The sequence below is a fragment of the Zobellia sp. 1_MG-2023 genome (genome assembly GCF_030549125.1).
Taxonomy (GTDB): domain Bacteria; phylum Bacteroidota; class Bacteroidia; order Flavobacteriales; family Flavobacteriaceae; genus Zobellia; species Zobellia russellii.
Genome location: NZ_JAUOSY010000003.1, coordinates 288358 through 346028 on the forward strand (window position 1 = coordinate 288358; position 57671 = coordinate 346028).

Sequence of the window (57671 nt, forward strand, 5' to 3'; positions counted from 1 at the left end):
AAGGACACCGCTATTATCATCAACAAGATTTATGATAATAGTATTCCTGAGCAATTAGACAAGATTATTTCCGAAATATGTAAGCACTATGTGCATTTCAGCAAGGGTTTAACAGAAACACCTTATGAAATCTATGTTCCTGTTTTTGAGGAAGAAAACAATGAAGGAAACGAAATTCTTATACAGAATATAGAGGCAGATAACAATACTAAGAAAGACTATTTTCAGTATTGGGGTCTTTATTTTGAATCTGAGGATGATGCTGTCATCTACGATTTAAAAAGCTCTACAATAGAACACGGTGACCTATTTATGCTTAACCATTGATTAAAACAAGTTTTTTGAGGTAAATGACAGTAATATAAGCTGCCCATTCCCCAAAATAATCAATTCCCCCATTTTCTACTCAATAAATTGAGTAGATTGGGGGATGGGATTATATTGATTATTTGCTATGCTTTGAGAAGTTGGAACTAAACATTAAAAAGTTCTCTTCCACTCATTAAGGCATTTACTTTTTCCTTGACAGCTTCAATTTTTGCATCATCTTCGGCATTGGTCAAAACTTCATCAACCAAGTCAACAATTACGTTCATATCAGCTTCTTTAAGACCTCTAGTAGTTATGGCAGCTGTTCCAAATCTAATTCCAGAAGTAACAAAAGGCGATTTATCATCAAAAGGAACCATGTTTTTGTTTGCAGTAATATCTGCTTTTACCAAAACTTTTTCGGCATCCTTACCCGTAATGTCCTTATTTCTTAAATCAATAAGCATCATGTGATTATCCGTGCCTCCAGAAATGATATTATACCCTTTAGCTACGAAAGCAGCCGCCATTGCAGCGGCATTTTTCTTAACCTGGATCATATAATTGAGGAAATCATCAGAAAGAGCTTCTCCAAAAGCTATTGCTTTAGCCGCTATAATGTGCTCCAAAGGACCTCCTTGGTTTCCTGGAAATACTGCTAAATCCAACAATGCGGACATCTTACGAAGATTTCCGTTCTTTAGTTTTATACCAAATGGATTATCAAAATCCTCACCCATTAGAATAAGCCCACCACGTGGTCCTCTTAAAGTTTTGTGCGTAGTTGTTGTTACAATATGGCAATGAGGAATTGGATCACTCAAAATGCCCTTTGCAATAAGCCCCGCTGGATGAGAAATATCAGCCAACAAAAGAGCACCAACACTATCTGCAATTGCTCTAAATCTTTTAAAATCTATATCACGAGAGTAAGCAGAAGCCCCCGCTATAATCATTTTTGGCTTTTCCTTAGTTGCTATTTCTTGAATAACATCATAGTCTAGCATACCTGTTTCTTTATCAACGCCATAAAAAACAGGGTTGTACAATCTACCAGAAAAATTCACCGGCGAACCGTGGGTCAAATGTCCTCCATGAGAAAGGTCAAATCCAAGAATGGTATCCCCTGGTTTTAAACAAGCGTGGTACACTGACGCATTTGCCTGCGAACCGGAGTGAGGCTGAACATTTGCATATGCCGCTCCAAATAATTCCTTAGCTCTATCTATTGCAAGTTGTTCTATTTTGTCAACTACCTCGCAGCCACCATAATAACGCTTACCGGGATATCCCTCGGCATATTTATTGGTTAGTACTGACCCCGCAGCCTCCATAACTTGTGGGCTTGTAAAATTCTCAGAGGCAATAAGCTCTATACCGCTTATTTGGCGTTCTCTTTCCTCTGCTATTAGTTCAAAAATCTGATTGTCTCGTTGCATAAGCAAATATTCTGTTAAATTGAGATGCAAAAGTACGAATTGCCCCTTGTTAAAACTCATAAAACAATATATTTGATCAAGAATTTATCAAATATAAATTAACAATCTTGCTATGCCCATACATGCCAATGACCCTTCAAAGAGAACATGGCTTCCCGTGTCCGATAATTCAGATTTCCCTATCCAGAACATTCCTTTTGGTGTTTTTCTCACTCGTGATGATATCATAACCATAGGAACCCGTATTGGAGATACCGCCATTGACCTTGGTGCCTTGCACCAACTTGGCTATTTTAATGATATACCCCTTACGGACGATATTTTTCTTCAGGATACATTGAACGATTTTATTTCGGATGGTCAAAAGACCTGGAGGTTAGTACGTAACCGTATTAGTGAAATATTTGAAGTTTCTAATGACACCCTAAAAAATAACGAAGACCATAAAAACGTAGTGCTTTTCTCTATGGATGAAATTGAAATGCAATTGCCCGTACAAGTAGGCGATTACACGGATTTTTATTCCAGTAAAGAACACGCCACTAACGTAGGTACCATGTTCCGCGACCCTAATAACGCCCTGTTACCTAACTGGCTTCACATTCCTGTAGGATATCACGGAAGAAGTTCTACCATTATCCCTAGCGGCACCCCCATTCATAGACCTATGGGGCAGACCATGCCAAAAGGGGCGGAAACTCCTGTTTTTGGGCCTTCACGTTTAGTAGATTTTGAATTGGAAATGGCTTTTATTACCACGGATACCAATGTCTTAGGTGAACCTATTTCCGTAGACGAGGCAGAAGAATATATTTTTGGAATGGTACTTTTTAATGATTGGAGTGCGCGCGACATTCAAAAATGGGAATATGTTCCCCTTGGACCATTTTTAGCCAAAAATTTTGCGTCATCTATATCTCCATGGATTGTAACGTTAGATGCTCTTCAGCCTTTTAAAGTAGACAGTCCAAAACAAGACCCTACTCCTTTACCCTATTTGCAGCAAAAGAAAAGACATAGTTACGACATTAACTTAGAAGTAGCTTTAGCTCCCGAAAACGGTACCGAAACTACCATTTCCGAATCCAATTTCAAATATATGTATTGGACCATGTCCCAACAACTAGCGCACCACACCGTAAACGGTTGTAAGGTGAATAGTGGAGACATGATGGGAAGTGGAACAATTTCCGGTCCTACTCCCAATTCCTACGGTTCCATGTTAGAACTATCTTGGCAAGGCACCAAGCCGGTACAATTGAATGACGGCTCAGAACGCACGTTCATTCAAGATAATGACACCGTAATTATGAAAGGATATTGCTCCAATAAAGATATCCGTATTGGTTTTGGAGAAGTAAGAACTACGCTTTTACCTCCTTTTGAGGCCAAAAAGAAAGGCTAATAAACTCTAGATATTTAATCTTGAAAATACCTTTAAACCACTCCCCTATGACGGGTGGGTCTAAAGGTATTTTTCTAAGTTGATATCCGTAATAGCGCCATGGGAATCATGAGCTACTACCCCTCCATTCTTTATCACCAACAACTGAGGCGATTGGTGCATCACCTGAAATTTATACCCGGTTTCATCGGAAACTTGACGGTAACTATGTAAATCCAAGAAGTAAAAGTCCATCTGCCCCTCTTCTATTGCATAGTTCTGAGTAAACATATTCAGCACCATCCGGCTAATTCCGCAAGTAGTGGAATGTTTAAATATTACTTGAGGCTTTGTTAAAGACTTCCTTTCAATTTCATCTAATTGCTCTAGAGAAGTAAGTGCTATCCAAGGGATTTTAGCTTCCTTTTTTTCTTCACCTTCATTTTTACTTCCAAACAAATTATTAAAGAGACCCATTTTGTATTTTTATAGTATCAGTCTAACGTTCTCCAAAACCTTACAACTGACTAAATGTCCTTTGTTTTATTGTAATAAGCGACATTTTGTCCTGTGTCTTACATTGGTAGGATTGTTGACCTATTTCAGTCAAAAATAAACAATAACAACAGATAACAATATACATATGAACTTTAATAATTTCACCACAAAATCTCAGGAGGCCATTCAGCAAGCTCAACAGCTTGCTCAAAGCTTGGGCCACCAGCAGATAGAAAACGAACATTTGTTCCAAGCAATTTGGGAGGTTGATGAGAACGTACTTCCTTTTATACTGAAGAAGCTAAATATTAACGTTCCCTTGCTACAACAAATCTTGGAAAAGGAACTGGAAAGCTTCCCTAAGGTTTCGGGAGGGGATATTATCCTGTCCAGAGAAGCAGGGAAAACTTTAAACGAAGCCAGTACCATTGCTAAAAAGATGGATGACGAATTTGTTTCCATTGAACATCTTTTATTGGCCATTTTAAAATCCAGCAGTAAAATAGCTCGGATATTAAAAGACCAAGGAGCTACCGAAAAAGATTTGAAAGCAGCCATTGAAGAACTGCGCAAAGGAGGAAGGGTAACTTCTCAAAGTGCGGAAGACACCTATAACTCCTTGGATAAATACGCCCGTAACCTTAACCAGTTAGCAGACAGTGGCAAATTGGACCCGGTAATTGGACGCGACGAAGAAATCCGTCGTATTCTTCAAATTTTATCAAGAAGAACCAAAAATAACCCTATGTTGGTTGGTGAACCAGGTACCGGTAAAACGGCAATTGCCGAAGGTTTGGCGCACCGTATTGTTCAAGGTGACGTTCCCGAGAACCTTAAAGATAAAATTATCTATTCTTTGGACATGGGAGCTTTAATTGCCGGTGCCAAATATAAGGGAGAGTTTGAGGAGCGATTGAAATCGGTCATTAAAGAAGTGACTTCATCAGATGGGGACATTGTCTTATTTATAGATGAAATTCACACGTTGGTTGGCGCTGGTGGTGGACAAGGTGCCATGGATGCCGCTAACATTTTAAAGCCGGCATTGGCTCGTGGCGAACTCAGAGCCATAGGTGCCACCACACTGGATGAATACCAAAAATATTTTGAAAAAGATAAAGCGCTAGAAAGACGTTTCCAAAAGGTAGTTGTTAACGAGCCGGATACGGAAAGTGCTATTTCAATTCTACGCGGTATTAAAGAAAAATATGAAGCCCACCATAAGGTACGAATCAAGGATGAGTCGGTAATAGCTGCGGTAGAATTATCGCAGCGGTACATTACCAACCGGTTTCTACCGGACAAGGCTATTGATTTGATGGATGAAGCTGCCGCAAAATTACGTATGGAAATAAATTCCAAACCAGAGGAGCTAGATGTTCTGGACCGTAAGATTATGCAGTTAGAAATTGAAATTGAAGCTATTAAACGTGAAAACGATAAGGCCAAGCTAAAATTGCTAAACGTTGATCTAGCGAATCTGAAAGAAGACAGAAATGAGCTTTTTGCCAAGTGGGAAAGCGAAAAATCGGTCGTAGACGAGATTCAAAAGACCAAGCAGGATATTGAGGAATTTAAGCTTGAGGCGGAACGTGCCGAGCGTAACGGAGATTACGGTAAAGTTGCGGAACTACGTTATGGAAAAATTAAAGAGTCACAAGAAAAACTGGAGGAACTCCAAAAAGTATTGGATGAACAACAGCTAGGCGATACTTTAATAAAAGAAGAGGTTACCAGTGAAGACATAGCGGAAGTCGTGGCAAAATGGACCGGCATTCCGGTAACCAAGATGCTACAAAGTGAACGTGAAAAACTTTTAAAGCTGGAAACGGTCCTTCACAAAAGAGTGGTTGGCCAGAATGAAGCTATTGAAGCCGTATCCGACGCCATTAGAAGAAGTCGTGCCGGATTACAAGATGCGAACAGACCTATTGGATCCTTCCTATTTTTAGGTACCACAGGAGTTGGTAAAACGGAGCTGGCAAAAACATTGGCCTCTTATCTTTTTGATGATGAGAATGCAATGACGCGTATTGACATGAGTGAATATCAAGAGCGCCACTCAGTAAGTAGATTGGTTGGAGCACCTCCAGGATACGTAGGCTATGACGAAGGTGGTCAGTTAACGGAAGCCGTGAGAAGAAGACCTTATTCCGTGGTTCTGCTTGACGAGATTGAAAAGGCACACCCGGACACATTCAATATTTTATTACAAGTATTGGATGAAGGAAGGTTAACGGACAATAAAGGTAGAGTTGCAGATTTCAAGAATACCATTATTATAATGACCAGTAATATGGGCAGTACTATAATTCAGGAAAAATTTGAAAACAGCAAAGACCCTTATAGCGCCACCGAGGCTGCACGAGTTGAGATTTTAGGATTGTTGCGAAAAACAATTCGTCCTGAATTCCTTAACCGTATAGATGACATTATCATGTTTACCCCGCTTAGCCGAGAGGATATAACCAAAATTGTTAGACTACAATTAAACAGTTTAAAGAAAACTATTGCAAAGCAGCATATTACAATTGATGCTACTGAAGAAGCCGTTAATTACCTAGCCAACAAGGGTTATGACCCACAGTACGGAGCCCGCCCCATAAAAAGGGTCATACAAAGAGAGGTTCTTAACAACCTTTCCAAGGAACTCCTGAGCGGAAATATAAAAGCGGATAGTATTGTTCTTATTGATTCCTTTAATGACGAACTGGTCTTTAGAAATCAAGATGAACTGGTAGAGTAAGTATATTTTTCTTAAAATAGACTTGTTTTTAAAAGCACCCGAAAAAGGGTGCTTTTTTTTCTTTGGTATATACCATACAGTATATAATTTCTTTATCTTCGTATAAAACTGTACCATTATGTCTACGAAAGCCGAAAGAACTACAGCCTTTATTATTGAAACTGTTGCCTCCGTTTTTAATAAACACGGATATATCGGAACCAGTATGAGCGACCTTACGGAAGCTACAGGATTAACCAAAGGGGCCATTTATGGTAATTTTGAAAATAAGGAAGCTTTAGCCTTATCTGCCTATCAATACAACAGCAACTTACTCTTATCAAAAGTAGATGAAGTTCTCGCGGAAGAAAACAATGCTCTTGACAAGCTTTTTAAACTCACGGATTTTTATAGAAACTACGACTCGTTTACCCTGAGCATGGGCGGGTGCCCTATTTTAAATACCGGGGTTGATGCGCAGCACAATAATAGATTATTGGTTGCCGCCAACAAGGAAGTTATTAGGGAAATGGAAGGTAAGATAGCCTTAGTGCTTGAGAACGGTTCTAAGAATAATGAACTACACCTTCCCGTCACTCCTCTGCAATTTGCCAAACAACTTTTTACTATGATTCAAGGTGCAATTGCTATGGCCACTATGACCACTGATAAAAAGTACCTAACCAACACCATCGCTTATTTAGAGGTGCTCATAAAGAAAGAGCTTAAGAAGTAAAGTTTTACACCTACCATTCATAGCTTTCTTAAATCTTTCAGAAGTTTAATAGCTGTTACCCCTATTCTTTTTTAAGTAGGATTTAAAGTTTAACCAACCTGTTTTCCTCGGTTTTTTCATCTTCTTACTTGCCCACTACTCTAAAAATCCAAGTGTTACCTGTAAACTTACCATCAAACTTACTATCTCTAGCCTGCCTAGCCTGTCCCATAGTGTTATAGCGCCCTAAGTAGACGTAATTGAATTTGTTCTTACTACGCACAAAAGATTTAGGCTGAAGTCCCCTTTTCTTCATATCCGCCATAAAAGCATCAAAATACTTTTTGGTACCAAAAACATTGGCAATTAAATAGTACCCCGGTTCTAGCCCATCCTCAGTTTTTACTTCTTCGTATTTTTCACCTTTTTTAGGAACAACCACCTCTTCTTGTTGTGCTAGCTTGGCCTCTTGAGCCGCCTTCTCTTTTTCAAGCGCCTCTTGTTTTGCCTTTTCTTGAGCTACTTTTTGAGCTTCCGCTTCGGCCTCTCGTCTTTTCTTTTCAACACTCTCGGCTGCAGCAAGCGCCTCTTTTTCTTTGGCACTATTAATGGAGTCCAGTCTTCTTTTTTGTTCCTCTTGTTCAGCTTTGGCAACTGCTGCTGCTTTTGCTTTTTCAGCCATTACACTTTCTTGCTCTTCCGCTTGTTTTTCTGCTGCTTGGGCAAGTGCTTCCTCTTCTTTGGCTTTTTCGGCAGCCTCCTTTTTAAGTCGTTTTTCCTCTTTTCTTAATGCTAAGGCTTGTTCTTTTTCAGATTTAGCTATGGAGTCTTGAGCAATTTTTTCTAACCTGCGACGCTCCTTTTCTTCTTTTTTAGCCTGCTTTTCTTCATCTTTTGAAGCTTCAGCCAATTCCGCAGCTTTTTCCAATTCCTGGGCTACAGCTTTATTTTTCTTTTCCTCTTCTGCATCGGCAATTGTTTCAGATTCTATTTGATCTAGCTCATTTTCCTCTAGATCAACAGCCCCCACCATCTTATGACGTTCCTCTGGTTTTCCAAAAAAGTAAGCTGCCATCAACTCAAACGAAGGCTCGGAACTTACGGATGAACTTGCTCCAAATTCTACCAACGCACCTAAGGACAAATGGTTAAAAAATGTGCCTCCCGCTCCAATGCCATATCCATAAAAATTGTTGAAGCCTAATTGTCCCCAATATTTATTCGTATTTAATAATGCATTAAAACCTACTTGATTGGCTTCACCGGGAATGGTACGCAAATACATAGACGGACGTATAAATGAATTTTGTGCCGCACCTAAAGTTACCGGAAAATCATAGGAAACAATCCCCATAAAGACCTTATCTTCTTTTTCCGTATTCGCTTCTTTTTCGGTAAAATTAAAATCGATTAAATTTTCGGAAGCAAAACCTAATGTGAGTCGTTCCACACTCAAACTAACCCCCGGTGCCACCTGTAGTATAAAATCATCCGTTGGAGCTGATTGTAATAATGGAAAATCAGGATTTACAGTAAAACGGTCATCAGCAAGGGATTGCACAAAACCAAATACGTTTGCCCCTACCGAAAGTTTTACACTTTCATTAAGATTAAAACTGTGCGCGTAATTAATGACCCCGCCCGTATCAAAATAGACACCCGTATTTTGCTGAAAGAATGCCACGCCAACCGCAGACTTACTATTTAATTTTCTAGTGTAATTTAAAAACTGGGTAGTAGGATTACCGTCTATTGCCTGCCACTGCCAACGCACCCAATAGGCCAGAGAATTGGCATTGTTCCTATCCACAGAAAATGCGGGATTAAACAAACTGGCATTGTACGTTGTTAAGTTATGTTGCCTTAAGTCTGCAGGCAAACGAGACTCTTGACTCCGCAGAACCAAAACAGACAATAAAAAGAGAAATGTATATAGAGTTCTGAGCATGATTACAAAAAAACAAAAACCAGTATTCCTACATACTTTTTTTGTCTAAATTTAGTTAACAATTATGCAAGAGTTTTCAACCAAAAACTATTACCTATTATGCAACGGATCAAATCCTTATATATTATTATCCTTACGACCTTAATTTTTGTAAGTTGTAAAGACGATACAAAAGTTACTCAAGATACCAACACAAATGGTGTAGTTTCTACTTTTTATTTTATTCGCCATGCAGAAAAAGACCGTACGGACCCTGAAAATGTAGATCCGGAATTAAACCAACGCGGTTTAGGAAGAGCTATGCACTGGGCAGAAATTTTAAAAGATGTTGATCTAGATATCATTTACACCACAGATTACGAAAGAACTTCTATGACCGCCGCACCAACGGCCGTGAAAAAAGAGCTTGACGTAAAGTATTACGAACCTCAGAACGTAAACATAGAGCAGTTTAAAAAAGACAATCTTGGCAAGAATGTTCTTGTTGTTGGCCATAGTAACACCACTCCTGATTTTGTAAACCAAATGATAGGCATAGACCTATATTATGAAATGGACGATACCGATAACGGAAGTCTTTTTATTGTACAAATAGTTGGCCAACAAGCTACTTCACAAAGACTTCACATTAACTGCAATTGTCCTAAAGAACGGTAATCTTCTTTTTTGACGGCACAAAGAAAAGCGGTATAAGTTTTTAATATGCCCTTATCAAATATCTATACCTATGAATTAGTCTATAATTTAGGGAACTTCACTATTTTTGCGGTATGGTTCAGAAGAACATCAACATAAAGAATAAGAAGGCCAAGTTTGAATATGAGTTCATAGACACCTATGTAACGGGAATTGTTTTGGCCGGAACAGAAATAAAATCCATTCGTGAAGGAAAAGCTTCCATTACCCAAAGCTTTTGTGAGTTTAATGAAGCGGGAGAACTGTTTGTAATCAATATGCAGATAGACGAGTATTCCCATGCTTCTCATTTTAATCACAAGCCAAAGGCGGAACGCAAATTGCTCATGAACAAACGGGAGCTTAAAAAATTGCGCAAAGAAGTTACTACTTCCGGTTTTACCATCGTACCCACCAACCTGTTTATAAACGATAGAGGCTTGGCGAAATTAAAAGTGGCCTTGGCCAAGGGTAAAAAACTTTATGACAAGCGAGAAACCCTGAAAGACCGCGACAATCAACGTAATCTTTCCAGAATCAAGAAAAGCTTTAATAGCTAAAAAAGAGTGGTTTAGTTCTTATTCTCCAGAAGAGGAACAAAACGAAAAGAACCGAATTCCTTTTTCTCGAATTCTTTTTCGGACTTTCTGATGAACAAGGTCATGATTTGATCGTCCGTACCTACGGGAATAACCAATCTACCACCAATTTTCAACTGGCTCATGAGTGCCCTAGGTACTTCTGGAGCTCCGGCAGTAACAATGATACCATCATAAGGTGCCTGCTCCGGCAACCCTTTATACCCGTCACCAAAAATCATTTTTTTAGGTCTATAGCCCATTTTTCTAAAGAAAATCTTGGTTTTCTTGAACAGTTCCAATTGGCGTTCTATAGTGTATACCTTAGCCCTTAAAAGCAATAATACTGCCGTTTGATACCCACTGCCCGTACCTATTTCCAATATATTCTGGTCGGGTTTTACCTCTAATAATTGCGATTGAAAAGCTACGGTATAGGGTTGAGAAATAGTTTGATCGGCCGCAATAGGAAACGCCTTATCTTGGTAGGCGTGTCCCTCAAAACTACTGTCCATAAATAAATGTCTGGGTATGGTACGTATAGCTTCCAGCACATTTTTATCCGAAATGCCTTTAGCTACCAATACTTCGGCCAGCTTATTGCGCATTCCCCTATGTTTTAAAGTATCTCTCAATGGTTTGGTTTTGGAAGGTAAAGTTAACTTGTAAAATTTCAACTCACAAGTCTACCGACTAAATGTCAGCCTTCATTTTTTAAAAACCGTAAACTTTAATCTTCCTAAATGAAACCCGAAAACTCCGAAACTATCCTTATTTTTGATACAAATTGAAATTTATGCTCAGAGTTGGCGTATTAGGCGCAGGTCATTTAGGAAAAATACATTTACGTCTGTTAAATGAATCAAAAAAATATGAATTGGTCGGTTTTTATGATGCCGATGCTATAAACGGAAAAAAGGTAGCGGATGAATTTGGGTACCATTATTACGACAACATCAATAAACTTATTGAAGCTGTAGATGTAGTAGATATCGTAACCCCTACCCTTTCCCATTTTGATTGTGCCAAAAAGGCCATGGAAAAAGGAAAGCATATCTTTATAGAAAAACCGATAACCAATACTTTTGAAGAAGCTGCCCAGCTTCTTGAACTGGAAAAAAAATATAACGTAAAAGGCCAAGTAGGACATGTGGAACGTTTTAATCCCGCTTTTTCTGCGGTAAAACACCAGATTAACACCCCAATGTTCATTGAAAGCCATCGTTTGGCAGAGTTCAATCCCCGTGGTACGGATGTGCCAGTGGTGCTAGACCTTATGATACATGATATTGATGCTATTCTTAGCGTTGTAAAATCCGAGGTAAAACAAATCAATGCAAGTGGGGTTTCGGTCATAAGCAAGTCTCCGGATATTGCCAATGCACGAATAGAGTTTGAAAATGGTTGTGTTGCAAACTTGACCGCTAGTAGAATTTCATTGAAAAACATGCGTAAATCACGTTTCTTTCAAAAAGATGCTTACATATCCGTAGACTTCTTGGAGAAAAAAGTTGAGGTGGTAAAAATGAAGGATGCTCCCGAAAAAGTAGGCGATTTTGATATGGTTCTCCAAAATGCGGAAGGCGAAAAGAAACAAATCTATTTTGAAAATCCGGAAGTGGGCACCAATAACGCCATTCTTGATGAATTAGAAAGTTTTGCAGATGCTATTGCCAATGACACTACCCCAATCGTAAGCTTAAAGCAAGGCACACAGGCATTAAAAGTAGCATTACAGATTATTGCTTCTTTTTAAATCTTAAAAAACAAAACCTATGCAGAACATAGCAGTTATAGGTGCAGGAACTATGGGCAACGGAATTGCCCATGTTTTTGCCCAAAACGGCCACAATGTACATTTGATAGATATTTCAGAAGATTCATTGACCAAAGGATTGGCCAACATCTCTAAAAATCTGGATAGAATGCTGGCGAAGGAAAAAATATCAGAGAGCGATAAAAAAGCAACTCTAGACCGTATTTCAACCTTTACCACGCTTAAAGATGGGGTTGCCAACGTAGATTTAGTAGTTGAAGCCGCTTCCGAAAATCTAAATGTAAAACTGGGTATTTTTAAAGAGTTAGACGCTATTTGCAATGAAAACACCATTTTAGCTACAAATACGTCCTCTATTTCTATCACTCAAATTGCAGCCTCCACAAATCGGCCGCAGAAGGTTATCGGCATGCATTTTATGAACCCTGTTCCCATCATGCAATTGGTAGAAATCATAAGAGGTTATAACACTTCTAATGAAACTACGGCACAGATTATGGAGCTTTCCATGCAATTGGGCAAAACCCCAACAGAAGTAAACGACTACCCCGGTTTTGTAGCGAATAGGATTCTAATGCCCATGATTAACGAAGCCATTGAAACACTTTACAATGGTGTGGCCGGTGTTTCTGAAATTGACACGGTTATGAAATTGGGTATGGCACACCCAATGGGCCCGCTTCAACTAGCTGACTTTATTGGTTTAGACGTATGCCTATCCATTCTAAACGTTATGTACGATGGTTTTAAAAATCCAAAATATGCGCCCTGCCCACTTTTAGTAAATATGGTAATGGCAAAAAAACTAGGGGTAAAATCAGGCGAAGGTTTTTATGATTACAGCGAATCAAAAAGGGCGGAAAAGGTTTCCTGCCAATTTTTATAAAACCTAAAACAAGCTCAGTAGAACCTACAATCCACAAGTAACATAATGATAAAAGATCATCTTTTAGAAATAAAGAATACACTTCCCGAACATGTGACCCTGGTTGCCGTTTCCAAAACAAAGCCCGACGAAGACATCATGGAAGCCTATGCCGCCGGCCAACGCATATTTGGAGAGAACAAGGTGCAGGAAATGACAGGCAAATGGGAGCGCCTGCCAAAAGATATCCAATGGCATATGATCGGCCATTTACAGCGTAACAAAGTAAAGTACATGGCTGAGTTTGTTAATTTGGTTCATGGTGTAGACAGCTTTAGACTTTTGACCGAAATCAATAAAAGAGCGGAGCAAAACAACCATACCATAGACTGTCTTCTTCAAATTCATATTGCGGAAGAAGACACCAAATTTGGACTCGACAAAGGGGAATTGCATGCCATTCTAAATTCGGAAGCATACCGTGAACTTAAAAATATAAATGTGGTAGGTTTAATGGGTATGGCCACTTTTACAGAGGATGAATCCCAAGTAAGAAGGGAGTTCAGGCAATTAAAGTCAATTTTTGATTCCATTCAACCTGAAAATCCAAAAATAAAAACCCTATCCATGGGGATGAGCGGAGATTATCAAATAGCTATTGAAGAAGGAAGTACCATGGTACGCATTGGAAGTAGTATCTTTGGTAAGCGGAATTATTAACATTCTACTTTCAACCAAGACCAAACCGCTACCACAGTACAAAAACAGATAGATGTATTCCATTTTAGATATTGAGACCACAGGAGGTAAATTTAATGAAGAGGGCATAACGGAAATTGCCATTCATAAATTTGACGGACATAAGGTGGTAGACCAGTTTATTAGTTTGGTAAACCCGGAAAAAGAGATTCAACCATTTGTTGTAAAACTTACCGGTATCAACAATAAAATGTTACAGACCGCCCCAAAATTCCATGAGGTGGCCAAACGAATTGTAGAAATAACCGAAGACACTGTACTCATTGCCCATAACGCACAATTTGATTATAGAATATTACGGAATGAATTTAGACGGTTAGGCTATAATTTTGAGCGAAAAACCTTGTGTACAGTTGAGCTTTCCAAAAAATTGATTCCGGAAGCGGAATCACATAGCCTTGGTAAACTGGTAAGGTCTTTGGGAATTGCCGTAAGTGACAGGCATAGAGCAAACGGTGATGCCTTGGCAACACTTCAACTCTTTAAAATATTACTTTCTAAAGACCTTGACAAGACAATTATTAAAAGTGTTATTCGCAAAGAAACGGAAGGTGAACTTTCTGACCGCCAGTTGGATATCGTAGACTCCTTACCCTCCGAAACGGGAGTATATTATATGCACGATAAGGATGGGGAAATACTCTATCTAGGCAAAAGTACCAACATAAAGAAAAGGGTAAACCAGCATTTTACCAAATCAGGCGGACGTTCAAGACAACTACAAAAAGCGACTAAAAAGGTAACTTTTGAAAGAACCGGAAATGAATTGGTTGCTCTTTTAAAGGAAAACGAAGAGCTTAAAAGAAACCGACCTAAATATAACCACAGGCCCAAAGCCGTAATTTTTAGTCACGGAATATATGTTGAAAAAAATGAAGCGGGTTACAAAACTTTCAAAATCAGAAAAACAACAGAAAGAAACGGGTCTTTTGCTACGTTTAACAGTGTTGCCGGAGCTTCTAACTTTATTTATAAGTTAACCCGTGAATTCAATCTCTGCGATAAAATAAACGGTATATCAGAAGCCAAGGGCAACTGCTCCAACTACGATGATGATGCGTGCCTTGGTGCCTGCATTTCCAAAGAACCGGTTGAGGAGTATAACCAACGAGTCGCTCAAGCGGTAAATAAATACTCGTTAAACCAGAAAAACGTAGTTATAGTAGATAAGGGGCGAGAAATTGGTGAATACAGTGCCGTATTAATAAAAAATGGAGACTTTAAGGGTATTGGTTATTATAACTTGAATCATCAAATTAATAATATTCATATCTTAGAATCTATAATCGTGCCTATGCGCGGTAATCATAATACCACGCACATAATTGAAACCTATATACGTAAAAAGCACAGTTTAAAAATTCTAGAATTAAGCGATCAATAAAATTTGAGAGAACATAAACCCGATAAAGGCTGGAAGCACAAGGTTCATGAAATTATTTATGAAGCGGATACTCCTTTGGGTAAATGGTTTGACATTTTGTTGTTTATCCTAATCATCATCAGTGTACTTCTGGTAATGTTGGAAAGCGTAAAATGGATTGATGCAGAATACCACCAAACCCTTTTTATACTGGAATGGGTGGTAACCATCCTCTTTACCATTGAATATATTGCTAGAATCATCAGCATAAAACAACCTAAGAAATACATTTTTAGTTTTTATGGAATAATTGATCTGTTATCTACTATTCCATTATATCTTTCCTATATTTTCGCAGGGTCGCAAGTACTTTTGGCCATCAGGTCATTACGTCTTTTAAGAGTCTTTAGAATCTTAAAATTGGTTCGGTTTTTAGGAGAGGCCTCTCAGCTTAAAAATGCATTAAAAGCCAGTAGGGCCAAAATAACCGTTTTTCTATTTGCCGTACTTATTCTATCTGTAATATTGGGTACGCTCATGTATTTAATAGAGGGAGACGAGGCCGGTTTTACCAGTATCCCTACGAGCATCTATTGGACTATAGTAACCCTAACTACAGTTGGCTATGGAGACATTGCGCCCATTACACCACAAGGGCAGTTTATAGCGACATTGATTATGTTGGTCGGTTATGGTGTAATTGCCGTTCCTACGGGTATTGTTACGGTAGAGTTTGGTAAAAGAGGACAAGAACAGAAAAAAGTAGGCAACAATCATTTTGTACACGTAAACACTCAAGCCTGCAGGAATTGTGCTAAAGAAGGTCATAGGGACGATGCCAGCCATTGTTATAATTGTGGAAGCGAGCTGTAATGGAAAAAATACTTTTATCCGTAGTAGGCCCAACCGCGATTGGCAAGACCAAACTTGCAATTTCCCTTGCACAGCATTATAATACCGAAATTATTTCTGCGGATTCCAGACAGTTTTTTAAAGAAATGAGAATTGGCACCGCTGTACCCACACCAGAAGAACTAAGTCAGGCCAAACATCACTTTATACAGCATATCAGCATTTTTGATTCGTATTCTGTGGGTGATTTTGAACGGGATGCCCTTCAACTGTTAGAAACCCTTTTCGAAAAAAACCATATAGTGGTCATGGTTGGCGGAAGCGGATTATATACCAAAGCCGTAACCGAAGGTTTGGACGACTTTCCAAAAGTAGACCTAAAAATACGTAAACAGCTTAATCAACATTTTGCCGAAAAAGGAATTGAATTCTTGCAAAAAGAACTTCAAGAAAGAGACCCCAAGTACTACGCATCCGTAGATTTAAACAATCCACATAGACTCATAAGAGCACTTGAAATTTGCATGGGTACTAACAGTCCCTACTCCTCCTTTCTATCAAAAAATAAAAAAAATCGTCCGTTTAAAACCATCACTATTGGTTTAGAAGCAGACCGCGCCCTAATTTACGACCGCATTAATCAGCGTGTAGACATTATGGTTAAGGAAGGCCTTATTGAGGAAGCTAGGCAACTTGATAAGCACAAAGAACTTAACGCGTTACAAACGGTTGGCTACCGAGAGCTTTTCAGTTATTTTGAAAAGCAAGAGAACCTTGATGATAGCCCAGAACATAATGACCTTAACTTTGCCCTAGAGGAAATAAAGAAAAATACACGCAGATTCGCAAAACGACAATTAACTTGGTTCAAACGAAACAAGGAGACCATCTGGATTCCTTATAATGCAGATTTTCAAGAATTGATAGCGATACTAAATAATACTATTTCAAATGAAAAGTAAACACCCCATAATATTCGTCATGGGCGTATCCGGCTCGGGAAAAAGTACAATTGGCAAACTCTTGGCCAAAGAGTTAAATTTAGGATTCTATGATGGGGATGATTACCATCCGGAAGCCAACGTAAAAAAAATGGCCGAAGGCAATCCGTTAGATGACAATGACCGCCAAGGCTGGTTAGAAAGACTGAATCTTCTAGCCATAGAAAAAAGTTATACAGGAGCAGTAATAGCCTGTTCCGCACTTAAAAATAAATACCGTACTATATTACAGAACGGCCTAGATAAGGAACTTCAGTTTGTATACTTAAAAGGAACTTTTGATGAAATTATGGAGCGTCTTTCACAGCGCAAAAATCACTTTATGCCCCCAGAATTATTGCGTTCCCAATTCAACACTTTAGAAGTCCCGAAAGAGGCAATTACAGTATCCATTATGCAGACACCCGAAGAAATTGTTGCTAAAATAATTAGCGATTTAAATTAAAAAAGCCCTGATATACAATATCAGGGCTTTTTATAAAATATGCAGTACTACTATACGTCCTCTTTTACCACTAAACGGAAACCTTCTCCGTGAATGTTCAAGATTTCGACCGTATCATCTAATTTTAAATACTTTCTTAGCTTAGCAATGTACACATCCATACTACGGGAAGTGAAATAGTTATCATCTCTCCATATTTTTGTCAATGCTAATTCCCTTGGCATCAAATCATTTTCATGAAGAGCCAAAAGCCTTAAAAGTTCATTTTCTTTTGGCGAAAGTTTAATAGCTTCCTCCTCTTTGTACTTTAAGAATCTGAGTTTAGAGTTTAAGTGGAAGTTTCCAATTTTAAATTCAAACTTCTTACTATCTGCCAATGTATTAGATGCTTTTCTTTGAAGAATAGCTCTAATTTTCATTAAAAGGACTTCAGAATCAAAAGGCTTGTTCAAATAATCATCAGCCCCTGCTTTATACCCTTTTAGAACATCTTCTTTCATGGTTTTAGCGGTCAGGAAAACGATCGGAACATTTTCATTCTTTTCACGAATTTCCTTTGCCAAGGTAAAACCGTCCTTATAAGGCATCATCACATCTAAAATACAGATGTCATAATTATCCTTTTTAAATTTTTCAAACCCCTCCATACCATTCTTGGCTAAAGTGACATCAAAATCATTCATTGATAAATAGTCCTTTAGCACAATTCCAAAATTGGGATCATCTTCTACTAAGAGTATTTTTTTATTAATTGTTTCCATAACTTGTTGAGTTAGATTAAAGGCAATTTTATATAGAAAGTACTTCCCTTTCCTTTTTCACTTTCTGCGTAAACTTCACCTTGGTGATCGTCTACAATCTTTTTTACATATGCCAACCCTAGGCCATGCCCCTTAACATTATGTAAATCTCCCGTGTGTTCACGGTAGAATTTTTCAAATACTTTTTTGACCACGGCTTTGCTCATCCCAGCTCCTTGGTCTTTTATTTCTATTACAATATAATTCTTGGCTACCTCTGTATATATATCTATATGTGGTGCCTTAGTTGAATATTTAATGGCGTTATCCAGAATATTTACGATAACGTTCGTAAAATGCATTTCACTGGCCAAAACCTCAGTTCTACCTGCGTTTAAATGCGTTTCTATATATCCGCCTCTGTCAGATACAATCAACTCTACGTGGGCAATTGCATCCTCTATTATATCGTGAACATCTACCCTATCCTTACTAATATCCAACTGGTTCTTCTCCAATTTGGATATTCTCAATACGTTCTCTACTTGGGCATGCATTCGCTTGTTTTCCTCACGAATCATGGTCAAATACCTATCTACTTTTTCCGGGTCTCCTATTATTTTAGGGTTTCGGATAGCCTCTACCGCTAAATTGATAGTTGCAATAGGTGTTTTAAACTCATGTGTCATATTATTTATGAAATCGGATTTTATCTCCGAAATCTGTTTCTGACGTATAAGCTGATAAATTGCACCGGAATAAGCTATGACTATGACCAAAGTAAAAAGCAGCGACAACAGCGCCATTTTTATGATAGACTGAATCAAAAACTTCTTCTTCTTTGGAAAGGAAATCAAGAGCGAAAAATTGCTTGCTCCCTCACTATCCTTAAAGATAGCGGTTTCATACAGCATGTCCTTATCAAATTTGAATTTCCTAGACTTTACCTTGGTAGGAAGCCCTCTACTGTACACCCCATATTCATAATCAATATTAAGGTTCCTGTTCTTTAGCTCACGATTTAAAAGCAACTGAATTTCTTGATTGGAAACTCTTTTGTGGATAGGTACTTTCTTGGCGTATTCACTAAAAACGTCTTCAAATTGGGCCTTCTCTATTGCAGAGAGTCCACCAATTTTTTCAAGTTTTTGTACCGCATTCAGCTTATACTCCTTACCGTCCAATCCAAAATCTTCCTTAAAAATAGTTTTGGAACGCTTGCTCGTATAGTTTTTAATTGTGGCTACGGTATCGCTACCATTACCGTTATCAAAGAACGTAGATGCTATATTGTAATCTTCTTCTAAAATACCATGGGAATAAAACCGAATCTCATTGGAGTTTATATCACGGTCTATAAAAAAGATATTTCGTAAATGGGAACTTTTAGGCTCGCCTACACTATCTTTTATATTAATGTAGCGTTCAAAATAATCCTTTGTCTCTCTTTCCTCAATTTTATCCGACACTTCGTTCAAAACTTCGGACACTGTGTTGGAAAATTGTTCTTCCTTATCTTCTACAGACTGCTTTATCCACAAGAACTGAACAGATATTATTCCTATCAAGGAGAGACTCATCAACGCCACCAAAAGGACAAATAACCTCTTATTCATTTAAAAACAAAATTAAAGATTTAACAACTAGTAGATAGTAGGTTTAACCAAACCTTAACAAAAATGTTAAAACTGCGTGAGGCCTATATTTTATTAAGTATATCGCGATGCACATCTAAAACTTGAACCTTGGTTTGCTCTATGTTCTCGTTTTGGATAATATAGTTAGAAGCTTCTATTTTTTTAGCATCGTCCCATTGATTTTTCATTCGTGCTTTTATCCCTTCAACGGTATTGTCACCATCTCGTTGCATAACACGTTCTATTCTTGTCTCCTCCGGAGCGGTCACTAAAATGATACAATCATAAAAATCCTGTGAACCAATTTCGAAGATTATAGCCGCTTCTTGAATTACATATCCTGATTTTTGCTCCTTGGCCCAACCAATAAAATTTTGCCGTACCGCAGGATGAACTATGGCATTGAGGGCCTCTAAAAGTTCCTTGTTATTAAATACCTGCTGTGATACGTACGCCCGGTTCAATATTCCGTTAAGGTAAGCTTCTTCCCCTAACAAATCTTTAATGTTTTTGACCAATTCAGGGGACTCCTGCATTAAACTTTTGGCCCGGTTATCGGAATTGTATACCGGCACCCCCAACTCTTCGAACATTTTGGCAACAGTGGTCTTACCACTTCCTATACCACCTGTTAAACCTACAATGATCATTTTTTATTCAATATATATTCCACACTGGTTGTTTGCAGTTTTACGCTATGCAGACCACTTGGTTTTTTTCTTAATTCCAATTTAAGTTTTTTCCGGTTACCATCTCTTAACTGCCCATAATCTGCAATAACCTCAAAATCCGAAACTTCTAATTTTTTAAGGCGATCTAATTTGGCTTTACATATTACCCCTACTTCATCTGGAAACGTCTTTACCTCAATATTACCGGGAAAGTGAACCGTCTTAATCTTAACCTCAAAAACCTTTTCCGAAAAACGCGCAATTTTTGCAGTAAGCTCCACCTCGTTTGCAGAGTACATCGTGTTTTTTAGTTCTTCAGGTTTAAAAACCGCTACGATTTCAGAAAAATTGGTATCTAAATCTGGTAAAGTCATTTTATGGGTTCGGACCACATTTATAGTATCTATTTCCTTTGAAGGCCCCGTAATGGTAATGGAATCTGGTTTAACTTCCATTTTTCCGTCCAACAAATAGTTTCTGGCCATATTGACCTCTACATTTGGTCTAACCGGTACTTTCTTGGAAATAACGGCCAACATACCCACAAAAAGAGTGTCGGTTTCAATATCTATCAAAGACATTGATCCACTTAACTGTTTTTCTACTTGTTTTCTATAAATCTCTTGGGGAATATAAAATATGGAGTCCTTTTGTTTGGCATCCGCTAGGTCAATATCAATTTTTGCATGCTTAAAATTAAAACCTAAAAACTGAAACCCACCGGCCTTAAGCTTCACTTTTAGCTCACTATCCGTAGAACCCTTAAACAAATACCCTTCTGGAACGTTCACATATTCCAAATCAAAATTTGCCGTACTCACATAACTCCGTGAAAGGTTGTTTATGAGCCATATCAAGGTGGAAAAAAACAAAAACACTAAAAATATTTTTACTTTTCTCTTCTTAAGTGCCTTTTTTACAAAATCTACTACCTTGTTTATCAATTATTTAAAAAATAAATATGGAAACAATGTTTCCGGTTCCTTTTTGCTAAAGTTAAGGAAGATGGTCGATTTTAAAAAACCATATCCATATCCCATAAATTGAATGCTCACAGCCACCAAAGACAATAGAGCAACAGCCAAATTTCTATTCTTCAAAAATGAATCTATAAAAATGAGCGAAAAATATATAGTGTATAAATACAAGGGTAAGGGTATACCAACCGCCATAAACACCAAAGATGCCAAAAACCCCAAACAAAACAACGTTGGAAACCAATAAGTCATTTTTGATGTCTTAGGATGCCATTTGTTCAAAATAGGCCGTACACTACCAAATTTCTTCACCTGTATAAAAAACTTGTTCCAATCTATACGGCGTTTATGATATACGAATGCCTCAGGTATTAGTTTAGTATCATACCCTTTCTCCCAAATACGAAAGGTAAAATCCGGATCTTCTCCCGGATGAATTTTACCAAAGCCGCCTACGGTTTCAAATGCGGTTTTGGAAATACCCATATTAAAACTTCGCGGCTGGAACTTATCAACTGCTTTCTTATTACCACGAATACCTCCCGTGGTAAGTACCGATGTCATTGCATAGTTAATAGCCTTTTGTAAAAGACCAAAAGATTCATGCGCTGCATCCGGACCTCCAAAACAATGCACATAGTCCTTGTTCAAAGCGTTATGAACCGCTTCCAAATACCGGGGAGGAATCATACAATCCGAATCTACAATAAGAAAATAATTGCCCTTGGCACGGGCCATTCCGTAGTTTCTTGAATCACCAGGTCCTGAATTTGCCTTTTTATAGTACGATATAGAAAGTCTATCCTTAAAATCTTCCATCACCCTTTCTGAAGAAAGCGTAGAACCATCCTCCACAATCAGCACTTCAAAATCCTTTGAATAGGTCTGGTGCGTTAGGCTTTCTAATAGCTCCGTAATTTCATCGGGTCTATTATAAACAGGAACTATAAATGAAAAAGATAAATTCATGGGCTTTTTTACGGAAATTCTTAGGGCATTTTACATTACTTTTTCCGCAATGTAAAATGCCCAAAATTTATGCCGAAAACAAACACTTCGCCAGAATTAAATCTATTGAAACGTATTCTATTTCTACTCGGTAAAGTGCTCTATAACTTCTTGGCTAACCCCTGTATTGGAGAAACCTCCATCATGAAACAAGTTTTGCATGGTAACCTTTCTAGTTAGGTCAGAGAATAGGGTAACCGTATAATCCGCACATTCCAATGCTGTTGCATTTCCTAAAGGCGACATTTTTTCGGCATAGCTAATGAAGCCTCCAAAACCTTTAACACCTTGACCAGCTGTAGTTGGCGTAGGCGATTGAGATATAGTATTGACACGTACATTCTTTTCCTTTCCAAAGAAATAACCAAAGCTACGCGCTACCGATTCTAGATAGGCCTTATTATCCGCCATATCATTATAATCAGGGAAAACGCGCTGTGCCGCCATATAGGTCAAGGCAACAATGCTACCCCATTCCGCCATCGCATCGGCTTTATATAAGCTTTGCAATACTTTGTGAAAAGATAGGGCGGAAACATCCCATCCCTTAGTTGTAAAGTCGTATTTTTCATCTGTGTAAGAACGACCTTTTCTAACATTAATGGACATACCGATAGCGTGCAGTACAAAATCGATTTTTCCACCTAGAATCTCCATAGACTGGGCCACCAAGTTTGCTAAATCTTCTTCGCTAGTTGCATCGGCAGGAATAACCTGAGAACCTGTTTTTTCGGCCAAATCTTTAATTTGCCCTAAACGCATGGCTACGGGTGCATTGGTCAAAACAAAAGTACCGCCTTCTTCATGAATGCGTTCTGCTGTTTTCCAAGCTATAGAATTTTCATCCAAAGCTCCAAAAATAATTCCTCTCTTACCTTTTAATAAATTATACGACATTGTGTTAGATTCTGTTGGTTGTTCTTAAAGCTTCAAAGATATTTAAAAAGTTGGCAACAAATAGTTGCCATGCGAAGAAAAAAACATTTATAGTCTTAAAATAGACCTTAAACTAATAATATAACCCCTGTAGTTAGGTACTAAACCTATATTCTAGTTCAAAAGTTGTCTTGCATGGGCCATTGCAGAATCAGAAAGTTCTTTACCCCCTAACATTTCTGCCAATTCCAGTACCCTTTCCTCATTGTTCAATTGCTTCATATTGGTTTTGGTTACAGCACCTTCCTCCTGTTTGTACACCTTAAAATGATGATCGCCTTTTGAAGCTACTTGAGGTAAATGGGTAATAGAGAACACCTGCATACTTTTGCTCATAGCCTGCATAATATCTCCCATTTTCCCGGATATTTCACCGGAAACACCAGTATCTATTTCATCGAACATAATGGTTGGCAAGTTTTCATACTTGGCCAAAATAGACTTTATAGTGAGCATAATCCTTGACAGCTCCCCTCCGGAGGCTACTTTTTTCAGCTCCCCGTAATCGCCACCTTTATTGGCCGAGAACAAAAATGTAAGGCCGTCCGCACCATTCGCTTTAAAATCATTTGCTTTAAAAAGTTCTATTTTAAACGTAGCACTAGGCATACCCAATGCTTTTAAAGAACTTTCTAATTGCTTTTTAAGCTCCGGCACTACTTTTTTACGTCTAGCCGTCAAGACATCGGCAGCTTTTTGCAGCGCTACTTTCTGATCCGCAAGCTCTTTTTCTTTTCTCTCTATATCCGCCTCAAGGTTTTCCGTAACGCTTACTTTTTCGGAGAGGTCTTCCCTGATCTGTAGCAGTTCGGAAACTTCTTGAACACCATGCTTTTTTTGTAAATCATATAGCTGCTGTAACTTGGTATTGGTCTCTTCCAATAATTGCGGATTGGCCTCTGTGCCTTCTTGGTAATTCTGAAGCTCGGAAGCTATATCATCAACTTCTATAAAAACCGATTGTATACGCTGGTTCAGATCTGCGTACTGACTGCCAAATCCGGATAATTTATTGGCCACTTGCTTCAACTCCGTAAGCAAGCTCACAATACCCACCTGCTCATCATTTAAAAGCTGGTGTCCGGACGATATAAGCTCCAATATATTCTCTACATTGTTCAGCTGCTCATACTGCTCCTCCAACTCTTCTTGCACCCCCAATTTTAAAGGTGCAGCCTGAAGTTCCTCTAACAGAAAACTATTATAATCATGCTCCTTGTTCGCTTCTTTTTGAAAATCAACAAGTTCTGACAACTCTTTTGAAGTAGTTCTATATAGGCGAAGTTTTGAAGCGTAATCTGTTAATTGAGCCTTGTTATCCGCAAGTGCATCTATAACTTTAAGTTGAAAATCATTATCCGTTAACTGTAATGTCTGGTGCTGAGAATGCACATCTATAAGACCGCTACCCAATCGCGAGAGAATATCCAATGTAACGGGAGAATCGTTGATAAAAGCACGGGATTTTCCACTGGGCTGTATCTCTCTTCGGATAATAGTCCGCTCTTCATATTCTAGGTCATTATCCTTAAAGAACGGTTTCAAATTGTATTTTTCAATTTGAAATTCAGCTTCTATAACACATTTATTATCCTTGTTCCGTAGCGAGGATAAATCGGCCCGTTTGCCCAGAACAAGGGATAAACCACCCAATAAAATAGATTTACCGGCACCGGTTTCGCCCGTAATACAGGTAAACCCATTGGTAAAGTCTACATTGAGATTATCTATTAATGCGTAATTTTTTATGGAAAGGTGTACTAGCACAGTTTTCTATTCGATTTATGCCGTAAAGATAATTGATAATTCCGTACGGAAACAACTAGTACTTAATATCGTTCCAAGTGCTGGAATATAATGGCGCTATACTATTAAGTGTTTCTTTTAACTGAACGATATCCACTTTTGGACCATCAGAGAAAATATTCTGAATCTCATCAGATTTGGCATCAAAAAAAGTCTGAACCAAAAAAGCATTGGGCCTACGCTTGATCATAGTTTCAAACAATTTCATAGTACCGGCAATAACCTGTTTTCCCGTGCTGTTGTTATCGCCTAAAATATCCAATCCCTTACGATGGTAGTTATACATGGCAATGCGATATTCGCGATACGTATTGGACAAAAGATTATCCACGAGCTCAAACCTACTGCGATCACTATTCTGATCCCAGCCAGCATAATTACTACTTTGTGCCTGTGTTGTAATTTGTTGTGCCTTTCTAAAATATTCCGTGCCGCCTTCCAAAGAAAAAGTATCTGCATCCAACCCTAAAATAATATACACGTAGTAAGACACCACACTAATTAAATTAGATTCGAATACGTTTTCATTGAACACCAAAGGTTGAAACTCTATATACTCAAAATTCAACTGATTGTCCTTGTAATTAAAAACAGGCGTTTCATAAGATGTATTAAAAACAGGCCGTGAAGATTGTATCTGGATGTTCCCTTCAAAACGATTGGATTCATACTTGGTAATGGTAATGAACATTTGCGTATTAATACGCTCATTTTCCTTGAAGGTACGATTCGTCCATTTATTCTTATTGACAAAATCGTTCAGAGACCGTTCTAACGTGCTAAATATCTGCTGATTGGTCTGCGATACCTGATCGGCGTTTATAGTAACAACACAGTTCATTTCCTGTGCCGATACGGACACCATAAAGAATGAACCTAAAAGTAAAAAAATGAAGTTACGCATGGTATCTTTTCAAGATTTCGTCAAAAATGTCTTTGGCCACCTCCGCCTTTGTCTTTAGTTCAAACGGCTTAATTGATGAATTCTTATCTATAAAAGTAATTTTGTTCGTAGGTTTTCCAAAACCAGCCCCTTTGTCGTTCAGTGAATTAAGAACAATTGCATCTAAATTCTTCTTTTTAAGCTTAATTTTAGCGTTCTCCAACTCATTTTCCGTCTCTAGAGCAAACCCCACTAAAAACTGTTTCCGCTTTTGATCGCCCAGTGAAAGCAAGATATCTTTGGTTTTTACCAATTCAATAGAAAACTCGGTTACCTTCTTCTTTATCTTCTGGTCTGCTACACTTTTTGGTCTGTAATCTGCTACCGCAGCGGCACAAATAGCAATATCTACCTCCTTATAATGTAAATGCACCTCATTGTACATTTCTTCTGCCGATGTTACTTTTTTTAGGTCTATTGATTCATGTGTGACCGAAAACTTAGAAGGTCCAGACACCAAGATTACTTCAGCTCCTAGATTAGCCGCAACCGAAGCCAGCTCATACCCCATTTGCCCGGAAGCGTGATTACCAATAAAACGTACAGGATCAATAGCCTCATATGTAGGCCCAGCTGTAATGAGCACTTTCTTTCCGCTAAGCGGAAGTCCCTTTTTTAAATAGCCCTTAACAAACCCTACAATATCTTCCGGCTCCGCCATGCGCCCTTCTCCATGGAGACCACTTGCCAGTTCCCCAGAAGTTGCTGGAATCATAACGTTCCCAAAAGACTGCAATTTCTCAAAAGAATTCTTAGAGGATGGATGCTTGTACATATCCAAATCCATTGCAGGCGCAAAGAAAACAGGACATTTAGCAGACAAATACGTAGCGAGCAATAAATTATCGCAGGTACCCGAAGCCATTTTAGAAAGGGTGTTTGCCGTTGCTGGAGCAACCAGCATTAAATCTGCCCAGAGCCCCAATTCCACATGATTGTTCCATTCTGTTGCATCCTCTTCTTTTTTCACAAAAGAAGAAAGCACTGGGTTCTTGGAAAGGGTTGCTAAGGTAAGTGGGGAAACAAAAGAACTAGCGCTCTCCGTCAAAATAATTTTGACATTGGCGCCAGCTTTAATCAGTAAACGTACGAGAAAAGTAGTTTTATAAGCGGCAATCCCTCCGGTAATGCCTAAAAGGATGTTCTTACCGCCTAGCATATACTACTGGTCTTTCTCCGTATTTCTGTGATAAATTTTGTCATTTAACCACTCCTCTACTGCTAGAGCATGTGGTTTAGGTAACTTTTCGTAGAACTTAGATACTTCAATCTGCTCTTTATTCTCAAAAACTTCCTCTAAGCTATCGCTATACGTAGCAAATTCCTCTAACTTTTCTAAAAGTTCTTTCTTAATTTCAGAATTGATCTGTACCGCTCTTTTAGCCGCAATTGAAATTGCTTCATAGATGTTATCCGTTGGACGGTCAAACTCATTTTTGTTGATCGTTACTGTGGACACTGGAGCGTTCGAATTCTTAAGATCGTTCATATTCATAGTCAAACTAATTTATTTTGCTTCTTTCTCTTGGGTAAAACCCTGTAATTGTAACTGTACTTTTTCAAGTATCTTATCTGCCTTATCGGCATATTTTGTTTTAGGGAACTGCTTTTTTAATGCGTTATAGTCGGCAATAGCTTCTTTTAAACGTTCTTCCTGCAATCTTTCAAAACTATTCAAGGCAAACCTTGAAGCAGATTCAAACCTATAGAACATGGCATCTTCACGATAAATAGATCCCGGGAAATCCGAAACAAAATTATCAAATGCTGCTACTGCAGGTGTAAGGAACGTATAATCAAACTGACCCAATTTATTAAACTGCTTGGCAATTTCATACGCCTTTAGTTCTTTTTTAGTTGTCAACTCCTTTGCCATTGCGTTCGCTTCGGCAAAATATTCAGAATCTGGATATGAGTTGATGAAAAGTTGCAATTTTGCCAAGGCCTTATCCGTATCCGTTTGATCCAAAGAATACGATGGCGAAAGTTCAAAATAACTTTTAGCTCCTAAAAAAGAAGCCTCCCCAACTTTATCACTTTTAGGGTAAGATTTCACAAAACGTTCAAACTGATAGCCCGCCATATTATAATCTTTCCTCTGGAAATAGGTATCTGCCAAGAAAAACATGACACGTTCGCCCTGGGGCTTACCAATATATTTAGGTGCTATTTGTTCAAAAAGACGATTGGCCCTTTTCATATCACCTTCCTCATAGAATTTCTGAGCCAGGTCATACTTGGGCTTAACTTCTTCATTTTTAAGTACCTTCTGATATTCGCTACATGACTGTGTCATAAGAGCGAGCAATAAGACAGGGGCTAATAACCTCATTTTAAAAAGCATTTTGCAAAATTACGGATTCCGAACGGATATAAAAAACAAAAAATAAAGTAGCTAAAATAGCATTCTAGAACCCTTGCACCAATGCTTTTGGGGAAGATTTAACACCACTTAGGCAAAAACCTTAAAAGGTTTTACAAAGTCTGCAATACTTTTTTTCAAGTTTTCGGAGGCTTCCATGAGCGGAAGTCTAACACTGGCACTGGCAAGACCTAAAACCTCAAAAATAGCTTTTATTCCCGCAGGGTTACCCTCTTGGAAAATCAATCCCATACCATCTTGGAGCCCGTAATGCTGTCTATAAGCTTCATCTACCTTACGGTCCAATCCCGATCTGATCATATTGGAAAACTCCACAGGTAATCCCTGGCCTATTACAGAAATAACCCCAGAGCCACCAGCAAGCACTGTAGCCAAGGCCGTAGCATCATCTCCTGAAATTACATGGAATCCCTTGGGACATCCTTTGATCAGCTCCTGTACTTGCATCAAGTTTCCGGAGGCTTCTTTAATAGCTACAATGTTATCTACATCATTAGCTAAACGTACAACGGTTTCCGGAAGCATATTGCTACCTGTCCTTCCTGGCACATTATAAAGTATAATAGGTTTTGGTGACACTTGGGCAATTGCCTTAAAGTGTTGATAGATACCTTCTTGTGTTGGCCTGTTATAATAGGGAGATACTGACAGAACAGCATCAAAATTGGTGAGGTCTAAATTCTGTAATTCCTCAATAACGGCAACCGTATTATTACCACCTACACCAACTACCAAAGGTAATCTGCCTGCATTGGCAATAGTAACCGTATCAATAACCAACTGTTTTTCGGCCTTAGTAAGTGTTACGGATTCACCAGTGGTACCTAATACCACCAAATAATCCACACCACCGTCCACACAGTAATTAACGATGTTATGCAAAGCATCTACGTCTACTGAAAAATCTGTTTTGAACGGAGTGATCAACGCCACACCTGTACCAATTAATTGCTTCATTATTCAATTTCGTTTAATACACCAAGGTATTTTTTAAGCTCCGATTTAAAGGTCTTAAAATCTTTCAATGGTGAATCCATTATCAAATCATTATACATAAGATCCACATCTTTGAAACCTACACGAAACCGGGCCCTAGTTTTTACGCTCATCAACTGTAGCAATAAATTATCGGAGGTATAATAGTTTACGAGCAAATCATACTCCCTACTTAAAAATTCAAGTGCGTAACTATTTTCTATAGCTCCGTTCCACCCAAGGTCCTTATCCGAAAAAACTGGGGTGGCATACGGCGAATTTTTGTCGTAATAACTTTTATAACCAATAATCTTTACCGCATTCGGTCGCAAATTATAATCTTCTACGAACGCATAAAACTGGTTCGCATCATCAAAACTGTCCAGATCTACAATGCAACCAATTGAAGTAATACCTTTACTTCTTTCAACTACCGGCGGATCTTTAGCCAGTTCTTGTTTCAGAAATTTAACGCTCGATTTGTATTTGAACTTATCTTTTATTCCCTTAAACATGTACTTTTACATTTTGAACCATTCTGGTATGCAAAAATGGAATGGCTTCTACAAATGTAAAGAATCTCCACACATAATATGGCGCTAAGATAAAACGAAATATGGTTTTAAAAATAAAACACTTTGTTATATTTACAACATTAACATTTTTGCATTCTTGCAGCGAGCAACACCCTACGCTTCAAAAAATAGATGCAAAACAAGTTCCTATTGACAATTCACTGGCAACTACAGAAAGCATTGAAACCCTCGTAAAGCCCTACAGGGAAAGGATAAACCATGTACTGGACAGCACTCTGGCCTACGCCCCCTATCCTATTTCCAAAACAGACGGAGCTCTCAACACCACTGCCGGAAACCTTATGGCGGACATTGTATTTTCCGAGGCTAATCCTATATTCAAATCAAGAACAGGACATTCAATTGACCTTGTTTTATTGAATCACGGAGGTATTCGCTCCTTAATATCAAAAGGAAACGTTTCTTCAAGAACGGCCTATGAAGTAATGCCTTTTGAAAATTCTATTGTTGTTGCAGAACTTAAAGGCAGTTCTATCCTAAAATTAGCGGCCTATTTAAGAGATTCCGGTCGCGCCCATCCCATTTCCGGGTTGCAACTGACCTTGGATGCGGAAAACGAAATAAAATCCATTTCCATACAAGGTAAACCTTTGGACCCAAACAAAGTATACTACGTAGCTACATCTAATTATTTAGTAAACGGTGGAGATAGTATGGTGTTCTTTAAGGAAGCCCTAAAAATTACAAATACCGATTATTTAATCAGAAATGCCATGATAGACTACTTTAAAAAAGTAGACACCCTTAAGCCCATTGTTGATAATAGGTTCATTAAACTACAAAAGTAAAAAAGACAAGCTTTTATGAACAGAAGGAAATTCATCAAAAATACTACGGCTTCCAGTGCCCTTGTGGGGCTGGGCGGACTTTCTCTAAGTTCTTGTTTTGGCGATGTAAAAAAGCATATTACCATTTTACACACCAATGATGTTCACAGCCATATAGACCCCTTTCCCACCGATCATTCTGAGTTTCCCAATTTAGGAGGATTGGCCAGGAGAGCTACCTTGGTTGATGCTATTAGAAAGGAAAACCCGAATACCTTGCTTTTTGATGCAGGCGATATTTTCCAGGGCACACCCTATTTCAATTTCTATGGTGGTGAGCTGGAATTTAAGCTAATGAGCATGCTTAATTATGATGCGGCAACTATTGGAAACCATGATTTTGACAATGGTATTGACGGCCTTTTGGCCCAAATGCCTAATGCCAATTTTGAGATGATCAATGCCAATTATGATTTTAGCAACACGGTCATGAACGGACAAGTGAAGCCTTACAAAATCTATACAGTTGATGGCATTAAAATAGGGGTTTACGGTCTAGGCATTGAATTGAATGGCCTAGTTACCAAAAAACTGTATAAAGAAACCCAATATTTAGAGCCTTTTGAAATAGCACAGGATACGGAACGTGCTTTGAAGAACGAGGAAAATTGCGATTTAATAGTATGCCTATCCCATTTGGGCTATGAATATAAAAACAAGCAAAAACCTCAGGATGTAACTCTGGCCGCCGCATTGGAATATACAGATTTGATTATTGGGGGCCACACCCACACGTTTCTAGACAAGCCTACTATCGTAGAGAATTTGTTGGGAAGAAATGTTTTAGTGAACCAAGTGGGGTGCTTCGGTATAAATCTAGGTAGAATTGATTTTTATTTTGATGGTTCGAAAAACAGCAATGCCACAGGTATATCCATAAATGTATAAGTATGATTAAAATTGAACGGACTACATACCAAAATGAACATTTTCCGGGCTTAGTGGCCAAGTTAGACGCCTATTTAAGCCAAACGGATGGGGACGAACATGAGTTTTATCATCAATATAACGGAATAGAAAATTTAAATCAGGTTGTTATTGCTTATATAAACGAAGTTCCCGTAGGCTGCGGAGCCATAAAAGAATTCAACCCTACTTCTGTGGAAGTGAAACGCATGTACGTTTCACCTGAGACCCGCGGAAAAGGTATTGCTACCCGTATCTTAACGGAACTAGAAAAATGGGCTGCAGAAACCGGATATGAAAGTTGCATCCTAGAAACAGGAAAACGTCAACCGGAGGCTATCGCTCTTTACAAAAAAGGCAATTATCAAGTGATTCCCAATTACGGCCAGTATGCGGGAATGGAAAATAGTGTATGTTTTAAGAAAGAGCTGACCTAACCTACCTTTCCAACAAATTGGTTGTAATTTCCTGAAGCTCTTGCTCCAATGATATATTCGGAAAAGGTTTTCCCGCTTTCCTATACCAATACCCTGCATTAAACTTATCTCCTTCTACCCTATGAAGATAAGCGTGAATCCAACTTCCCGTTTCATTGAACATATCTTGCGCTATATCATGTGAAGCCTCCCAATTATCGGTCGCGGCAAACCACATAGCTTTCAATGCATCTGGCCAATCCGTAGGCGGAGTTGCATTGGTTAATGTTTCTGTAAAATCTTGGTAACTTGTAGGTACTGCCATCAATTTATAGTGTCATTTGTTTTTTCCTATACAAAAATACCTAATTTCGATTGAAATTAACTGTACGCCATAATGGTTCAACTATTCCGAAGCTTACTGCCCTGGAGGCTATTGCCCTATATAACGGCATTACTCTGCGCCCTAACCATATTGGGCATACATATGTTGCCCAGCGTGGACAGTATGCTTAACGAAAACAATACGCGTATCTCCCATGTTTTTCTAAAATCACAAATCAATTACCATAAGGAGATAGCCCCTTTTGCCCGAAGGCCGTTAACTACATTTTTAATAGAATCCTCACAAAAGATATTTGGGCTTAAAGCCGGCTACGCTTTTATCTTGGTTAATTTTTTGTTATTGGGTTACAGTGGTGTTTTAGTGTACAAGCTTTCTCGGGTTCTCAAGGCCTCCAAAACCCACGGTTTGACCAATATGATGGTATTTTTTACATCATTTTCAGTGTTATTTGCATTTTTCCCTCCCGTATTTACTTATGATGAACCTTTACAATATTGTTTTCTTCTTCTCGCACTAATTGCCTTTGTGCGCCGTAAGTGGCTTTGGTATATTATCTTATTCAGCTTGGCCCTAGTGGCCCGTGAAACTAGTATTTTATTACTCCCAGCATTGGCATTGTTTCTTCCAAACACCGAAAATCATTTTGGAAAAAATATTTTTTCGAACTTAAAAAAATACGGCCTCCTTATTCTGCTACCTACTGTTTTCTACGGGTGCTATGTGGTCTTTTTTATTTACCATCAAAAGTTGCTACACGCAACCCATATTGAGATGGCCAGTAGATATTCCTGTTTTCTAGAGAATATTGAAAGTGTCAAGAACAGCGTTGAATCCGCCGTGTCCATTTTTATTACCTTAGGATTGTTTCTTTACTTTACCTATTTCTATTTAAAAAGAAAAAACAGACCTAGTTGGCAGAACAAGTTTGTTTTTGCCTTTCTACTCGCCGTAGCTATCAATACACCGATTGTCTTTCTAACCGCTTTTGCAAGGGAATCGCGACTATTTGCTTTGCCCCTGTTATTTGTTTGGCCCATGTTCATGCAGCTTTTTGGAAACGACCTAACCTTTTTAAAAAGCAAAAACGATTATAATAGCTTATTGAAAAATTGGCAAATGATGCTTGTATTTGCAACAATTACATTCGCTAACATTGTATTCTGTTTTATCTATTACCCACAACTTGGACTAGGAGAAAACACGTACTTTGCAGCATACTTGTTCTGTACAATTCTATTACTGACTACACACTATTGTCTTTATAAATCAACAAATAAAACAGAGCTGTTATAAAATTGCCCTTCTTCTGAACCAACTATTTTACCATTTCCAAGAACTCTCCCTCAGTAACGATAGGCACCTTTAAAGATTCTGCTTTGGTTCGTTTGCTAGGTCCCATTTTGTCTCCAGCTACCAAATAGGCTGTTTTTGAAGATATACTTGAGCCAACCTTACCTCCGTTCGCTTCTATTATTTTCTTAAGTTCATCGCGACTTACCGTCTCAAAAACTCCAGAAACCACAATGGTAAGCCCTTTTAGTTTGTCCGTTTGATTTTCCAATTGCTCCTCGGAAAGGGAAAACTGTAATCCATAAGTCTTTAAGCGAGCTATAATTTCACGGTTGGTATCATTGTTGAAAAACTCCACTACGGAACTGGCAATTCGTCCGCCAATTTCATCGACGGCAATGAGGCTCTCTTCAGAAGCAGCCATCAAAGCATCAATATTCTTATAGGCCCTTGCCAATTTCTTGGCAACAGTTTCCCCAACAAAACGAATTCCTAAAGCAAAAAGCACACGCTCAAAAGGAATCTTTACCGACTCTGCAACACCTTGAACCAAATTTTCGGCGGACTTCTCAGCCATTCGTTCCAAAGGCAGTACTTGCTCTTTTGTGAGTGTATATAAATCGGCATAGTTGTTTATGAGCCCTTCTTTGTAGAGCAACTCTACGGTCTCACTACCCAAGCCTTCAATATCCATGGCCTTACGGGAAATAAAATGCTGGATTCGCCCGGTAATTTGAGGTGGGCATCCATAAAAATTTACACAGTAATGCTTGGCATCACCTTCGGTACGGACCAATTCCTCATGACATTCGGGACAATGTGTAATATATTGGGTAGGTTCTGAATCTTGTGGACGTTTTGTAAAATCAACACCCACTATTTTTGGTATGATTTCCCCTCCTTTTTCAACGAATACGGTATCACCTTCACGAATATCGAACTTTGCAATCTGGTCGGCATTGTGCAGCGAAGCTCTTTTTACAGTGGTTCCTGCCAAAAGAACAGGTTCCAAATTGGCCACAGGTGTTATGGACCCCGTACGCCCTACTTGATAGGTGATTTCGTTTAGATGTGTAGAAACTTGTTCCGCCTTAAACTTATAGGCCATGGCCCACCGAGGTGATTTGGAAGTGAAACCTAGTTCATCCTGATGCTGCAGACTATTAATCTTTACCACGACACCATCGGTTTCGTAAGGAAGGTTGTGCCTTCCTGAATCCCATTCGTTAACAAATGCCATAACTTCATCCGTTGTCTTGCAAAGTTTTGCTACTTCAGGGACTTTAAAACCCCATTCACGGGCCTTTTCAAGCATTTGCCATTGGGAGCTTATTCCCGTGTCCTTTCCTACAATACCGTACAACAGACAATCTAACGGCCTTTGCGCAACTGCAGAACTATCCTGTAATTTTAAACTTCCCGAAGCCGTATTTCTAGGGTTCATATAAGGTTCTTCACCATTTTCAACACGCTCTGCATTCATTTGCGCAAAACCTTCAAACGGCAATACAATTTCTCCACGGATATCAAATTTAGGTGGATAATCACCTTTTAGCTGCAACGGTACGGACTTAATGGTTTTTACATTAGTGGTTACATCATCGCCCTGAAAACCATCTCCCCTTGTAACCGCTCTCACCAATTTTCCATCCTCATAAGTAATGCTGATAGACGCTCCATCGTATTTTAGCTCACAAACAAATTCTACTTGGGCATCACCCAAGATACGCTGCATGCGCTTTTCCCAATCCTCCAAATCTTCTTTGGAGTAGGAATTATCCAAAGAATACATGCGCTCATTGTGAACAACCGTTTCAAAATTTTTGGTGACACCACCACCCACACGCAAAGTGGGAGAGCTGGCATCATAAAATTCCGGATGCTTTGCTTCAAGCGTTTGCAGTTCCTTTAGTTTTACATCAAACTCATAATCGGTTATGGTGGCATTATCAAGCACATAATAATTATGGTTGTGCTCTCGCAATTCTTGACGAAGGGATTCTATCTGTTCTTTTATTTGCATTTCCTGTTCAGTGTTACTCTAATTTAATGTCTGTTTGAAGTTTTTGTTCAAGGCGAATTACCCCAAAACTCCCTTTGTCATTCGGTCATTACCAAATATATCTTTTCGGACCTCAATTTCTGAAAAATTATATTCTCGTAAAAGTGCTTCGGTTTCTTTTGCCAAATACTGGTTGATTTCAAAAAAGAGCCTACCCTTTTCCGAAAGACTTTCTTTGGCCAGTTTTGTTATGGCCTCGTAAAATAGTAATGGATTTTCATCTGAAACGAAAAGTGCCATATCCGGCTCATGTTCCAAAACATTTTTGTGCATCTCCCGCTTTTCTAGTTCGCGCACATAAGGTGGATTGGAAACAATGATATCAAAATCCGAAGCAAACCCATCCAAATTCAAAATATCAGCTTGAATAAATTCAACCTTGACCGAGTTAATTTCCGCATTCTTTTTTGCTGTTTGCAATGCTTTTTCTGAAATATCCAAAGCGGAAACTTTAGCCTGTGGCAACAGCTTTGCCAACGAAATAGCAATACAACCACTGCCAGTCCCTATATCCAAAATCCGTATACCTTCACCTTTTAAAGTACTACTCTCTACCTCCTCAACGATCCAACGGACTAAATCCTCCGTTTCCGGTCTCGGGATAAGCACATTTTCGTTCACTTTAAAATCAAGGTCCATAAAAGTTGTACTCCCCATAATATATTGAACCGGACGGTGTAATTTTAAACCGGCCAGAGCCTCAAAAAGCGGTTGCTCTTCTTCTTTTGTCAATGTTAAATTGGGCTGTAAGGCCAGTACAAAACGCTCCAATTGCAAATAATAGTCTATAAGCAAATAGAAGAAACTATCTACTTCTTCCTTTGGATACAGGGCATCCAATTCTTTGTGATAAATATTCTTGATTTCTCTTAAAACCATTGTTATTGGGGCTATACATTACAATTTAGCGAGCATATACACCGGGCAGGAATAGTGTCCCGTATCACCTAACGGTTTATCTATATATTCAAATCCCATTTTTGCATAAAGCTTTTGAGCGGCTTTCATATAGGGCATGGTCTCCAGATAGATGCTATCAAAATTGAATTCTTTTGCTTTCTTCAAACATTTTTGTAGCATTTCAGCGCCAATCCCACGTCCGCGGGCTTCTTCAAAAAAATACATCTTTTGGAGTTCGCAAATGTTATCCTCGCAGTTATCCAATTGTGCTATTCCTGCGCAGCCTAAAATAGTACCGTTTTCTTCCACTACAAAATATGCGGCACGCGGTTTTTCATAATTTTCAAACATGCTGTCAAGGGATACATCGGCGTAAGCCGTGCCTACCTTTGGCACCCCTAAATCCACTAACACCTTACGAATCAATGCCGCTACTTGGGCATTATCCTCTTTTCTAATAGCGCGAATGTTCACTACACCCATTTCCAATAAATAAAATTCTATTTTTACAGTGTGAAGATACGTAGAAATGTGCGCATGCTAAGTATCTAAAACACCGCAAACAAAGTTTATGTCCACCAACAAATCCAAATCAAAAACCTCAATATCCAAAGACGAAACCTATATGCTTCGCTGTTTGGAAATAGCAAAAAACGGTTTAGGAACCACAGCTCCAAACCCCATGGTAGGCGCTGTAATTGTTCATGACGATATTATTATTGGTGAGGGTTTCACCAGTCCGTACGGTGGGCCACATGCCGAAGTGAACGCTATAAATTCCGTAGTAGACCAATCACTTCTTAAAGAAGCCACCATTTATGTAACCTTGGAACCCTGCTCCCATTATGGAAAAACACCGCCTTGTGCAGATTTGATTGCCAAGCATGGTATACCCAAAATTGTCATTGGATTAAAAGACCCACACACGAAAGTAGCAGGCAAAGGTATTCAGAAACTCAAAGATGCCGGAAGTGAAGTGTTAACAGGGTGTTTGGAAAACGAATGCCGTACGCACCACCGCCGATTTCTAACTTTTCAAGAAAAGAAACGCCCTTACATTATTTTAAAATGGGCGGAGACTGCAGACGGTTTTATCGCTCCGAAAAAAGAAGCACGGGCCACCGACCCCGAGCCCTTTTGGATTACAAATCCATATTCCAGACAACTGGTACACCAATGGCGGAGTGAGGAGCAAAGTATTCTGGTAGGCACGAACACTGTTATTGAGGACAACCCAAAATTGGATGTTAGGCTGCACACCGGTAAAAATCCTATTCGGGTTATATTGGACCGAAAACTAAAAATAAGTAGCGATTACCATGTTTTGGATGGAAGCGTACACACTTTAGTTTTAACCGAAGCAGTCAAGACCACCCAACCCAATGCAAGTGTAACCTATCATCAAATTAATTTTGATAAGGACGTAGCACAGCAAATATGCAATGTTCTTTACCAAGAAAATATAAGCAGTGTTCTCATAGAAGGAGGAAGCCAAACCCTGCAAACTTTTATTGATTCCGGCCTATGGGATGAAGCAAGGGTCTTTACGGGCATGAGTCATTTTAAATCAGGAATAGCTGCCCCAAAATTTAAAGGAAGGCTTAACAGCACTAAATTCATTGAGACGGACACCCTAAAAATATACAGCAATGATTAAGAACATTATTTTTGATTTTGGTGATGTATTCATCAATTTGGATAAAGGCGTCATCTTCCGAGAAATGGAAAAATTTGGAGGCTCCATAGATTTATCATCGGAACTATTGGAATTGAACGGAATTTATGAAGTTGGCGGCATGACCTCCGAAGCGTTCGTAACCCAACTCCAAAAGCAATATCCCAAAGCAAATACCGCAGAAATTGAAAATATATGGAATTCCATGCTGTTGGATTTTCCTGAGAAACGATTAGAGTTTATTGAAAAGCTTGCTTCAGAAGGCGATTACCGACTTTTCCTACTCAGTAATACCAACGAGCTGCATATTACCCATGTAGAACAAAAAATGGGTGCGGACCGCTATGCACGGTTTAAAAAACCATTTGAGAAGTTTTACCTCTCACATGAAATCAACCTAAGAAAACCCAATGCGGAAATCTATCAATTTGTTTTGGACGAAAACGGACTCAAGTCCGAAGAAACATTTTTTATAGATGACACCAAGGAAAATACGGATGCCGCCGAAAAATTAGGTATTACCTGTTGGAATATTCAGGTGGGCAAGGAAGATATCATTCAATTGAAATCAAAATTATAAGATGGCGTTCCTTGCGTTAAGCATATTGGCATCTAGCCTCATCTTCATTATTTTTAAGCTATATACCCGCTTTAAGGTCAATACGCTTTTTGCCATAGTTGCCAATTATTTCGTGGCCTGCAGTGTAGGTCTTATACGGTATGAAGGTACAACCCAAATAACCGAAGTACCGGAAAAACCTTGGTTCTTAGGCACTTTTATTCTAGGTATACTTTTCATTGTAGTCTTTAACCTTATGGCCATGGCCTCACAAAAGGTGGGTGTTGCGGTTACCTCCGTAGCCACCAAAATGTCATTTGTAATTCCCGTTATTTTTGGCCTGTTATTGTATAATGAAGAATTGGGTACCTTTAAGGTAATAGGAATTTTGCTTGCCCTGGCAGCGGTTTATTTCGCTTCTGTGAAGGATTCTTCCATAAAATTCAAAAAATCATCCCTTATACTTCCTGCCCTAGTATTTTTAGGGTCCGGTATAATTGACGCCAGCCTAAAATACATACAGGAAATACATATTAAAGAAGAGGATTATCCAATATTTTCCGCAACCGTGTTTGCGTCAGCCGCGTTTATGGGGCTCGTAATTACTATTTTTAAACTTAAGGATTTGCGCTCAAATTTTAATCTAAACACACTATTGGGTGGAATTGCACTTGGTGTGGTGAACTATTTTTCCATCTATTTTCTTTTAAAAGCATTGCAAAACGACACCCTGAACAGCGCCTCTGTATTTACCATAAACAATGTAGCCATAGTCATGTTCACAACACTTTTAGGGATTCTTTTATTTAAGGAAAAGATAAGTCCTAAAAACTGGAGCGGCATTGCTTTGGCCATAACCAGTATAATTTTAGTTGCTTTTGGCTAATGGATGAAATGACCGATACATATAAAACTATAGCCAAACCCTCCGAAGAAATTCTGTTCAAAGAAAAAAAGAGTAAGTTTTTTGGATATGCGTTTCCCGTTGAAAACGAGGAAGAAGTTAAAGATATAATTGATGCGTTAAAAAAGAAACACCCCGGCGCCAACCATGTATGTTACGCATGGCAAATGGGAATTGAACAACCTAGCTACCGTGCCAACGATGATGGAGAGCCCAACAACTCCGCCGGAATGCCTATTTACGGACAAATCCAGTCTTTTGAAGTTACGAATGTATTAGTAGCCGTTGCCCGAATATTTGGAGGCACAAAATTAGGTGTTGGAGGTCTAATTTCCGCCTACCGAACCGGGGCACAAATGGCTTTAGAGGCTTCAAAAATTGAAGAGCGACTTATTGAAGATTCCTTTGAGCTTTCCTTTGAGTACTCCGAAATGGATAAAGTAATGCGTATTTTAAAGCAAAGACAATGCAACATTGTATCCCAACAAATGGAAATGGACTGTAAAATCATAGTTTCCATTAGAAAAAGAGATGCAAAGAGCCTATTGAAAGCTTTTGAAGGGTTACATAAGATCGGTGTTAAACCAATTACCTCATAACCCCTTTTACCTAGTTAAATACAGGTATCCAGCCCTAGACTGTGAACCATCTCCCAAATCAAGAACATAATAATAGGTTCCTACAGGTAACAATTCGTCTCTTTCATAGGTGGAACGACCGTCCGAAATGCCGGTCCAAGTATTGGCATACCCTTCTTGCTCGTACACCTTTATCCCCCATCTATTGTATATCATCAATCTATTATTGGGGTAATTCTCAATACAAGCAATTTGAAAAACATCGTGGGCACCATCGCCATTTGGTGTTATGACGTTAAAAATATTGATAGGACAAACAGGTTCGTCAATTTCAACTTGGGCGCTGGCTTCATCATTTGAAACATCTGTATCCGGTTGGTCTACATAAATCAATCTTATGATATTTAAATAATCGGTAGCTTCTACAACACGTACCCGTATATTCAGTTCGGCGGATTGACCGCTACTTAAGGTTTCAACATCCCATAGAGCACTTGCCACATTATAAACGCCTGCCGTTGTTGTGTGTTCAATATAGGAATAACCATTAGGAATTCTTTCGGTTATAGATATATTACTAGCGCTAGCTGTTCCAATATTACGTGCGGTCATAGTGAAATTTACCTCGTCTCCAACCGCGGCAGAATTTGCATCTACAGACTTGGACAAAGCTAAATCTACATAGGAAATAGGAAGTTCTGTCAAAGTACAATCCATACAAGAAGTATCCACAATACAACTCGTGCACGGGGTAGGGTCCGTAGAAGTATTTGTTGTAACCATACCGTTGGAGTCTTCCCCTGCAACACTAGCCAAGTTATTTACCTGTCCATTATCTATATCGGTTTGTGTAATTGCATAAGATGCCGTATACTCCCAAGTCTCAGAGGTATTTAAAAGCCCATCTCCATTAACGTCCCCACCAGGAAGTGCTGTTACATCCCCTCCTAACAGTGGGTCGGATACCACAATATTAGCTAGCTCCACGGTTCCTGTATTGGTTACAGAAAACGTATAGGCAACTGAATCCCCAACATTGGTTGTACCATCTGCATCGGAATCAACATATACACCATCCTTGGTAATAGTTATTCCACGAATACCAACTTCTACACTAGCTTCATCATTGGATGGGTCTATATCCGTTTCGTCCAAACCAGTTAACCGAGCTGTGTTTACATAATCCGCCCCATCAACTACACGCGCCTGAATATTTAGATTAGCAGTTTGGCTATTGCCTAACGTAGGAATATCCCATACGCCCGTTGCAGAACTGTAATTTCCTAACGAGGTAATATGAGTGATATACTCAAATCCATTGGGAAGTATTTCTAATATTCTAATATTATTTGCGGTTACCGCACCATTATTTGTAGCGGATATAGTGAAAAATATTTCATCCTCTATCTCAACAATATCCAAGTTTACGGTTTTCGCTACCGCAATATCAAGGGTATTGGGCAAAGCCGTCATTGTACAATCAACACACAGCGGGTCTATGGTACACGTGGCACAAGGAGTTGGATCTGTAGACGTGCCTTCAACATTAATTCCGTTTGAATCTTCCCCACTAGCGGTAGCCAGGTTATTTACTTGGCCATTATCAATATCTGCCTGAGTAATACTGTACGATGCATTATAGACCCATGTCTCCGTTACATCCAAAGCTCCGTCTCCATTGGCATCACCAGAAGCAGGACCAGATATTGCCCCTCCCAAAAGTGGGTCGGACACCATTACATTCGAAATAATCTCGTTACCAGTATTGATCACAAGAAAAGTATAGTTGATAGTGTCTCCCGTATTTGTTAAACCATTAAAATCTGAATCTACATAAACACCATCCTTGGTAATATCCAGGTTTCCAATTGCCGCGGGTACACAAGCGCTATTATTAGAAGTGTCCGTATCTCCCGTTGCAGTTATATCATTCCTAAACCCTCCTCCATTGGAACAGTTTTGAGTTGGGTCCACAACATTTTTATCTACTGAAAAAATAGCGGTTACAAGCCAACTTTCTGCACGAAGTCCCGCTATTGATTCCGCAGTTATTATTTGATCTCCACTGTTAAACGGACTTAAAATAGTTCCATCAACGCCATCGCTCTCTCCTCCATAAGCTAAAGTTGCAGAATTTAAGGTGTATCCTGCTCCTAGAATAAACGTATCCACAACATCATACGCATCAGCCAGCCCACCACTATTGTTGGCCGTAATCCTATATGTAACGGTATATTCATCTGTAGCACTGTTATATACTGGACCAGATTCAACCGTTTTACTTACATCTATACTAGCTTGACAAGGAGAATCGGGTATGGTAACGGAACCATCATAAACCGTACAACTTAATCCCGGAACAGCCACTTGTAAAGTATATTCTCCTGCTTGAGAAGCGTCAAAAGGGTCAAAAACAAGTTCGTTGCTCGTGCCTTGCTGCACTGTAGTGCCCATGGAGTCAATCCAAGTAAATACTGCATCCGGAACGGGATTGGCCATTAAGGTCACCCTTGTTCCTGTCGCATCACAATTAGCAACTAAATCCGGTACGTAAGGAGTTACTTCAAATGCACCATCCGCAGAATTACCACAACTATCGGTAATTCTAATCGTATAGGTACCTTCATCTGTTCCCGTAAAAACACCATCTGTTGAAGTTCGCCCGATATTTGCCGGAATTGAAGAATCAATAATTTCATACTGATAAGGCGCTACCCCATTGGATCCTTCCGCTAGAATAACTCCCGAGCCCTCCGTACAGGTATACCCTACTATGTTTTCAAACGAAGTAGAAACATATACCGGAATATTAATATCAACGGTCTGAGGTTCACAAGGACAAGTAAATGGAAGCGCCGAACTACAACTACCCCCACTCTGAAACTCTAGAAATAGCTGATAATTTCCTGGTGGAAGATTAGGTACACTTACCGGGGTTCCTTCCGTAAAAAAGGAAATACTCTCTCGAAACACAGTACTTCCCGTATCCGAATTCACCACATTTACATTCGTATAAAATGATGACCCAGAAGCTTTTATCTCATTTGGATTAATAATCAAAGTATTGGAATTACCACAACTTTGTAAAAAATTCAATGTAAACTCGTGTTGAACAGTTTCCGAAGGCAAAATCTCAAAAGTTACATTTCCGGATTCGCAGCCATCCGAAATTTCCGCTTCGTAATTTCCTGGAGGAAACGCTACGGGAAAAACAGAACTGTTGCTCATATTTTCAAATACCCTAGGATAACTATACGTTGTAACCACTCCGCTTTCCGAAGTAAAACTTGCCGGTCCGGATAGAATGGTAACCCGCCCGTAATTTGTCCCCCCATTTCTCACACGAAAGGACATGCCCGTTGTTCCGTCCATACACCCACGTTCAGGTCTTACAGTAGCTTCAAACACAGTAGGTGCTACAGGATCAAATGTTAAAGTGGTGCTTAATGTAGTGCTACAGCTATCTTCTAAAGTAACATCATAGGTAGCCCCAAGCATAATATCAGTCTGACTAATTTCCGCCTCAAGATTATCAGGATCAGTAAACGTGTAAACAAGAACATCACTCGCATCGGTTTGATTGGTCAACGTTAATGTTGCCGGCACCAGTACACTCTTTTCCTGAACACTATTGGAAGCCAAGGATGCAAAAACAAAAAACGAAGTATTTCCTGAACAATCCAATGATTTTTGACGCCACATGTCAATATCAGCAGAATATGCAAAATTTATACGCTCCGTTTGTCCACAGGCATCAACAATATTGGCTGTATAGGCCGTACCAAAATCGTAATTGGTTCCAATGGGGTATGAAGTGTCACTACCAACGGACCCTGAAAAAATAACAGTTCCTGTTCCATCTTCAGTAACCGTGATACCATGTGGATAAACTCCGCGACCATAAGAAGAATACTCAGCCTCATAAGTATCACAACCTGCTTTTTCAATAAAATCAATTGCACCATCTAACGCCTCAATAGAAGGGGCTGAGATAGTTACGGTTTCACTAACCGTATTTTGACATCCATCTTCAATTTGAAAAGTATATGTTCCTTCTGATAGATTGGTAAAGGTATCCGAATTCTGTTCCTGAATTATAGTTTGAGGCGTTGTACTTAAATCTACAATACGATATCTATAAGTAGGAAATGCCGTCGTTCCTATCAAATTCCCATCACTTCCATTAAGAACAACCTCTCCGTCCGTACTTGTGGAGCACGATGGGGGCGTTATAGTTACATAAAGACTAGGTAAGGTATAACTGCCCAAAACTTCTATAGACGCTGTAAAAACATCAAAACTGGCATCTCTGACCTCTACGTCATAGATTCCGGGCTGCAAGGCCAAGAAAGTGCCAGAGGATTGAAAACCTCTAAGTTCAGGACCATTACTAATTCTATATTGATAAGGTTCCGTACCACCATTAGCTTGAGCCGTAATGCTTCCATCCGAAGAACAAACCGATTCGGATTGCGTTAAATTAAGGTCTAACTGCGCCGTGAGAGTTGTGCAACAAAACAAGAATATATATACTAAAAGTTTAGACATATAAGTGAATTCAATACTTTATGAAAACACTTAACGATTACTAAATCCTAGGTATTGCTATATAGACATTAAATTGCACAAAAAATCGGTTGAATATCACTTTCTGTTCTAACCCCATTAAACACATGTATTTATATTTTCGTTTCGTTCACCCTCAATTGGATGATAAAAAATATATCAGACAAAATAAAAACCAAATTCAAATGCGTATATCAACACTTAAATTTAGATAATAATCAATGCAACAAAAATGACTTATTTCTCATTTTCAATTATAATCTCCAAGATGTTTTGGGGGCACCTAATAGGCCTTTTACTTTTCTTGTCAACAAACACTAAAACCGTATTTGCTTCTAAAAGAATTTCCTGCTTTTCATTACGGATGACATAGTTAAATTCTATCCTAACCGAAGGTGTTTTTTTAAGCCTAGTTTCAACGCTGATGAGGTCATCGTAAAAGGCTGATTTTTTGTAGTTCAACGACAAAGAAACTACTGGTAACATAATTCCGTTTTCTTCCATATTTTTGTAAGAAATACCTTTACTTCGTAACCACTCAACCCTTCCCATCTCCAAGTATTGCGCATAATTGCCGTGATACACTACTCCCATCTGGTCCGTTTCCGAATATCGTACTCTAAAAGAAATTTTGTTAAAACCCATATATTATCATGTAAAAATTATATCTTTAAAAGATTTCGATTTTCGCGTTCTGAACATGCAAAAAAAAAAGGGTAAATTCAATAGAGTTTGATTTTTTTTTTAGTTTTTTTGTTCACATATTTGCCCTCCGAGAAAGTAAGGATTATCCCATATACTTTTAACCGACTTACGAAATCACTAACCAACAAAAATAAGATAAACTTTCACATGGGTGTTACTGCTATTTCCGTATGGAACAATTGTTTAACTTTTATCAAAGACAATATTCAACCGCAGGCATTCAAAACTTGGTTTGAACCTATTAAACCAATTAAGTTATCTGATAATGCTTTGAGTATTCAAGTACCCAGTAAATTCTTTTATGAGTGGTTAGAGGAGCATTACGTAAAGTTATTAAAAGTAGCCCTTACCAAAGAGTTAGGTGAGACCGCAAAATTGGTGTACATCATTAGAATGGAAAACACCTATGGCAACAAAGAGCCTTTTACGGAAAAGATTCCAAGTTCTAACAGAGCTACAATGAGTCCACAAGAAATGGACGTTCCTATTAAATCAAAAAATCCAGAGCTCAAGAATCCTTTTGTGATTCCCGGTATTCGAAACATAAAAATTGAATCCCAGCTTAACCCCAATTATAATTTTGACAATTTCTTAGAAGGAGACTCCAACCGCTTGGCCAGATCAGCAGGTATGGCCGTGGCCAATAAGCCCGGGGGCACTTCTTTTAACCCATTATTGGTATTTGGCGGTGTTGGTTTAGGAAAGACCCACTTGGCCCACGCCATTGGGGTTGAAATTAAGGACAAGTACCCAGAGCGTACCGTTCTTTATATTTCAGCAGAAAAATTTACGCAACAATATATAGAATCCGTAAAAAAGAACACCAGAAACGATTTTATCCATTTCTATCAATTGATAGATGTGCTTATTATTGATGATGTTCAGTTCTTAAGTGGAAAATCGGGAACACAGGATGTTTTCTTTCATATATTCAATCATTTGCACCAAAACGGAAAGCAGGTTATCCTAACCTCGGACAAAGCTCCGGTAGACATGCAAGATATTGAACAACGCTTGTTGTCCCGTTTTAAATGGGGATTATCGGCAGAGTTACAGAACCCGGATTACGAAACACGAATTTCTATCCTTAAGAACAAGCTATATAGAGATGGGGTTGAAATGCCGGACGACATTATAGATTATGTCGCCAAACACATTAAGAGCAATATTCGTGAGTTGGAAGGCGCCATTATTTCATTAATAGCCCAATCTTCTTTCAATAAAAAGGAAGTTACTTTAGAACTGGCCCAGCAAGTAGTTGAGAAGTTCGTTAAGAACACCAAACGTGAAGTTTCCATAGATTATATCCAAAAAGTGGTTTCAGATTACTTTGAGATGGATGTGGCAACGCTTCAATCCAAAACTAGAAAGCGCCACATTGTACAGGCCAGACAGTTGGCTATGTTTTTTGCCAAAAAGTTTACCAAGGCATCATTGGCCAGTATAGGTTCACAAATAGGAAAAAGAGACCATGCTACCGTACTGCACGCTTGTAAAACGGTTGATAACCTAGCGGAGACCGATAAGCAATTCAGAAAATACATAGAAGACCTTACCAAGAAATTTTCTTAAATCCTTATGAAAACCAAAGTCTTAATGGTATGCCTTGGCAATATTTGCCGGTCGCCATTGGCGGAAGGCATTCTACAGGCTAAAGTTGACCCGGAAAACGTTTTTGTAGATTCTGCAGGAACGGGAGGTTACCACATTGGCAACCCACCGGACCCGCGCTCTATTGCCGTTGCCAAGAAACATGGACTGAATATAGAAAATCAGCGTTGTCGTCAATTTCAAAAGTCGGATTTTAAAAAATTTGATGTAATTTATGCTATGGACCGTAGCAATCTTAACAACATTCTAAATTTAGCCGATTCTCCTGATGATGCTAAAAAAGTGAAGTTATTGCTTACGGAGGTAGAATTACCTGTAATTGAAGTGCCGGACCCCTATTGGGACGACAATGGCTTTGAAAAGGTATTTCAACTTATAGACACCGCTTGCACGTCTATTGTAAAAAAACTTTAACCCATTTAGGATTATGGCCAACTACAATGAAAACCAGGGAAAGTTATATTTAATACCCACTACATTGGGCGATAATGAACCTTTGGAAGTATTACCCATTTCCATAAAACAGGCCATAGAACAGATTGACCATTATATTGTTGAAAACGAAAAAACGGCCAGACGCTTTATAAAAAAGATAAGCCCCAGAAAATCACAGCCCAGCCTTCAATTATCCGTTCTTAACAAATACACAGAAGCCGAGGAAATACCCACATTTTTACAATCCTGTTTAGACGGTTTCAACACAGGAATCTTATCCGAGGCCGGTTGCCCCGGTATTGCCGATCCCGGTGCGGACGTGGTGAAAATAGCACATGAAAAAAACATTCAGGTAGTACCCTTAGTGGGCCCATCCTCTATTGTATTGGCCCTTATGGCCAGTGGCATGAACGGCCAAAGCTTTGCTTTTAACGGTTACCTGCCTATTGACGGGTCTGAGCGTAAAAGTGCCGTTAAGAGGTTGGAGAAGCTAAGCAAAGATTACGGACAATCACAATTGTTCATAGAAACCCCCTATAGAAACGACAAGCTCTTTGCAGAGCTGCTTAAAACACTACACCCTAACACCAGAGTATGCATAGCTTGCGATGTGACCCTACCTGAGGAATATATACAAACCAAAACCATTGCCGACTGGAAACGCTCCAAAGTAGAATCACTTCATAAGCGCCCAGCTATCTTTATTATTCAAGGGTAATTCTACTCTTTGAGTTTTTATATTTTATTCTGGAACAATTATTTACTCCACTCCAGATTATTTTTTCATTTTACTAGCTGACTTTTGATATAAGCCTAAATTAACCAGTATTTTTAGTGTTCTTAAAAGTTACTCTAAAGTAGCTGCTTTATTACACCATTAATCCTTAACCTTTTTTTCTAATATAGCACCCAAATTGGAATTTCTACTTAATGAAAGATAGATTGAAAGAAAATATTGAAAACTTGATAGCTCTTACGGACGAGGAGTTCTCTTTTATTCTATCTCATTTCTCATTAGAAAAGCACAAAAAAAATGATTTCATCATTAAAGAAGGGGAACATGTAACGCATTGCTATTTTGTGATTTCCGGGCTACTAAAATTAGTTTACGATGACAAAGATGGGAAACAACATATTGTATCCTTTGCCATGGAAAACTGGTGGGAAAGCGATTTTTCTGCCTATTTCTCACAAACTAAATCTAAAATGGCATTACAATGCATTGAAGACACTTTAGTATTGTCCCTAAGTCTTGACAATTACCAAAAACTATCTGCTGAACTACCCAAAATGCAGCATTTTTTTCTTCAAAAGTCGAATTTAGGACATATTGCTTCGCAAAATAGAATCTTATCTTTTTTAACTTCGAATGCTAAAGAAAGGTATGAGCAACTTCTTAAACAGTACCCCATATTATTTCAACGCGTTCCTAAAACCCTGCTAGCTTCTTACTTAGGTGTGTCCCGCGAGACACTTAGCCGCCTTTCCTCATAAAATTTGAGCTTCTTTACAATTGTGATGTATGTCACGCTATAACCATACCATTAGTTAAATATTTGCAGTGTAGATGGCAAAGCACAAGTATTAACAAATAAAGTATATAATTAGCTACTGCGTACACAAAAAAAAGCAATATGGAAAAACGAATAATTAACCCGTGGAAATGGCAAGACGAAAGAAGTTATGTGCAAGCCGTAGAAGTTACGAACCCAAAAGGCACGCTTTATATTTCCGGGCAAACCGCAATAGATGATGGAGGTAAATCTAGCACTGCTAGCATGAAAGCCCAATTAATTCAATCTATAGAAAACTTGGAACGCATAATAAAGGATGCCGGATATGAATGTAAAAATATTGTGAGATTAAACCTTTATACAACTTCAACTGAAGAGCTGTTTACGTGTTTTGATGTTTTCCAAAATTGGACAACCAAGCACAACATACGGCAGGCAAGCACCTTACTGGAGGTTAAAGGCCTTTTTGAAACATTAAAAATAGAACTGGAAGCTACAGTCATAAAATAACATTTGAATTAAAGTATTCACGATTAAAAATACCCTAAAACCGAGATAGAAAACGACCGAAAAAAAACAAACCCCAATATTTCTATTGGGGCTCGTCCACTTTCATATGTACATTAAATCTTAAATAGGCGATAGTTACACTTTAGGGTTTCGTCTTGGCGAAACATATGACATATCGTATCCTGAAAACTTTTTCATGTAAATTGCTATTGTTGTTCCGTAACTGTCCGATACATCAAACGCACCCCACGATCGTAGATACTTTTTAACGTTACCGGCACCGGCCAAATGGGCCGCGGCCAACATTCCTGATTCCGTAATTTCAACACCACCTATTCGTTTTCCAACGAAACGGTCAATGTCCCTTCTCAAAATCCACTTATTACGAGCTACATTCGTGTGAAAAGCTCTTTCTTGCAACACTGGGTCGTTTAAGAAACTTGTTGCGTTATACACACCCATAAGCTGTAAGGTACCAATACCAAACTGGTATTTTCCCAAATACCCAAGTGTATTTGTTGTAAAATAGTTACCCTGCGATTCTTTAAACGCTAGAGCTTCTTTAAATCCGATATAAGAACTCCCTAAAAAAGGCGGAGCTATCAATATCGTTGAATGCATAGTTTTGTTTTTGGGAAACAAAACTTCAGTAGGTTGATTTACTTTAAGGGTTTCCGGCACTTTCACCTCTTTAGACTCAAATCCGAAACTCAATAAAATAAAGGTAATGATTAGGGGGCTTGAAAATCCTAGCCACTTTCTCATACATTATATTTACCTAAGACTTACGAAAATTTAACCTGCTTAGATTACGAGGGGCAAAGATAAGCCCGTTTTAGTCTTACATTTTAGAATGCTTTGTTAAAAATATACCGTTTTAGTTAACAAGTATTAAACTACGGACAAAATGCCTATCTATTAATTTTTTGAGCATTTATCCACCGGACATACTGCGCTTTATTGCGGTTGTGCTGGGCTAAAGTCTTAGCAAATTTGTGGTATCCAAAATTTTCCACATTGGCTACAAAGTAGAGGTAATCGTGCTTTTCCGGATTAAGAACCGCATCAATAGCCGTAATATCCGGCATAGCAATTGGCCCTGGTGGTAGACCTGCGTACTTATAGGTGTTATACGGAGAATCTAATTCCAAATCCTTATAAAGCACTCTTTTGATCACAGTGTTAAAGTTGCCGCTGTGCTTTTTTATGGCATAAATTACCGTAGGGTCTGCTTGAAGTAATATGCCCCTTCGTAAACGATTAAGGTAAACGCCTGCTACTCTTGGGCGCTCATCAACTTTTGCGGTTTCTTTATGTACTACAGAGGCCAAAGTAATCACCTCTTCGGGAGAAAGCCCTAATGCTTTTGCCTTGGCTAAACGAGCATCCGTCCAAAAACGTTTGTATTCCTTTAGCATACGCTCCCTGAACTCTTTCCCGGAAGTATTCCAGAAAAACTCGTAACTGTTGGGTATGTACATAGCCAACTCCGTATCCTTATTAAATCCGTTAGCTTTCAAGAAAGCTTCATCTGTAAATGCCTTCAACAAAGTTATACTATCCGGCTCTATTTGCATTGCTATTCTACCTGCTAGGTCCGCTAATGTTTCCTGGTTGTTAAATGCAACTTTTACAGGTATATTCTGACTACGGAGTGAGTTTACAATATCATTATTGTTCGCCCCCTTTTTAATAGCGTACTTACCTCCCCTTAAATTGGCGGCGTACCCCTTACGCTGCGCCACTTTCTCAAAAGAACCCATATCCTTAAGAAGTGGAGATACCAACTCCTTTACTTCGTTAAAATCTGCATCCGAAGGCACAAATACAAAGGCTTCGTTATTTTCAAAAGCCGTATTAGGCGCAAAAATGGCGTTGTAAACCGTGTAAGCAAAGATTCCACCGCCTACAAGACCGGCAATAGCTATAAATACTAGAATACGTTTTATATACATTAGGTATTTATTTTTTGAAACAAAATTTCATTTATATACTTCCCTTCGGAAAAAATCCAATCTCTTTTAATTCCCACCTCTTCAAAACCCATCTTCTTGAACAAATGAATGCTTGGATCATTACCCTCCAATACATTGGCGTAAAGTTGCCGCATATTTAAGACCTTATGCGCATAATCACACACCAATTGAATGGCCTCTGCCCCTACTCCTTGGTTCCTATTTTCTTTATCCAAAATAACTATACCTATTCCCGCCCTAAAATTTTTGGGGTCAAAATCAAATAGGTCAATAAGCCCAATTGTTGAATTCTGCTTATTGCAGATACAGAGCCGCAATTGCTTAACATCATAAATGTCCCTATGGGCGTTTTCCAAATAAAGCGCTAGTACATGTTTTGAATATGGGGTGGTCGTACCACTTATTTCCCACATCTGGGTGTTATTCTCAAGTTCGTAGAGAAAATCTAGATCATTGGGTTCTAAAGCCCGCAGATTTATATGTTCTCCCTTTAAACTTAACATTCGATCTCTCCTTTGAACACCTGTTTGGCAGGGCCAATTAAATGAATCTGCTCGTACACACCATCCTTTTTAGCGAACTCTACCTCTAGCTCACCGCCCTGAGTATTCACTTTTATTCTATTTGCCGATGTTTTTCCGGCGTTATGCATGGCTATTGCTACAGCTGTAACTCCAGTTCCGCAAGATAAAGTTTCATCCTCTACACCACGCTCATAAGTTCTTACGGCAAAAGCATCATTATCCAAGGTTTCAACAAAATTAACGTTGCTTCCGGTTTGTCCGTACATTCCGTAACGCAACTTTTTCCCTTCTTTATAAACTTCAAAATCTTGAACGGACTTTACCATTTGCACGTGGTGTGGCGAACCCGTGTCCAAGAATACATACTCCGGTTTCTCTTTTATTTCGGATACATCCTGCATCTGCAAGCTAACAATACCATTAGCTATAGTTGCCTGGTGCTTGCCATCTGCAGCATTAAAAACGGTATCTTTATCTATAACACCCAAAAAATTGGCAAAAGCTACGGTACATCGGCCGCCGTTACCGCACAAACTGCCCTCACGGCCGTCTGCGTTGTAATAGACCATTTTAAAATCTGACAGTTCGTCATTTTCCAGAAGTATTAAACCGTCTGCCCCTATGCCAAACTTGCGGTCACATAAAGAAGCTACCAGTTTGGTATCGTTTTTGGGGAAATATAATTGTCGATTATCGATGAGCACAAAATCGTTTCCGGTGCCCTGATATTTGTAAAAACTAAGTGTCATAGAATTATTTAAAGACACAAATATAGGCTTTTATCCCTATCGGAAATAACCTCTTTGGTCCACCACTTAGCGACCTGAAATAGTAGGGATTAAGATATATTTAGCAGTTAAAGAGTAGTTAAAGCAAATATAACGCACCTAAAAAACGACTAATTTTAACATATCAAAAGAATTTAAACAAAACGATAACATGAAAAAAATTGCCAGTACCTTTTTAATCGCCCTCTTTGCTGGAGCAATAACACTGGGCAGCTACAAATTATTTTTTGAAAACACCAATTACGCCGTTATATCCCAAGATGAAGGACATTCGGTTTTTAATACGAGCCTTACACCTACCTCTGCAAAAGGAGCGGGAATTAATGAGGTTGACTTTACCATTGCGGCAGAAAACACCGTAAATGCCGTGGTGCACGTTAAAAATGTAACCATTAACAGAACCCCCCATAGCCTTATGGACTTCTTTTATGGAAGCGGAGGAAATGAAAGGCCTCAAGTAGGAACCGGATCAGGGGTAATTATTTCGCAAGATGGTTATATTGTTACGAACAACCACGTTATTAGCAAAGCAAATCAATTACAGGTTACCCTAAACAATAACAAAACTTATGATGCCGAACTTATTGGCACCGATCCAAATTCTGACATTGCCCTAATTAAAATAGATGCCGAGGGCAATCTGCCTTATTTGGCCTTTGGTGATTCCGATGATGTTAAAATAGGCGAATGGGTTTTGGCTGTCGGCAACCCTTTTAACCTAACTTCTACCGTAACTGCGGGAATCGTAAGCGCAAAAGCACGTGATTTAGGAAAAAATCAGTCGTTTATTCAGACCGATGCAGCCGTAAACCCTGGTAACAGTGGTGGGGCATTGGTTAATACGAACGGAGATCTTGTGGGTATCAACACCGCTATTACTTCACAAACAGGAAGCTATGTAGGCTATTCCTTTGCCGTACCCAGCAACATTGCCAAAAAAGTAGTTGATGATATCCTAGAATATGGAAACGTACAGAAAGGCATTTTAGGAATTAAGACCCTGAACATAAATACTCCTTACGCCATAGAAAAAGGACTTAATGAGATTGAGGGTGTATACATTTCTGGGGTTGAAGAAGGAACTGGAGCTGCCGAAGCCGAACTGATAGAAGGAGATATCATAAAGAAAGTAGACAATATCAAGATCCGCAAATTTGCCGATCTTACCGGTTATCTTTCCGCTAAAAGACCCAACGACTCTGTAGAGGTTACTATTGATAGAGACGGAGAAGAATTTACCGTGCCTGTCATGCTTAAGAAAAGACAGACCGTAATAGTTCCGGTAATGGGCCTTGAAGTAAAGAACTTAACAAAAGAGGACAACAAAAAGTTTAAGACCAAACAAGGTGTAAAAATTGTTGGTGTACCTGAAACCTACCGTGGTTACGGGTTGGAAGGAAAAGTTCTTCTTTCGGTTGACAATAATGAAATAAACGATATTGAAGAGGCCAGAACCCTTTTTGGAAGCATCTCTAGATACGGTAAAACCAGTATCACAATGATCAACGAAAAAGGAGAAAGAGAACGCCTGATTTTTCAATAAAACATTAAAACTTTAAATTAAAAACACCTCAATTGAGGTGTTTTTTTGTTTACTATTGTTTCAAACAACACTAAATAGCTACTTTTATACCAAAATATAACTCAACTCAACAAAATGAAATCTAACGCTTCTTACGAAAAAGAATTAGCCTTTCAGGCTGATAGAAGAAAAGCTACAACCGAATTCATAAAACTGGTCAGTGACCTTTGGTATGATAAGACGATAGAAATCGTGCTTTTCAAAAATCAGGTGATAGACAAAAACGTAAGTGACATTATAAATCTGCATGAATATGCAGGTGAATTTGTCCAAAAACCCATTTCTATTTTCGATTCCACCGAAATATTGCGGGCCATAAACGATATTCAGCTACCTCCTGCTAAATTAGACATTGGCAAGCTTACCTATGAATACCACTCAGATGACAATCACAATACAGATATAAAAGCCTTTGTGTTTGACAAACTAAAAGACGCGGACAATGCCCCACCTTTAAAACCTAAGGATATTGTTCTTTATGGCTTTGGAAGAATAGGTAGGCTTCTGGCTAGAGAGCTTATGGCAAAGACCGGTCAAGGCAATCAACTGCGCTTAAGAGCTATCGTAACCCGAAAAGCGGACAACCATGAGATTCTGGAAAAAAGAGCCAATCTTTTACGTATTGATTCCGTTCACGGTAAATTTTCCGGCACGGTAGAAACAGATATAAAGAATAATGCCTTGATAATAAACGGTACTACCGTTTACATGATCAGCGCCGATCGTCCTGAGAAAATCGATTACACCCAGTATGGAATAAACGATGCATTGATAATAGACAATACAGGAGCTTTCAGAACCAAAACCGAATTAGCCAGACACCTGGAAGCCGAAGGAGCTTCGCACGTTCTCCTTACCGCTCCCGGAAAAGAGGTACCCAATATAGTTCATGGGGTTAATCACAAAACGTATGACCCGGACACCATTAAAATATTTTCGGCCGCTTCGTGTACTACCAATGCCATTACCCCTATTTTAAGTGTTATTGAAGATTCCTTGGGAATTACAAAAGGGCATTTGGAGACCATTCATGCCTACACTAATGACCAGAACCTAGTGGATAACATGCACAGCAAACATAGACGGGGCCGAGCAGCCGCTCTGAACATGGTCATAACCGAAACAGGTGCAGGTGCTGCAGTAGCTAAAGCGCTACCGGAATTAAAGGGCAAACTTACCTCTAATGCAATTAGGGTACCGGTTCCCAACGGTTCTTTAGCTATTCTAAACTTAGAAGTGAAAAATAAAACTTCCATAGATGGTATTAACGCCATTATAAAAAAGTATGCCTTAGAGGGAGATTTGGTAGAGCAAATAAAATATTCCTTGAGCAAGGAAATGGTATCTTCGGATATTGTAGGAACAAACGCACCTTCCATTTATGATAGTAACGCTACAATTGTTAACGGCAGCGGAAAAAATATTATACTTTATATTTGGTATGACAACGAGTATGGTTATTCGCACCAGGTAATACGTTTGGCCAAATACATATCAAAAGTAAGAAGGTATACTTATTATTGATTTTAAGCTACTTACAAGGGAATACTTTCTGCTTTTTTGAAGGTATTCCCTACTAAATAGCAACCTTATCCTTGATTTTTTTTATTAATTGATATTATTGAATTACTTTAGTCGGCTCTAAATAATTAATTCACAGAATCACTTCAACATGAAAGGCTTAAGAATCCTGTTACTGATAACGGCTTTATTAGCATATAACCTACAATTTGCCCAAGAAGCGGAAGCTCAAGAAGAGTTGTCACTTGATAAAGGGCCTATAGATAGTCAATTTGAGTACATTTTTACCAAATCTGGTAATTATCGTGCAGATGGAAAAAAATATGAGGTCGTACGTACGATTTCATTGGACAAACTGCGCCAAAATGTTCTTGATACACTAAAAGGGTACAACAAAAGGGCTGCCGAACTAAAAGCTACTATTGGCGGACACGAATCTACAATAGGTTCGCTAAACAAAAAATTGGAAGAGACTACCAACAACTTGGTAGCTGTAACCGAGGAAAAAGACAGCATGTCCTTTTTAGGTATTATGGTTTCAAAAAGTACATATAATGGTATTCTTTGGACCGTTATTGCTTCTCTGTTGGCGCTGTTACTTTTCTTTATATATAGATTTAGAAACAGTAACATCCTAACCCAGGAAGCCAAGACTAATTTAGCCGAACTGGAAACCGAGTATGAAGACCACCGTAGAAGAGCTTTAGAAAGGGAGCAAAAAATTAGCAGGCAGCTGCAAGATGAAATCAACAAGTACAAAAAACAGAAATAATCTAAAAAGCTCCTCACGGAGCTTTTTTTTATTCTTTGTATTATGAAAATTATTCAAGCCAACTCATCGCATATACCATTACTAGCACCTTTGTTCGATAGTTACAGGGTTTTCTACAAACAAGCTTCGGACATAAATGCCGCTACTTCTTTTCTTAAAGAGCGCTTTTCTCAATCGGAATCTATAGTTTTCATGGCTTTTATTGACGGGGAAGCAGTAGGCTTCACCCAGTTATACACTACATTTTCATCCGTTTCTATGCTCCCTTATTATGTGTTGAACGATTTATATGTAGAGCAAACCCAAAGAAAAAAAGGCATAGGCTCCGCATTGCTGAGTACGGCACAAGAATTCTGTTCAAAAAAAGGGTTTAAAGGGTTAGCCCTAGAAACGGCAACGGATAATCCCGCACAAAAGCTATATGAAAAGCTGGGGTGGAAAAAAGATTCGCACTCTTTTCACTACTTTTGGCGCACTAATTCATAGCCCAAACTAAAATGCGTATTGATATTATCACCGTTTTACCGGAATTGCTGGAGAGCCCGTTTAACGCATCTATCTTAAAACGAGCCATAGAAAAGGGCATAGTTGAAGTGCACATGCACAATATACGGGACTACACGGACAAGAGCTACAACCAAGTAGACGATTACCAATTTGGTGGCGGTGCGGGCATGGTACTTATGATAGAGCCTATAG

General features: G+C 38.8%; 58 protein-coding genes (2 of these 58 only partly in view). 31 read left to right on the plus strand and 27 right to left on the minus strand.

Annotated elements, in window-relative coordinates; all coding sequences use genetic code 11:
• On the plus strand, positions 1-327 hold the final stretch of the coding sequence (locus Q4597_RS08590; protein ID WP_303405843.1) for a hypothetical protein. Its footprint begins 330 nt before the window's first position; 327 of the gene's 657 nt are visible here — the last part of the coding sequence; its start codon lies beyond the left edge, outside the window; its stop codon occupies positions 325-327.
• A gap of 146 nt (positions 328-473) precedes the next feature.
• Here Q4597_RS08590 and glyA read toward each other — a convergent pair whose 3' ends face one another.
• The gene (gene glyA / locus Q4597_RS08595; protein ID WP_215439494.1) at positions 474-1748 is read right to left on the minus strand and encodes a serine hydroxymethyltransferase; all 1275 of its coding nucleotides are present in this window, start codon (positions 1746-1748) and stop codon (positions 474-476) included.
• 112 nt (positions 1749-1860) lie between these two features.
• Here glyA and fahA point away from each other — a divergent pair, with 112 nt between their 5' ends.
• Positions 1861-3153 carry a fumarylacetoacetase gene (fahA, locus tag Q4597_RS08600; RefSeq protein ID WP_215914565.1) on the plus strand — a complete coding sequence of 431 codons (1293 nt, stop codon included), beginning with the start codon at positions 1861-1863 and terminating at the stop codon, positions 3151-3153.
• 60 nt (positions 3154-3213) lie between these two features.
• On the opposite strand, the gene ytxJ is transcribed toward fahA, so the two are convergent.
• Entirely contained in the window at positions 3214-3609 is a 396-nt protein-coding gene (gene ytxJ / locus Q4597_RS08605; RefSeq protein WP_215914566.1) for a bacillithiol system redox-active protein YtxJ, read from the minus strand.
• A 166-nt stretch (positions 3610-3775) separates the two neighbouring features.
• Between ytxJ and clpB the strand changes: the two genes are divergently transcribed.
• The gene (gene clpB, locus Q4597_RS08610) at positions 3776-6376 is read left to right on the plus strand and encodes an ATP-dependent chaperone ClpB (protein ID WP_303405846.1); all 2601 of its coding nucleotides are present in this window, start codon (positions 3776-3778) and stop codon (positions 6374-6376) included.
• Positions 6377-6494: 118 nt separating this feature from the next.
• Positions 6495-7091 (plus strand): TetR/AcrR family transcriptional regulator, encoded by a 597-nt coding sequence (locus tag Q4597_RS08615; RefSeq protein ID WP_215914568.1) that lies wholly within the window; start codon positions 6495-6497, stop codon positions 7089-7091.
• Positions 7092-7215: 124 nt separating this feature from the next.
• Here the strand turns inward: Q4597_RS08615 and Q4597_RS08620 are convergent, their stop codons facing one another.
• Positions 7216-9018: a PorP/SprF family type IX secretion system membrane protein gene (locus Q4597_RS08620; protein ID WP_303405848.1), complete on the minus strand. Its 1803-nt coding sequence runs from the start codon at positions 9016-9018 to the stop codon at positions 7216-7218.
• A 99-nt stretch (positions 9019-9117) separates the two neighbouring features.
• Here Q4597_RS08620 and Q4597_RS08625 point away from each other — a divergent pair, with 99 nt between their 5' ends.
• Positions 9118-9675 carry a histidine phosphatase family protein gene (locus Q4597_RS08625; protein ID WP_303405849.1) on the plus strand — a complete coding sequence of 186 codons (558 nt, stop codon included), beginning with the start codon at positions 9118-9120 and terminating at the stop codon, positions 9673-9675.
• 113 nt (positions 9676-9788) lie between these two features.
• A complete protein-coding gene (smpB, locus tag Q4597_RS08630; RefSeq protein ID WP_215439069.1) occupies positions 9789-10253 on the plus strand; it encodes an SsrA-binding protein SmpB in 465 nt (154 codons plus the stop codon).
• Positions 10254-10264: 11 nt separating this feature from the next.
• Here smpB and Q4597_RS08635 read toward each other — a convergent pair whose 3' ends face one another.
• Positions 10265-10906: a protein-L-isoaspartate(D-aspartate) O-methyltransferase gene (locus Q4597_RS08635; protein WP_215439068.1), complete on the minus strand. Its 642-nt coding sequence runs from the start codon at positions 10904-10906 to the stop codon at positions 10265-10267.
• A 161-nt stretch (positions 10907-11067) separates the two neighbouring features.
• Here Q4597_RS08635 and Q4597_RS08640 point away from each other — a divergent pair, with 161 nt between their 5' ends.
• The 7 genes from Q4597_RS08640 to Q4597_RS08670 are packed head-to-tail and all read left to right on the plus strand — an operon-like array spanning position 11068 to position 17333.
• Positions 11068-12027: a Gfo/Idh/MocA family protein gene (locus Q4597_RS08640; RefSeq protein WP_303405851.1), complete on the plus strand. Its 960-nt coding sequence runs from the start codon at positions 11068-11070 to the stop codon at positions 12025-12027.
• Positions 12028-12046: 19 nt separating this feature from the next.
• The gene (locus Q4597_RS08645) at positions 12047-12934 is read left to right on the plus strand and encodes a 3-hydroxyacyl-CoA dehydrogenase family protein (RefSeq protein ID WP_303405852.1); all 888 of its coding nucleotides are present in this window, start codon (positions 12047-12049) and stop codon (positions 12932-12934) included.
• A gap of 42 nt (positions 12935-12976) precedes the next feature.
• Positions 12977-13633, plus strand: coding sequence for a YggS family pyridoxal phosphate-dependent enzyme (locus tag Q4597_RS08650; protein ID WP_303406057.1), 657 nt, complete (start codon positions 12977-12979; stop codon positions 13631-13633).
• A gap of 52 nt (positions 13634-13685) precedes the next feature.
• On the plus strand, positions 13686-15056 hold the full coding sequence (locus tag Q4597_RS08655) for an exonuclease domain-containing protein (protein WP_303405854.1): 1371 nt from the start codon (positions 13686-13688) through the stop codon (positions 15054-15056).
• A gap of 3 nt (positions 15057-15059) precedes the next feature.
• Positions 15060-15908 (plus strand): ion transporter, encoded by an 849-nt coding sequence (locus Q4597_RS08660; RefSeq protein WP_303405855.1) that lies wholly within the window; start codon positions 15060-15062, stop codon positions 15906-15908.
• Positions 15908-16849: a tRNA (adenosine(37)-N6)-dimethylallyltransferase MiaA gene (gene miaA / locus Q4597_RS08665; RefSeq protein WP_303405856.1), complete on the plus strand. Its 942-nt coding sequence runs from the start codon at positions 15908-15910 to the stop codon at positions 16847-16849. Before Q4597_RS08660 ends, miaA begins: the two co-directional genes overlap by 1 nt.
• Positions 16839-17333, plus strand: a complete 495-nt coding sequence (locus Q4597_RS08670; RefSeq protein ID WP_303405858.1) for a gluconokinase — start codon at positions 16839-16841, stop codon at positions 17331-17333. Before miaA ends, Q4597_RS08670 begins: the two co-directional genes overlap by 11 nt.
• Positions 17334-17383: 50 nt before the next feature.
• Here the strand turns inward: Q4597_RS08670 and Q4597_RS08675 are convergent, their stop codons facing one another.
• The 13 genes from Q4597_RS08675 to Q4597_RS08735 form a co-directional block, all read right to left on the minus strand.
• A complete protein-coding gene (locus Q4597_RS08675; RefSeq protein ID WP_215439062.1) occupies positions 17384-18094 on the minus strand; it encodes a response regulator transcription factor in 711 nt (236 codons plus the stop codon).
• 11 nt (positions 18095-18105) lie between these two features.
• Positions 18106-19689 carry a sensor histidine kinase KdpD gene (locus Q4597_RS08680; protein ID WP_303405860.1) on the minus strand — a complete coding sequence of 528 codons (1584 nt, stop codon included), beginning with the start codon at positions 19687-19689 and terminating at the stop codon, positions 18106-18108.
• A gap of 83 nt (positions 19690-19772) precedes the next feature.
• Positions 19773-20360, minus strand: coding sequence for a dephospho-CoA kinase (gene coaE, locus Q4597_RS08685; protein ID WP_303405861.1), 588 nt, complete (start codon positions 20358-20360; stop codon positions 19773-19775).
• The gene (locus tag Q4597_RS08690) at positions 20357-21259 is read right to left on the minus strand and encodes a YbbR-like domain-containing protein (RefSeq protein ID WP_303405863.1); all 903 of its coding nucleotides are present in this window, start codon (positions 21257-21259) and stop codon (positions 20357-20359) included. The genes coaE and Q4597_RS08690 overlap by 4 nt, the downstream gene beginning before the upstream one ends.
• A gap of 66 nt (positions 21260-21325) precedes the next feature.
• The gene (locus tag Q4597_RS08695) at positions 21326-22327 is read right to left on the minus strand and encodes a glycosyltransferase family 2 protein (RefSeq protein WP_303405865.1); all 1002 of its coding nucleotides are present in this window, start codon (positions 22325-22327) and stop codon (positions 21326-21328) included.
• 123 nt (positions 22328-22450) lie between these two features.
• The gene (locus Q4597_RS08700; protein WP_303405867.1) at positions 22451-23263 is read right to left on the minus strand and encodes an enoyl-ACP reductase; all 813 of its coding nucleotides are present in this window, start codon (positions 23261-23263) and stop codon (positions 22451-22453) included.
• Between the two features lie 153 nt (positions 23264-23416).
• The gene (gene recN / locus Q4597_RS08705) at positions 23417-25069 is read right to left on the minus strand and encodes a DNA repair protein RecN (protein ID WP_303405869.1); all 1653 of its coding nucleotides are present in this window, start codon (positions 25067-25069) and stop codon (positions 23417-23419) included.
• Positions 25070-25124: 55 nt separating this feature from the next.
• On the minus strand, positions 25125-26012 hold the full coding sequence (locus tag Q4597_RS08710; protein ID WP_215439055.1) for a DUF4835 family protein: 888 nt from the start codon (positions 26010-26012) through the stop codon (positions 25125-25127).
• Entirely contained in the window at positions 26005-27210 is a 1206-nt protein-coding gene (gene coaBC / locus Q4597_RS08715) for a bifunctional phosphopantothenoylcysteine decarboxylase/phosphopantothenate--cysteine ligase CoaBC (protein ID WP_303405871.1), read from the minus strand. Before coaBC ends, Q4597_RS08710 begins: the two co-directional genes overlap by 8 nt.
• Positions 27211-27213: 3 nt before the next feature.
• Positions 27214-27546: a DNA-directed RNA polymerase subunit omega gene (locus Q4597_RS08720; RefSeq protein WP_197057960.1), complete on the minus strand. Its 333-nt coding sequence runs from the start codon at positions 27544-27546 to the stop codon at positions 27214-27216.
• A 12-nt stretch (positions 27547-27558) separates the two neighbouring features.
• Positions 27559-28383 carry an outer membrane protein assembly factor BamD gene (locus Q4597_RS08725; RefSeq protein ID WP_246560469.1) on the minus strand — a complete coding sequence of 275 codons (825 nt, stop codon included), beginning with the start codon at positions 28381-28383 and terminating at the stop codon, positions 27559-27561.
• Positions 28384-28503: 120 nt separating this feature from the next.
• Complete coding sequence (gene dapA, locus Q4597_RS08730; protein ID WP_303405875.1) at positions 28504-29391, minus strand: 4-hydroxy-tetrahydrodipicolinate synthase; 888 nt, start codon at positions 29389-29391, stop codon at positions 28504-28506.
• A complete protein-coding gene (locus Q4597_RS08735) occupies positions 29391-29924 on the minus strand; it encodes a DUF6913 domain-containing protein (RefSeq protein WP_303405877.1) in 534 nt (177 codons plus the stop codon). Before Q4597_RS08735 ends, dapA begins: the two co-directional genes overlap by 1 nt.
• 149 nt (positions 29925-30073) lie before the next feature.
• Between Q4597_RS08735 and Q4597_RS08740 the strand changes: the two genes are divergently transcribed.
• From Q4597_RS08740 to Q4597_RS08750, 3 genes are read left to right on the plus strand one after another with little or no spacing between them, the layout of a single operon-like run.
• Positions 30074-30793, plus strand: a complete 720-nt coding sequence (locus Q4597_RS08740; protein ID WP_289040194.1) for a 5'-nucleotidase C-terminal domain-containing protein — start codon at positions 30074-30076, stop codon at positions 30791-30793.
• Between the two features lie 15 nt (positions 30794-30808).
• Complete coding sequence (locus Q4597_RS08745; RefSeq protein ID WP_303405879.1) at positions 30809-31720, plus strand: bifunctional UDP-sugar hydrolase/5'-nucleotidase; 912 nt, start codon at positions 30809-30811, stop codon at positions 31718-31720.
• Between the two features lie 2 nt (positions 31721-31722).
• Positions 31723-32175 carry a GNAT family N-acetyltransferase gene (locus Q4597_RS08750; RefSeq protein ID WP_303405881.1) on the plus strand — a complete coding sequence of 151 codons (453 nt, stop codon included), beginning with the start codon at positions 31723-31725 and terminating at the stop codon, positions 32173-32175.
• A 1-nt stretch (position 32176) separates the two neighbouring features.
• On the opposite strand, the gene Q4597_RS08755 is transcribed toward Q4597_RS08750, so the two are convergent.
• Entirely contained in the window at positions 32177-32479 is a 303-nt protein-coding gene (locus Q4597_RS08755) for a hypothetical protein (protein ID WP_289062838.1), read from the minus strand.
• Positions 32480-32551: 72 nt separating this feature from the next.
• Here Q4597_RS08755 and Q4597_RS08760 point away from each other — a divergent pair, with 72 nt between their 5' ends.
• Positions 32552-33793: a hypothetical protein gene (locus tag Q4597_RS08760; protein ID WP_303405883.1), complete on the plus strand. Its 1242-nt coding sequence runs from the start codon at positions 32552-32554 to the stop codon at positions 33791-33793.
• A 22-nt stretch (positions 33794-33815) separates the two neighbouring features.
• Here Q4597_RS08760 and ligA read toward each other — a convergent pair whose 3' ends face one another.
• From ligA to Q4597_RS08775, 3 genes are read right to left on the minus strand one after another with little or no spacing between them, the layout of a single operon-like run.
• Positions 33816-35813, minus strand: a complete 1998-nt coding sequence (ligA, locus tag Q4597_RS08765) for an NAD-dependent DNA ligase LigA (RefSeq protein ID WP_303405884.1) — start codon at positions 35811-35813, stop codon at positions 33816-33818.
• A gap of 57 nt (positions 35814-35870) precedes the next feature.
• Complete coding sequence (gene prmC / locus Q4597_RS08770; protein ID WP_303405886.1) at positions 35871-36731, minus strand: peptide chain release factor N(5)-glutamine methyltransferase; 861 nt, start codon at positions 36729-36731, stop codon at positions 35871-35873.
• A gap of 18 nt (positions 36732-36749) precedes the next feature.
• The gene (locus Q4597_RS08775) at positions 36750-37235 is read right to left on the minus strand and encodes a GNAT family N-acetyltransferase (protein ID WP_215914585.1); all 486 of its coding nucleotides are present in this window, start codon (positions 37233-37235) and stop codon (positions 36750-36752) included.
• 88 nt (positions 37236-37323) lie between these two features.
• On the opposite strand from Q4597_RS08775, the gene ribD reads away from it, so the two are divergent.
• The 4 genes from ribD to Q4597_RS08795 are packed head-to-tail and all read left to right on the plus strand — an operon-like array spanning position 37324 to position 40489.
• Entirely contained in the window at positions 37324-38409 is a 1086-nt protein-coding gene (ribD, locus tag Q4597_RS08780) for a bifunctional diaminohydroxyphosphoribosylaminopyrimidine deaminase/5-amino-6-(5-phosphoribosylamino)uracil reductase RibD (protein ID WP_303405888.1), read from the plus strand.
• Positions 38402-39007, plus strand: coding sequence for an HAD family phosphatase (locus Q4597_RS08785; RefSeq protein ID WP_303405889.1), 606 nt, complete (start codon positions 38402-38404; stop codon positions 39005-39007). The genes ribD and Q4597_RS08785 overlap by 8 nt, the downstream gene beginning before the upstream one ends.
• Before the next feature lies 1 nt (position 39008).
• Entirely contained in the window at positions 39009-39872 is an 864-nt protein-coding gene (locus tag Q4597_RS08790) for a DMT family transporter (protein ID WP_289040210.1), read from the plus strand.
• 8 nt (positions 39873-39880) lie between these two features.
• The gene (locus Q4597_RS08795; protein ID WP_289062831.1) at positions 39881-40489 is read left to right on the plus strand and encodes a YigZ family protein; all 609 of its coding nucleotides are present in this window, start codon (positions 39881-39883) and stop codon (positions 40487-40489) included.
• Positions 40490-40495: 6 nt separating this feature from the next.
• Here Q4597_RS08795 and Q4597_RS08800 read toward each other — a convergent pair whose 3' ends face one another.
• Both Q4597_RS08800 and Q4597_RS08805 read right to left on the minus strand, forming a co-directional pair.
• Positions 40496-45016 carry a gliding motility-associated C-terminal domain-containing protein gene (locus tag Q4597_RS08800; protein WP_303405890.1) on the minus strand — a complete coding sequence of 1507 codons (4521 nt, stop codon included), beginning with the start codon at positions 45014-45016 and terminating at the stop codon, positions 40496-40498.
• A gap of 255 nt (positions 45017-45271) precedes the next feature.
• The gene (locus Q4597_RS08805; RefSeq protein WP_303405892.1) at positions 45272-45679 is read right to left on the minus strand and encodes a thioesterase family protein; all 408 of its coding nucleotides are present in this window, start codon (positions 45677-45679) and stop codon (positions 45272-45274) included.
• A gap of 207 nt (positions 45680-45886) precedes the next feature.
• On the opposite strand from Q4597_RS08805, the gene dnaA reads away from it, so the two are divergent.
• From dnaA to Q4597_RS08830, 5 genes are all read left to right on the plus strand, one after another.
• Complete coding sequence (gene dnaA / locus Q4597_RS08810) at positions 45887-47311, plus strand: chromosomal replication initiator protein DnaA (RefSeq protein WP_215439036.1); 1425 nt, start codon at positions 45887-45889, stop codon at positions 47309-47311.
• Between the two features lie 6 nt (positions 47312-47317).
• Positions 47318-47764 carry a low molecular weight protein-tyrosine-phosphatase gene (locus tag Q4597_RS08815; protein ID WP_303405895.1) on the plus strand — a complete coding sequence of 149 codons (447 nt, stop codon included), beginning with the start codon at positions 47318-47320 and terminating at the stop codon, positions 47762-47764.
• A gap of 13 nt (positions 47765-47777) precedes the next feature.
• The gene (locus tag Q4597_RS08820) at positions 47778-48503 is read left to right on the plus strand and encodes an SAM-dependent methyltransferase (RefSeq protein WP_303405896.1); all 726 of its coding nucleotides are present in this window, start codon (positions 47778-47780) and stop codon (positions 48501-48503) included.
• Positions 48504-48715: 212 nt separating this feature from the next.
• Positions 48716-49279, plus strand: a complete 564-nt coding sequence (locus Q4597_RS08825) for a Crp/Fnr family transcriptional regulator (RefSeq protein ID WP_303405897.1) — start codon at positions 48716-48718, stop codon at positions 49277-49279.
• Positions 49280-49419: 140 nt separating this feature from the next.
• Positions 49420-49809, plus strand: a complete 390-nt coding sequence (locus Q4597_RS08830) for a RidA family protein (protein ID WP_303405898.1) — start codon at positions 49420-49422, stop codon at positions 49807-49809.
• Positions 49810-49944: 135 nt separating this feature from the next.
• Here Q4597_RS08830 and Q4597_RS08835 read toward each other — a convergent pair whose 3' ends face one another.
• The 4 genes from Q4597_RS08835 to dapF all read right to left on the minus strand — a co-directional run bounded on the left by Q4597_RS08835 (position 49945) and on the right by dapF (position 53058).
• Positions 49945-50574, minus strand: a complete 630-nt coding sequence (locus Q4597_RS08835) for a hypothetical protein (protein ID WP_215439031.1) — start codon at positions 50572-50574, stop codon at positions 49945-49947.
• Positions 50575-50720: 146 nt separating this feature from the next.
• Positions 50721-51764: an endolytic transglycosylase MltG gene (gene mltG / locus Q4597_RS08840; protein WP_303405899.1), complete on the minus strand. Its 1044-nt coding sequence runs from the start codon at positions 51762-51764 to the stop codon at positions 50721-50723.
• A complete protein-coding gene (locus Q4597_RS08845; protein WP_303405901.1) occupies positions 51764-52288 on the minus strand; it encodes a GNAT family N-acetyltransferase in 525 nt (174 codons plus the stop codon). The genes mltG and Q4597_RS08845 overlap by 1 nt, the downstream gene beginning before the upstream one ends.
• Entirely contained in the window at positions 52282-53058 is a 777-nt protein-coding gene (dapF, locus tag Q4597_RS08850) for a diaminopimelate epimerase (protein WP_289040235.1), read from the minus strand. The genes Q4597_RS08845 and dapF overlap by 7 nt, the downstream gene beginning before the upstream one ends.
• A gap of 190 nt (positions 53059-53248) precedes the next feature.
• On the opposite strand from dapF, the gene Q4597_RS08855 reads away from it, so the two are divergent.
• From Q4597_RS08855 to trmD, 5 genes are all read left to right on the plus strand, one after another.
• Positions 53249-54640: a S1C family serine protease gene (locus Q4597_RS08855; RefSeq protein ID WP_303405902.1), complete on the plus strand. Its 1392-nt coding sequence runs from the start codon at positions 53249-53251 to the stop codon at positions 54638-54640.
• A 114-nt stretch (positions 54641-54754) separates the two neighbouring features.
• The gene (locus Q4597_RS08860) at positions 54755-56203 is read left to right on the plus strand and encodes a glyceraldehyde-3-phosphate dehydrogenase (RefSeq protein ID WP_303405903.1); all 1449 of its coding nucleotides are present in this window, start codon (positions 54755-54757) and stop codon (positions 56201-56203) included.
• Between the two features lie 148 nt (positions 56204-56351).
• Positions 56352-56972, plus strand: coding sequence for a tRNA (guanine-N1)-methyltransferase (locus Q4597_RS08865; RefSeq protein WP_215439025.1), 621 nt, complete (start codon positions 56352-56354; stop codon positions 56970-56972).
• A 42-nt stretch (positions 56973-57014) separates the two neighbouring features.
• Positions 57015-57458 carry a GNAT family N-acetyltransferase gene (locus tag Q4597_RS08870; protein WP_289040238.1) on the plus strand — a complete coding sequence of 148 codons (444 nt, stop codon included), beginning with the start codon at positions 57015-57017 and terminating at the stop codon, positions 57456-57458.
• An 11-nt stretch (positions 57459-57469) separates the two neighbouring features.
• Positions 57470-57671 carry the 5' end (the start) of a tRNA (guanosine(37)-N1)-methyltransferase TrmD gene (trmD, locus tag Q4597_RS08875; protein ID WP_215439023.1) on the plus strand. Its footprint extends 473 nt past the window's final position, so 202 of the gene's 675 nt are visible here — the first part of the coding sequence; its start codon is at positions 57470-57472; the stop codon falls past the right edge of the window.

What these genes read in the sequence shown, in the direction of transcription:
- glyA (WP_215439494.1), bottom strand. Translation starts at nt 1,748, where the DNA reads ATGCAACGAGACAATCAGATTTTTGAACTAATAGCAGAGGAAAGAGAA.
- fahA (WP_215914565.1), top strand. Translation starts at nt 1,861, where the DNA reads ATGCCCATACATGCCAATGACCCTTCAAAGAGAACATGGCTTCCCGTG.
- ytxJ (WP_215914566.1), bottom strand. Translation starts at nt 3,609, where the DNA reads ATGGGTCTCTTTAATAATTTGTTTGGAAGTAAAAATGAAGGTGAAGAA.
- clpB (WP_303405846.1), top strand. Translation starts at nt 3,776, where the DNA reads ATGAACTTTAATAATTTCACCACAAAATCTCAGGAGGCCATTCAGCAA.
- Q4597_RS08615 (WP_215914568.1), top strand. Translation starts at nt 6,495, where the DNA reads ATGTCTACGAAAGCCGAAAGAACTACAGCCTTTATTATTGAAACTGTT.
- Q4597_RS08620 (WP_303405848.1), bottom strand. Translation starts at nt 9,018, where the DNA reads ATGCTCAGAACTCTATATACATTTCTCTTTTTATTGTCTGTTTTGGTT.
- Q4597_RS08625 (WP_303405849.1), top strand. Translation starts at nt 9,118, where the DNA reads ATGCAACGGATCAAATCCTTATATATTATTATCCTTACGACCTTAATT.
- smpB (WP_215439069.1), top strand. Translation starts at nt 9,789, where the DNA reads ATGGTTCAGAAGAACATCAACATAAAGAATAAGAAGGCCAAGTTTGAA.
- Q4597_RS08640 (WP_303405851.1), top strand. Translation starts at nt 11,068, where the DNA reads ATGCTCAGAGTTGGCGTATTAGGCGCAGGTCATTTAGGAAAAATACAT.
- Q4597_RS08645 (WP_303405852.1), top strand. Translation starts at nt 12,047, where the DNA reads ATGCAGAACATAGCAGTTATAGGTGCAGGAACTATGGGCAACGGAATT.
- Q4597_RS08655 (WP_303405854.1), top strand. Translation starts at nt 13,686, where the DNA reads ATGTATTCCATTTTAGATATTGAGACCACAGGAGGTAAATTTAATGAA.
- miaA (WP_303405856.1), top strand. Translation starts at nt 15,908, where the DNA reads ATGGAAAAAATACTTTTATCCGTAGTAGGCCCAACCGCGATTGGCAAG.
- Q4597_RS08670 (WP_303405858.1), top strand. Translation starts at nt 16,839, where the DNA reads ATGAAAAGTAAACACCCCATAATATTCGTCATGGGCGTATCCGGCTCG.
- Q4597_RS08675 (WP_215439062.1), bottom strand. Translation starts at nt 18,094, where the DNA reads ATGGAAACAATTAATAAAAAAATACTCTTAGTAGAAGATGATCCCAAT.
- Q4597_RS08680 (WP_303405860.1), bottom strand. Translation starts at nt 19,689, where the DNA reads ATGAATAAGAGGTTATTTGTCCTTTTGGTGGCGTTGATGAGTCTCTCC.
- coaE (WP_303405861.1), bottom strand. Translation starts at nt 20,360, where the DNA reads ATGATCATTGTAGGTTTAACAGGTGGTATAGGAAGTGGTAAGACCACT.
- Q4597_RS08695 (WP_303405865.1), bottom strand. Translation starts at nt 22,327, where the DNA reads ATGAATTTATCTTTTTCATTTATAGTTCCTGTTTATAATAGACCCGAT.
- Q4597_RS08700 (WP_303405867.1), bottom strand. Translation starts at nt 23,263, where the DNA reads ATGTCGTATAATTTATTAAAAGGTAAGAGAGGAATTATTTTTGGAGCT.
- Q4597_RS08710 (WP_215439055.1), bottom strand. Translation starts at nt 26,012, where the DNA reads ATGCGTAACTTCATTTTTTTACTTTTAGGTTCATTCTTTATGGTGTCC.
- coaBC (WP_303405871.1), bottom strand. Translation starts at nt 27,210, where the DNA reads ATGCTAGGCGGTAAGAACATCCTTTTAGGCATTACCGGAGGGATTGCC.
- Q4597_RS08720 (WP_197057960.1), bottom strand. Translation starts at nt 27,546, where the DNA reads ATGAATATGAACGATCTTAAGAATTCGAACGCTCCAGTGTCCACAGTA.
- Q4597_RS08725 (WP_246560469.1), bottom strand. Translation starts at nt 28,383, where the DNA reads ATGAGGTTATTAGCCCCTGTCTTATTGCTCGCTCTTATGACACAGTCA.
- dapA (WP_303405875.1), bottom strand. Translation starts at nt 29,391, where the DNA reads ATGAAGCAATTAATTGGTACAGGTGTGGCGTTGATCACTCCGTTCAAA.
- Q4597_RS08735 (WP_303405877.1), bottom strand. Translation starts at nt 29,924, where the DNA reads ATGTTTAAGGGAATAAAAGATAAGTTCAAATACAAATCGAGCGTTAAA.
- Q4597_RS08745 (WP_303405879.1), top strand. Translation starts at nt 30,809, where the DNA reads ATGAACAGAAGGAAATTCATCAAAAATACTACGGCTTCCAGTGCCCTT.
- Q4597_RS08750 (WP_303405881.1), top strand. Translation starts at nt 31,723, where the DNA reads ATGATTAAAATTGAACGGACTACATACCAAAATGAACATTTTCCGGGC.
- Q4597_RS08755 (WP_289062838.1), bottom strand. Translation starts at nt 32,479, where the DNA reads ATGGCAGTACCTACAAGTTACCAAGATTTTACAGAAACATTAACCAAT.
- Q4597_RS08760 (WP_303405883.1), top strand. Translation starts at nt 32,552, where the DNA reads ATGGTTCAACTATTCCGAAGCTTACTGCCCTGGAGGCTATTGCCCTAT.
- ligA (WP_303405884.1), bottom strand. Translation starts at nt 35,813, where the DNA reads ATGCAAATAAAAGAACAGATAGAATCCCTTCGTCAAGAATTGCGAGAG.
- prmC (WP_303405886.1), bottom strand. Translation starts at nt 36,731, where the DNA reads ATGGTTTTAAGAGAAATCAAGAATATTTATCACAAAGAATTGGATGCC.
- Q4597_RS08775 (WP_215914585.1), bottom strand. Translation starts at nt 37,235, where the DNA reads ATGGGTGTAGTGAACATTCGCGCTATTAGAAAAGAGGATAATGCCCAA.
- ribD (WP_303405888.1), top strand. Translation starts at nt 37,324, where the DNA reads ATGTCCACCAACAAATCCAAATCAAAAACCTCAATATCCAAAGACGAA.
- Q4597_RS08785 (WP_303405889.1), top strand. Translation starts at nt 38,402, where the DNA reads ATGATTAAGAACATTATTTTTGATTTTGGTGATGTATTCATCAATTTG.
- Q4597_RS08790 (WP_289040210.1), top strand. Translation starts at nt 39,009, where the DNA reads ATGGCGTTCCTTGCGTTAAGCATATTGGCATCTAGCCTCATCTTCATT.
- Q4597_RS08795 (WP_289062831.1), top strand. Translation starts at nt 39,881, where the DNA reads ATGACCGATACATATAAAACTATAGCCAAACCCTCCGAAGAAATTCTG.
- Q4597_RS08800 (WP_303405890.1), bottom strand. Translation starts at nt 45,016, where the DNA reads ATGTCTAAACTTTTAGTATATATATTCTTGTTTTGTTGCACAACTCTC.
- Q4597_RS08805 (WP_303405892.1), bottom strand. Translation starts at nt 45,679, where the DNA reads ATGGGTTTTAACAAAATTTCTTTTAGAGTACGATATTCGGAAACGGAC.
- dnaA (WP_215439036.1), top strand. Translation starts at nt 45,887, where the DNA reads ATGGGTGTTACTGCTATTTCCGTATGGAACAATTGTTTAACTTTTATC.
- Q4597_RS08815 (WP_303405895.1), top strand. Translation starts at nt 47,318, where the DNA reads ATGAAAACCAAAGTCTTAATGGTATGCCTTGGCAATATTTGCCGGTCG.
- Q4597_RS08820 (WP_303405896.1), top strand. Translation starts at nt 47,778, where the DNA reads ATGGCCAACTACAATGAAAACCAGGGAAAGTTATATTTAATACCCACT.
- Q4597_RS08825 (WP_303405897.1), top strand. Translation starts at nt 48,716, where the DNA reads ATGAAAGATAGATTGAAAGAAAATATTGAAAACTTGATAGCTCTTACG.
- Q4597_RS08830 (WP_303405898.1), top strand. Translation starts at nt 49,420, where the DNA reads ATGGAAAAACGAATAATTAACCCGTGGAAATGGCAAGACGAAAGAAGT.
- Q4597_RS08835 (WP_215439031.1), bottom strand. Translation starts at nt 50,574, where the DNA reads ATGAGAAAGTGGCTAGGATTTTCAAGCCCCCTAATCATTACCTTTATT.
- mltG (WP_303405899.1), bottom strand. Translation starts at nt 51,764, where the DNA reads ATGTATATAAAACGTATTCTAGTATTTATAGCTATTGCCGGTCTTGTA.
- Q4597_RS08845 (WP_303405901.1), bottom strand. Translation starts at nt 52,288, where the DNA reads ATGTTAAGTTTAAAGGGAGAACATATAAATCTGCGGGCTTTAGAACCC.
- dapF (WP_289040235.1), bottom strand. Translation starts at nt 53,058, where the DNA reads ATGACACTTAGTTTTTACAAATATCAGGGCACCGGAAACGATTTTGTG.
- Q4597_RS08855 (WP_303405902.1), top strand. Translation starts at nt 53,249, where the DNA reads ATGAAAAAAATTGCCAGTACCTTTTTAATCGCCCTCTTTGCTGGAGCA.
- Q4597_RS08860 (WP_303405903.1), top strand. Translation starts at nt 54,755, where the DNA reads ATGAAATCTAACGCTTCTTACGAAAAAGAATTAGCCTTTCAGGCTGAT.
- Q4597_RS08865 (WP_215439025.1), top strand. Translation starts at nt 56,352, where the DNA reads ATGAAAGGCTTAAGAATCCTGTTACTGATAACGGCTTTATTAGCATAT.
- Q4597_RS08870 (WP_289040238.1), top strand. Translation starts at nt 57,015, where the DNA reads ATGAAAATTATTCAAGCCAACTCATCGCATATACCATTACTAGCACCT.